Source organism: Legionella quinlivanii (assembly GCF_900461555.1).
Lineage (GTDB): Bacteria > Pseudomonadota > Gammaproteobacteria > Legionellales > Legionellaceae > Legionella_C > Legionella_C quinlivanii.
This window is the reverse complement of record NZ_UGOX01000001.1, coordinates 735,857-793,527: the sequence shown is the minus strand read 5'-3', so window position 1 is coordinate 793,527 and position 57,671 is coordinate 735,857. Positions and strand designations below refer to the sequence as shown.

Genomic DNA, 57,671 nt, shown 5'->3' with positions numbered 1-57,671 from the left:
AATGAGGTGTTTCAACAAACACAATCTGTTCTCGAAGTCATTACATCTGCATTGCACACCGGGATGACAGATAACCCTCTACAGCATCTCCACCGCAATCACAAAAAGAATAATCGCCCCAAGTACATTGAAAACCGCCGATAATCGCTGTGGTGCTTTTTTGGCAATCCCCATCCCGATTATAGTCATAATGAAGGCCCAGGCGCCGATGGAAAGCAGATAAGGCCATAAGGCTTTCCCGGTGACGCCCACGCTGACGCCCACTGCAAGCGCATCGAGGCTGGTTGCAACGGCAACGACCAATAATTTAAAGAATCCATGAAACTTGACCGCAGAGACTGCCTCATTTCTATTTTTATACTCAATAAATCCTTCGTATAACATGTGCAGGGAAACTGCCGAGAGCATAATAAATCCAATCCAGCGAGCTACTGGTCCTAGTATTAAGATAATTTGCTCACCGGCAATTGCGCCAATGAGGGCGGCGATTAACTCGGCGCCAGCAGACAATGACGCAAAATTCATAGCATCTCGGGTCTGATGGGGCTTGAGGCCCATTGCGAGGGCTGCCGAAAATGAATCAATACTTAGAATTAAACCTAATAATAAAACTTCAGCAATATTTATCATTGATCTCCGATTATTTAATTCATATTGGGCCAAGGGCCTAATGGAACTGCCTTAAGACTTTACCTACCTCCCTTTGCTATACACTTGTCCAGGGGATCCAGAGATCCAATCCTGGCATCAGATTCCTGGTTCCCTCGGACAAGCCGAGGGACGTAGGGAGTAGTGGTTAAGGCCCAATCTGCACATAATTTCAGATCTCTCTGAACCTATTAAACCCTCTTCATTACTTCAGTAGCCATATCCGATTTAATATCGTCTATACGACGGTGAGCGATAGTTTCATTGCCCAGACCCTGTCTTGAGAAGCGAACTTTCACATCGTTCAGCCTGGAGCTGAAAAATACACCCTGATAACCATCTGAAAAATGTTTGGGTAAGTTCATGTTAAATTCCAGGCGAAGATCCCTTAAAGCCTCAACAACTGTTTTCTTTGCAGCGGTCATTAGCCGGTTTTTCATTGCATCGTCAAATGCCGGGCTATACCAGTCCTTAGATTCAGGAGCATCAATTTTGATAAATGATTCCGGTTGTGCATGGCCCAGTATTGAAGGAAGCCAGTTTTTATCCACAAATTGTTCTTTCGAACCGATTTTCTGCTGACAAAAATTACGCTGCAATACACTAACGCCCGTTCCATCATTCGCTTTTCTTTCCATGATGGTTAATTGTCTATCACGGACCACCAAGCCGTCAAACTCCTGGGTAAACTTGCCATCTGGAGAGCTCACCTCAAATGATTTGTACAGGATTGCGGATAACTCAATCACATAATCATAAATGCTGCGCGTCAGCAAATCATCCTGCTGTGGCGCGGCTTCCTGATCGTCAATCTCTTTACCCTTATCGCGGGAATCCAGAGCTAGCGTCGGGGTGATTGCCGGCAGATGATTCATCATCGCATCCGTTATATTTTCAAGCGTTTCCTGCTCATCATATTCTTCAAATATAAACTTCACTGGACGTACATCTTCACCTTTAGGAGGCTCATATTTCAAGGGTGAAAGCGTTTTGAAATTACCCAGATTATTAAGCCAGTGCTGCAAGCTTTCTAAATCCTCATCGCTCGCCTGAGCTTCTTCGTGCAATTTGACATAAAAATCCTGGTAAGCGCGATAGTCCATATCTTCTATCTCGCGCTCCACGCTGAGTTTACTTGAATCAATTAGAACAAATAGCTTGTTCATATAGGAAGCCAATTCAATGACCAGATCATTTTGCTTTATAAATGCATTAAGAAGTTCGTCTTTATGCTTTTGCTCTTTTTCAGTCCGAGCCTTCTCAGACAGTTCTTTCTGTGCTTGCTCACGATTTTTAATTTCGACGCTTAGCGAGCGGCGCATTTCAGAAAAACTTAAGATTTTAGACCTCTCAATAATCAGGTTAAAGAAATACGCATAGTGATCGTCTCCAGCTATCTTCCTAAATTCTGCGCCGGGCTCTGCGCTCATGCTTACATAATCATTCATTGCCTTATCATACGCAGCGTTTATTTCCTCTCTGAGGACCTTTTGATTATTTGCCGTCAGCTTTTGTTTGCTGTTTTTTAATTTTAGGGCTTGAGCTCTATATTCCTTTACTGATTCAGGAAGGGATGGCAATTGCAGAACAGACTCCAATCGCTTACGGATTGAATCCAGCGTTTTCATGGCCAATTTTAATTCGGTATCATTTTTCTCAAAATGGGCAGTTTCTGCTGTTAAGGAAACCTGACCAGATTCAGCCAGTCTTTTTACAGTTTCCTCAATTGAAGGAATTAGTCTAGTCATTTTATCCAGTTTCCGGTTAACCACCAGAGACAAGCTAAATAATAAATTCTGCTCGTCGGTTTTTGCTTCACTGGTCAATAAACTGGCATAAAGGTTTTTTAATTCGTTGCGGATAATAGGCTCCCCTTGCGATTGCAGCGCATGGACATCAACAGCCAACTGCCGCTCAAGTTCCACACTTCCATGCTGGGCCAGCACATCATTCCAGTCATGGCCTTCTACTACAGGTTCTTTGACTATAACGCGATAACCTGCCCCTTCAAATAGTTCGAGAGCTTTTTGAAAATCATTGCTTGCTGACGAACCAGGCTTATCATGATCTTTGAGTAGGATAATAGTGGTATCTCTGGAGTAATGCGTTCTGATATAGCTCAGTGTCGCAGGTAATTCGGTTACTCCCAGAGAGGCCAGAATTCTGTATCGCTCGCGAATAGCGGGAATTACTGCAATACTGGAAGCCGTCTCAATCCCCTCCGCAATAAACACCGCATCCTGATTTTCAACATCATTAATTACGGCTGCCTTGCCTGGCAATGCGGGTTTTGCCGGGCCCAAATACATTTTGCAGTAATAACTTTTATCCGCATCAGCAGGCATTGCTTTGTTGCCTTCGGTGTCGAGTTGAACAATCTGAAGGCCAATGAGCTCATCTTTCAGGTTATAGACCGGCGCAATAAGGTAATCATTAAAGCCATATTGATCCAGCTTTGGAATTCCCAGTTTGCCTTGCACATACTTAAACTGTAAGCGGCTGGCAACACTTGCAGTAATTTTTCTGGTGGATACCAGATAGCTTTCAGCGGGTGTTCCTGTAATTGGTGTTCCTCGGCTCCATAAACTTTGGGCCAGTCGGATACTTGCAAGGTCTCTTGACTCGTTATCAATATTGCTTACAGTATTCTTAGATTTCATTTCACCACTCCTCGTTCAATCAATAAAATAATTGTACTTATTTTGAGCAGTCATGAGAATGTATCAAACTGGAAAGAAGTTTTTTCGATCCTGGAATTGCATTTCACAGTCATAAGCAATGAAAGGAAATGGCCTGAACAAATTTTACACAAAATCTGTGATATAGTTAATTGTGAGTCTATCAATCGAAAAGGATTGCAAGCTGTGTCATCCGATGATCCCAGGAGTTTATTTCGCAAAGAAGCCCTTACCCATCTCTCAGTTCCTGAGCAATTAAATCATGCGATTGTAATAACCAGCAGCAAATCCTGGATTTTATTAGGCAGTCTGAGCCTGCTTGCGCTGGGTATTGCACTCTGGTCCATTTTTGGAACGATCAGCACCCGGGTTGAAGGCCAGGGCATCATCCTCCCTAATAATGAAGGACTTTACAATGCTTCCGCCCCTGCCGGTGAAGCTTATGTCAGCGATTTACTGGTCAAACTGGGAGATTCAGTGACGAGCGGCCAGCTGCTGGCGACACTGAATAATCCTGCTTTAAAAGAACAAATTGCAACCCAGCAGCAAACTCTTTCCCTTATCGAGCAAAAATATCAGAATCTGTTGAAAGAAGCGGAAGCGGCTACCAAAAACCGGCACCAGCAGGTTATAAAACAGAATGACTATTTACAAAATGTCATTAAACAGCAGAGTGAAAATTTAATTTATGCCCAGGAATTATTGGAAATTCGTAAAGCCGCGTTCAAAAAAGGCCTGATAACCAAACAGGAAGTGGTTGCCAGCTGGCAGCAGTTTTATGATACCAAAAAAAATATCGAAACGACTAAAAAAGAGTTATTACAAAATGATATGAACGAGAAAGCCTATCTCGAAGAATGGCAGGAAAAAATCCGTGCACTGGATTTAAAAATCAGGGACAAAAAGCAGGAACTCGATGTATTGAAATCTCAATATGAAACAGGTCTGCATGTATACAGCCCCACGAAAGGGACAGTGACCAATATCCAGGTGCAGCTTGGCGATATGGTCAAAGATGGCATGCCCGTTATGAGTATCGCACCTTCGCCAGACCAGCTTGGGGTCATTGCCTACGTTCCTGCGGATCAGGGGAAAAAAATTTCAACTGGCATGAAGGCGCTAATTACCCCTACGGTGATTAAAAAAGAAGAATACGGCAGTATACTCGGTAAAGTGCAGTATGTATCACCCTATCCCAGTAATTCAGACAGCATGGAGGCTGTTCTGAAAAACACTGAACTGGTGCAGCATCTCACTGAAAAAAATCTTCCTATTGAAATCAGAATCTTATTGGAAAAAGACCCTGAGACGCTTAGCGGTTTTCAATGGACTTCCGCCTCAGGTCCTCCTCAGATCATTACTGCCGGAACCATGGTAGAAATTAATATCATTGTTCGCAAGCAAGCACCGGTGACATTGTTTCTGCCCGCTTTAAAACAATTAATTGGAAGTGATTAGGATGAAGCGCGCAAAAACACCTACCATATTGCAAATGGAAGCCACCGAATGCGGAGCAGCGGCTTTGGCGATTATACTCGCCTATTATGGGCGGCATATTCCTCTGGAAAAAATGCGGGTCGACTGCGGCGTATCACGCGATGGTTGCAATGCCAGTATGATGCTAGCCGCGGCCCGCCAGCATGGTTTAACTGCTCAGGCGGCTAAAGTAGATTCTATAGCCAGCCTGCAGGAGCTGAACGCCCCGGTTATTTTATTCTGGGAATTTAATCATTTCGTAGTTCTTGAGGGAATTTCCAAAGAAAAAATTTATATTAATGATCCCGCCTGCGGGCCAAGAACTGTCAGCTATCAACAATTTGACCAAGCTTTTACCGGCGTATTGTTATTGTTATCGCCAGACATTGATTTCATGGCTCATGGCAGACCGGCCTCTCTTTATTCAGCTTTAAGAAATCGTCTGCAAGGTCTGGATAAAGAATTGTTTTTTGTGTTCATTGCCAGTCTTGCTTTAGTTGTGCCTAACCTGATGATCACGGCATTAGCCAAGATTTTTATCGATAATATTCTGGTCGAAAAATTAAACTCCTGGATCCTGCCTTTTTTTAGCGTTTTTCTGGTTATGATTGTATCAATCATTTTGTTAAGCAGTCTGCAGAATTATTTCCTGTTGTTGATAAAACTAAAATTAACGCTGATTAGTACGATTGGTTTTCTGTGGCGAATTATGTATCTTCCCATTCAGTTTTTTCAACAGCGTTTTGCCGGCGATATCACAGAGCGAGTTTCTGCCAATGATCGAATTGCCAATCTCTTATCCAATGAAGTAATGGCTTCTTTGGTTAGTCTCTTAACCATTGCTTTGTATGGAGTGGTCATGTGTATTCTAAGTTGGCAACTAGCCCTGCTTGCTTTTACCGCTATGGGTTTCAGCCTTTTTGTCTATCGTCATGTACGCCGCCAATTCGCAGATGTCAGCCGTAATTTTTTACAAAAAAATGGAAAATTGCTTGGTCTGCAGATGCAGGGACTTAGTCTAATAGAGGATTTAAAAGCCAATGGCCGGGAAAATGATTTTTTTCAGCGCTGGGCGTCGGCACATGCTGAAATTATTTCATTACAGCAAAAGCAGGCTATTTATAATCAAATATTAACCGTTATTCCGGCCTGTACCCAGTTAGTCGCTTATTCGATTATTACCGGATTGGGCAGTTGGCAGATTATTAATGGGCAACTGACCATCGGTAGTCTGATCGCCTTTCAGATGCTCTGGTATCAGTTTTTCGCACCACTGCAAACCCTGCTTGGCTTGGGGGGAGAGTTACAGAAAATCAGGGGCGATTTGGCGCGTCTGGATGACATTCAGAATCACGAACTGGATCCGCGCTTTAATATAAGCTCAACCGAACACTGCTTGGAAGCGTCCATTCGATTGGATTCGGTATGTTTTGCTTATACTGCGAACAAACCCATGTTAAAAGAGTTGAATCTCTTTATTCCTGTCGGGGAAATGATTGCGATACTCGGTAAATCTGGCGAAGGAAAATCCACCATCGCCCGCTTGATCACAGGCTTATATCAGCCTGCAAGCGGTAGCATTCATATTGGCGGCACTGCGTTATCGCAGATAAGCCCGGAAATCTCTGCCCGATTAATCGCTTATGTCGAGCAGGATGTTTTCCTTTTTCCGGGAACAATCAGAGAAAATGTTTCGTTCTGGAACCCGGCGATTAGTGATCTGGCCATCGAAAAAGCGCTTCATGACGCCTGTATTTATGAGGAAATTATGCAGCGAGGCGGTCTGGACTGCGCGGTTTCGGAAAATGGCGTTAACTTTAGCGGTGGTCAGCGGCATCGAATTGAAATTGCAAGGGCGCTGGCTCAGAACAGTAAAATTCTTATTCTGGATGAGGCAACATCCAATCTTGAGGCGGAAACTGAAAAACGTATTCTTAAGAACATTCAGGAAAAAGGCTTAACTACCCTGGTTATCACTCATCGGCCAAGTGCTCTTGAATATTGTACACAAATTTACAAACTTGAACAGGGCTCATTGATTCCTATTGATAAAGAGTTCATATGACTGATCGCAATCGACTGGATATTTCAGACATTCTGGTGCTTTTGGGAAACCAGGAAGCCGAAACCGCCCAGCATGATTTTTTGGCTGCTTGTACCATCGTGGCAAATAGTGCCAACATAAAACTTAAGATGCCAACACAGACTGGTGATGAAAGCAAAACCAGGCTTGACCTATTATCTGAAATAGCTAATCTCTCACAATTTCGTTTTCGTGAAATTCAATTACCAGAGGAATGGTGGAAATATGATAATGGCCCATTGCTGGCATTTACGGTGGATGGAAATGCCTGTGCCCTAATACCCACAGGCAAGGGTTATCAATTACATATTCCGGGGCAAGAGGCTTTAGCGATTGGGAAAAAAAATGCAGCAACGGTATTAAATCAAGCCTTCTATTTTTATAAGCCCCTGGCAGGCGGCAAAATTGGGGTGAAAGATGTCCTTCAGTATATCTATCAGCAAAGCGGTTCCGATCTTAAACGCTTGCTGCTGGTGCAGCTTGTGTTAGCCGCCCTGGCCTTAATTATTCCGCTGGGCACGGGCTATTTATTTTCTGTAGCGGTTCCTTTTGCCGATACCTCTGCTGTAGCTCAAGTGATTATTGCTTTTATAATTAATGCGTTTATAACGGCCAGTTTGCAACTCGTAGAAATAATCAGTTTATTTCGCATCAAATTAAAAGCCAATGGTAATATACAGGCAGCCATCTGGGATCGCGTCCTGCGATTTCCGGCGCATTTTTTTAGCCGCTTTCAAATTGGTGATTTAAGCAATCGCATTTCGTCCATCGATATCATCCAGCAGGAATTAACTCTCAGCCTGCTTGTCTCTCTTTCAAATAGTCTGGTTTTCTTTTTTAGTTTGATTCTCTTATGTTACCTACTGCCAGTTTTCAGCCTTTTGCTTATTCTTTTTCTGGTGATAGCAAGTGCTATTTCCTTCTTTATCACCTTGAAACAACTGCGTTTTCTGCGTGGTTATTTTCACGTCAGCGGTGAAAACCAATCTTTATTATTACAGATTTTTACGAGCATTAACAAAATACGCTGTGCCCATCGCGAAGAACTAATCCTCAATCTTTGGCTGCGTAAGTACATTGAAAAAATGATCTTATTTTTTAAAAGCAGTAAATTGACTGTCATTGATAAAATTATTAATCTAATTTTCAGTTTATTGAGCACTTTTTTTCTTTATCTTTTTGTGGTGAACATGGACAGCTCATTAAATTTAGGTCTTTTTATTTTATATAACGCGGCATTCTCACAACTATTCATTGCCTTCATCGGCCTCTGGAATAGCATCAATCAAATGGTGCGAATCATTCCTGTTTTTGAACGAACCAAGCCAGTCTTTCAGGCTGAAACTGAGAATTATCGAAAAGAAAATTCCAAGCTTAATCTTAAAGGCTCTCTGGAATTACGCGATATTCAATTTAAATACAGTAAAAACGAGGATGCTATATGCAATGATTTGTCCTTTAAAATGGAGCAAGGCGAATACGTCGGTATTCTGGGAAAATCAGGTGTTGGCAAATCAACCCTGCTGCGTTTGCTGCTCGGATTTGAAAAACCTCAGAAAGGGCAAGTTTTATTTGATGATATGGAATTATGCCGTTTGAATTTACAGCATTTACGCAGCCAGCTTGGTGTGATTTTGCAAACCAGCGCCTTAATGCCTGGCAGTATTCTGAGCAATATTATCGGCATTAATTCATGCCTGACAGAAGAAGATGCCTGGCAAGCAGCTCGGCTGGCAAATATTGCGAGTGATATCGAAAAAATGCCAATGGGGATGCGAACCGTAATTACTGATCGCAGCGGTGCTGTATCCCTGGGACAGCGGCAGCGTATTTTAATTGCCCGCGCTCTGGCCAAAAAACCAAGGATTTTGATTTTGGATGAGGCAATGAGCGGCATGGATGATCAAACATTAAGCCTGCTCAAAAACTGTGTTGAATCTCTGAGCATAAGCCGTTTGGTAATTACTCATCGCCCCGAGTTTTTAAGCGGAGCCAATACAATTTATATTCTTGAGAAAGGAAAACTGCATAATGCGGGAAGGTTTGAGGAATTATGCAACACTCAGGCATTTAACAAATTCAGGGTGTTAAAGGCCAGTTAATACCTGGCCTTATTATTTCTCAACGCTCAGGGGTTGATGCCCACAGGTACAATACTAACGCCAGGAATGTCATTACCGGGAATTTGCCCGATTACTTTTGCGAAAACGGCACCAGTTTGCAAGGCAGCGGTTACCTCGACCGTTCCCCCATTATTGGTTAGATTGTAAATAATGCCAGGACTCGGGTCTCCGCCACAGATTACTTCAACATCCTTGTCTTCCAAGAGAGAAATACTCATTGCTCGATCTCCAAAAAGACAATTTGCTTTTAAAGTATAGATTGGAAATATAAAATCACCGGGCCCTGTAACAATTGGTTACAAAAATTTACAAATAGTTTCGCCCAACTATAATCTTTGTGAATAAAGTGAACAAGAGTAAGTCTTAAATAAGGTGACGAGCGTGGATTGCTTCGCCTTTGCTCGCAAAGACGTTTTTGGTTACTGTCCTCTAGGGGTTAAAAGCATTGGATTCCTGTTCAGGAAGAGTCAGCAATTCAGCCAATTCCTGTTGTCTCAAACGAAATAAATTTTCCAGGGTGTCGCGGTCTTTTTTCGCATTACAAGCTTGAGTCCAGGGCATGAACAAAGCGCCGACAGCACTCTCGCCCCTGACAATAGTTAAATCCTGTCCAAGAAAGGCAAATAACCGGCTTATATTAATCTCCCCTTCTTCTTCGAAATAACTTAGATATTGTAAAGGCGGCCTCGTACTTGTTTTTATCCCTGAATCGGGCACTTGCCCCCAAAGAGGATCCTGGCGAAATATTTCTAATAAAAGATGCCGCGGCGCGTTTCTTTGCAACAAACCGACCTTATTAAACGATTGCGTCAAGACATCTTCTTGTATCTGCGCCATTTCCGCGTGGTTTTTATTGATTTCCTCATGAATGTGCAAATATTGATCATAAGCATTCAGGAGCGGCTCGATATCATAGCATTCCTTTTGCTCTTCTTTTTGCCGCATGAAAAATTCCTGATGCTTTGCATCCTCTTTTATCAACTCGAAAAACATCGACCACATATAGCTGTCATAGTTTTTAAACGCCAGTTTTAAGGGACTAATATACTCAGGACGCACCCCTTGATAAATCGCTTTGTATTTTTCACCAGTGACAGGACGAATGAGCTGACTTTCAGGATCATAAATCACATGCTTAAACATCAAATCCGGATTGACTTTAATTAACTCCTCAACCCCATCGTAATCCGATTCGGCCACTCGTTCGATTAACCGATAACTGTCTCTTACGCTATATTGTTTCTCGAAGCATTTAAAATGTTCAGTTAAATCGGGTTCTACTACTTGCTTAAATAGCGCTAGCATGCGTTGGTTATTGGTTTCCAAAGCATATCGGAGGGGACTGGTATACAGAACGCAATGCTCTTTTTGAGAAAGGGTAAACCGATAATTAACAGAACGAAATATCGCAGAAGGATAGGCGTGGGCAATTTTATTAGCCCGAACGTAATCACCAAGCTCAAAACAATGAAGTAGTTCATAAACATGGCCAACAGAGTTTTTAACCTGACTATTCGCTCTGAAAAACCCAAACCATTGAGAAGTTCTGCTTAAACTGTGCGCCGTATTCCAATTCAAAGGCATATTAATTAAAAACGACTCCGCAGGCAGCTGCAGTAATGGCGAAATAATTTCACCGACCACTTCTGTTGGTTTTTCAATCCTGTCATTCATATAATTCAGTGCTGAATAGCTTGCCGAATTCAAGTTAAGCTCAATTGTATATTAAACTGTCACTCTCATGAAAGCGGTCAATTTTAAACTATGGAATCAATAACATCCGCAAAATAAGATGGAGCTTCTGTTCTCGCATACCAGGCAAGGACAAGTTTGTTTTCATAATACTGACCTGAATTCAGAGCTATTAATTGCTTTTTCTCCAGGAAAGGCTGGCAAAGTTCAGCTGATAAAACCCCATAACCATAGCCCTCAGTAAATAAACAGAGCAATGATTCGTTAATATTCACAAAATGACGTTCTGATTGTGTGTATTCAAGCAAATTATAGTGTTTCAGATAATTGAGCGTCATAGGATCTGACTCATCAAAATCGATAATTCGCTCTGTTTGCAAAATATCTTTTAGATCACGTCCAGCCCAAGCCGCTGTAGCCACCAGGACATAACGCTCTGGCTTAATGGCTTTCACTTGCATTTCTTTAAAAAGATGCTGCGGTTCAATGATTACAAAATGACTGCCGCCCGTTTGCAGCGAGGCAATTCTCTGCTCAGAATCATTAATATGGAAGGTAACAAGTAAGTTAGGATATTTTTTTAATAAAGGGCGACAGGCGGGAATTATCCGTGAAGACATGATACTGGTGGGGCCGCTGATGCACAATCGAACTGTCGACTCCATCCCTGCTCCATGAATACTCGATAAGGTAATGCCTTCAAGTTCTGAGGAAGCCTGGCAATAACGGAGCAAAGCCTCTCCTTCTGAGGTCAGCAACACACCATGATGGCTGCGTATAAACAGGGTGGTTCGTAATCTGGTTTCCAGAGCACGTATACGTTGAGTAACCGCGGTCTGACTTAAGTGCACCGCCTTGGCTGCCGCATGCATACTTTTATGCTGGGCAACAGCAACGAATACCTGTAACTGAGGATCCAGTAACTTCATTTATCCTTTCTCGAAAATAATGTCTTTAAGCCTGCTATCCCGAATAAAATTCATCCCTCTTGTATTCGGTAGAATATGTTTTCCAATTTCTACCAAATAAAACTGCTCCAGGCCAGGAATAATATATTTCACACAATGAAATCCACTATCAAGTTCAGCAAGATTAGTCTTATAAATAGAAAAATTCTGCTTGCGAATACTTTGAATAATGGTCTCTAATTGCTGGTTTAGCGAAGAAGCTCCCTGATAATCAGGAAGCGAATCAAAATGCTTTATTTGAAACTTAGCTGACAGACTGGCAATATCCGCCCTGGCACATTGGGCCAATAATGGTTGTTCTGCGAGACTACTTAAGGTTTTCTGCTGATTTTCCAGCAAGTGATCATTAAATAAATGCAAAGGCTGTAAAGATTCCAACAGCGCACGCTCAAGAGCGTAGTCTTTGTAAAGCGAAGTACCACAACCAATGGGCTGGATGGGCATTGCTTGTTTAGTCAGGCTGACCAGAACGCTGGGAATGCCTATGTCGCTAGTGATATCGACAAGAATAAGCTCCTCGTCATATTCCTGCTCAATCTGATTGATCATTTCTTTCAAATACTCTGGTACTGAGGTTTTGTCGATGATCGAAACAGGCCCTTGCAATAGAAAGGCCTGGATGAGGAATAAAGAGTAAGCATCACGCTCTATCGCTTCATTTAGCGCATGAATACTGGCTTCCTCCTCATTGGTCCCCGAAGCGATGCCCGAATCACAGGCCTGCCAGGAATAAGGCTCGTAATTAAATGTATCCTGAGCAGCCGGATTTTTGGCATAGCGCGGATCGATTAAATACAATGGATAATACAGTATTTCACCAGTGCAAATTTCCTCAAATCTGGCAAAGGGCATTTCAGCTGTTTCCTTATATATGGGAGGAGCTAACAGCTGATGCGTTTTCAAGGGATTTGCAATCAGAGGATCACTTAAGGAAAAATAGTTATTCTGACGTTTTTGACAAAAATCGAATACCGCATAATGTTCAAGTGCCTCAAAACAGGCGCTTACCATCGATTGAATCCCGACTCCTTTACCGCAACCATAAAAAATGGAATGGGATTGTTCATCAATTAACTTGCAATGAGAGGTTTTAATCCCAGTACCATATTGCTTAAAATCCGCCTGTAAATTCAATAGACTAAGAGTTGATTTTGCTCTTTCCAAAGCCATTCGGGGCGGCATTTGTCTTTCATAATTCATTTAAAATACTCCATGCCCGCTCCTTAATCGTCACGCATTTCGCATCGCGTATTAAACTGAAATTTTCAAGCTCGGGAATTAAGGTATAAGTAACCGAGACTCCAGTGGATGACTGGTATAAATCAGCGACATAAATATTCGCCTGACAGGCCTCTAAACGTTCGGCCATTAATTGAATTTGCTGGCTCAACTTATTTGGCAAACAATAGGAAGGAATCTCATCCCAATTGATCTCTACACTGATGTTATTATCCACCAGCACTTGCAGATCGCCGATCATCGCCTTTAACAGCAAAGGGCTATGCTCAAAAAACCTGGCATTGTGCTCGCGATAAACCCTGGCATTCTCATTGAATCGCTCTTTGTATTGTACTGATTCATACAGAGCCTGCTTCAATGCCGCCTCTTTGGAAAGTGAGGCGCCAAACCCTTGGGGCTGCAGCAGCATCGTTTGGCGGGTAAAACTGACAACGAAGGCTGGAATCGCATTATCACTGCTGATGTCTACTACTAGTATATTTTCATCATAATGCTGTTCAATAGCCGCTATGATTTGGGCGATGGATGGAGGCAAGCTGTTCTTTCTAATCACCCTGGCAGGAACTGGATTGTGGTGAAGGACTGTTTTTAACAGAAACAAGGAATAGGCATCCCGCTCGACCCATTGATTAATACCGTGAATAATTGCCTCGTCGCGGGTCGCTCCAATAGCAAGCCCGATATCATTACTGAGTGATGCAATGTGCTCATCAATAAAAGGATAAATTAACGCCAATGGATAATACATGCTTCTTTTATTCGCGAGTTGATGCAATTCAATCCATGGGTAAGGGTTTTTCTGGTAGCCTTCTTCCAGTAAAAGTTTGGGCATTAGTTGATGCTTAGTCAGAAAACCCGTGGAAGGCGAACTGGCAGTGGAAAATGAATACTGGTTGAGTAAATCATTTTTATACAGACTGATTCCGATTGATTTTTCTAATGATTCAAACAAGGCTTTTACTTTAGCCTGCGGCTCACTGCCGCTTGCTCCGCCTAATGATGATAGTTTCAATTGATTGTTATTGGCAGCGCAAAGATAAGTGCTTAAATGAAACCCATTCTGTTTCAAAGTACCTATACATTGAAAAGCCGGCGTAATCTGATTTTTCTCAGCTTCTTCAAGACCAATCAATAATGCCTCATCAAGGTTGTAAGCGCGCTGTTCAACCTGTAAATTATTCATAATAACTTCCTTATTTCCCGTGGGCCTGGCTTACGGACGTACTCCCATTAATTCTTAACTTAATGGCAGCGGCTTACAGGCCACCCGGGATATACAATTTACAGTGTTTAATCAACCGTATCAGGATTTAACAATTTCTCTAGCTCTTTATACTTTTCCATATCAAACTCGCCATAACCAGGGCCCGCAAACTTTGTGCGCCCATAGTCTTTATCCAGGGTTTTATAGCTGATAATACCTTCTAAATTACTATTGTGTTCAAATGCGTCCATTATTTTTTCCTTATTGTTTTTTATGTCGCCAAGAGAATAATAGGTAAATTAGAATGCTTATTGTTAATGAAAAGAATCAATTACGTGATAAGAAATTGTGATTAGCGAAGGAACGAGGCCCGAAAAGCTGGCAAATTAACTTCCCTTACCCTGGCTGCCAGTCTATAAATTTGTGTAGTCAGCTCGTCAAACCTACATTGTAGGCTGTCAAGTTTTCAGTCACATCCTTGCTAAAGACAGTGCCTCTGGAGTCCCAGAATCCGTAGTATCCGCCTGTAATCCAATGCGTTACAAGATTTTTTCCGCCCAGAGTCAATATCGAAAATAAAACGTTTAAAAATCGTATACCGGCCCCATCCCTGTGGGCAGCAATTGTATTCTGGCGGTCTTCTTCATTATAGCGTTGGGCAAATTGATTAATGCGGCTATTGTTATCAATACCAGGACCGGAGTCGTGCAAAGATTCATACAACTGATAGACCGCTTTGTATTTATTGATCAGCTTATCATCCGAACATCGGTTTTGCGCAACTAAAGTAGCGGGTAATGGATAATCAATAAACGGTCCATTAATATTCATCTTCTCTAAAAGATGCTGCATGTATTTTTCGCATGCTTTGTCCAGTTTCGTAAGCATTGCAACTGATTCAGGGGTATTGTGCTCGGGAGGCATCGACGATAGTGAGAAACCTGGAGCCGTTACTTTTTTAACCTGCTCAAAAACGTATTTCCCTTTCTGGGGGTGGAGAGGCTGGGTGATAGATTTTTCCACTCTATGCCGCAAATCCTGTTCCATTCGATATGCAATCCAATTGGTTGCAGGATTGAAAATGCTGAACTCTTTATTACTTCCCACATGATATTCAAGTAACATATTCAGAATATCCATCCCCCAAGAGTGCATGCAGGCATCTTCCGGATTACTGATCACATCAGAAAGTCGCACATTTCTATGAGGGAAAGGAGTATAATAACCCCGCTCAGTCATTGACTTATAATCAAACTGCTCCCTTAGGTTGTCAACTGCGGGTATCCATTTAACTGGAAAATATATGAAATTCCCATTGCCCTCGCGATTGCGCATTTTATAAAGTGTTCTGTTAGTAATGAATAAAGAATAAAGCGCATCTCGTTCTTCAACTGGAAGATTAGCAACGTTCTGGTAAAACTCTGCAAGCCTCGGGCTATGATTGGCTTGAATTATATTTAATAAAGTACCTTTTCCGGCCATCTCATCTTTAATATTTAACACTTCTTCTACATAAATTTTTAACAATTGTATCAAGTGAGGATATTGGTCCAGAATATAGGCATTATAATGGACAGCATTTTCTTCAAACTGAATCGCTGCTTTAAATTCGGGAATCTGATTCAGAATATCCTGTTTTGTCAGTGGATCGGGCAAACGGCAATAATGACCCGCTTTAAGTTGCTCTTGAAGATCCGAAAAGAGATAGACTCTTTTACCTCCATCTGTATCAGTAATTAAAACCAACTCGTCTTCGCCAAACTCATTTAAACACTTGAAGTCTATAAAGCTGATACAATCCGCATTTCGGATCTCATTCTCTTCAAATACTCTACCATAGCGATCTTTCATTAACTCACTCTGCCCAAATAGAACAAAATATGCTCATTATAACATTTATACGAGCAAAAAGACACAGACAGGTCATTTCCCCTGCGCAAAAAGGCGTTGTTGAGTAAATGAAGATAGGTACAAAAACAGTCTTTGCAAGCGTTAGCGAAGCAACTCCTTACTTAGCTCAAGCATTGACCTGCATTGCTTCACTTTGTCCGCAAAGACGGCAGGTTGGTGTGCACTTATTAACAGGAAATCGAATTAAGTTTTATATTTATTAGCCCATTGTCTCAGCTCTTTTCGATTGATTTTTCCTGTAACCCCATAAGGCAACTGGTTTACAATTCGAACATGATTAACCTGTTTTTCTTTGGTTAGCGATTGATTGGCAAAATAAAGTAATGAGTCGGCAGTCTGATCCGAAGCCTCTGCTTTCAACAACACAAAAACAATAATCTGGTCGTCTGCGGGTCCTTTCAGAGCAACTGCAGCCGCTTCTTTAATCTCAGGATTCTGATAAAACACATTTTCAATCTCCAGGGGAGATATCAGTAAACTGCTCCTTTTAATAATGTCTGCTTTTCGACTAACAAACCAATAGCAACCCTCGGCATCGCGATAAGCTAAATCGCCAGTATGAAACCACCCTTGTTTAACAATTTGATGAGTGAGTTCTTCATTGTGCCAGTAGCCAGCAGTCACACTAGCCGTTTTAACAATAATCTCCCCTATGCTATGGGGTTTAATCACAGCAATCCCTTTTTCATCAATCAGCCCCATTTCAACATTCACAATCGGAAAACCAATTGAGCCGAGCTTTTTCTTCCCATACGGTGGATTCATGCAATAAATCTGTAATTCTGACATGCCGCAACCTTCGGTTATCTCTATATTAAAAATGTCTTTAAATCGTTTCTGTAAAGCAGGAGCTATCGCCTCCCCTCCTGAAAAGCAAAAATTTAAAGCATTATTCGCAACATAGTCCTTATCAGCCCGAGTAAGCAATTCCAGATACAGCTTTGGAAATCCATACACTTTAGTAATTCTGTTTTCTATAATACTTTTCAACGCTTTTTGCGGTTCAAAAACTGACAGCAATACGATTGTCGCTCCCACTCGATTAAATGGCAGAATCTGTGAACCTAATCCAATCAGGTAACATAAGGGAAACATGACCAGAGTACTATCATTCGCATTAATCTGAATCTGTTCAATCTGATTGTTCGTGCCCTGCATCAGACCTCGATGTGTGTGCAGCACTGCTTTGGGCAAACCTGTGGTTCCAGACGTGTAATAGATCAACGCTGGATCGTCTTCCACTAGTTGAGGAAACTGAATGGATGGCGATTTAATGATCAGATTTTTAAAATCTTTGGTTTCTGGATAATCACTGGCATCCTGAATCAGATAACAGTGCTCGATATGCTTAAGTGCTTCCTTATTTTTTATCAGTCGTTGATAGAATTCGGCGTTCGTGATTAAAATCCTTGCCCTGCAGAAGGCTAATACTTCACTAATCATCGCATCATCGAAATTGATATTAACGGGCAGCGCAATAGCGCCCATCGTAAAACAGGCGTAATAAGTCAATACGATTTCCAGGCAATTGGGTAGTAAAAAGGCAATACAATCCTCTTTTTTGATATTTTCTGCCATAAATGAGCTAGCCAGGCGATTTGATAATCGATGTAATTCTGAATAAGTGACTTGTTGCTGTTCAGTGATTAATGCAATCTTGTCAGGAAATTTTGCTGCCGATTGATTTAACAGAATGCCTAGCATACATGCCCCAGATAGCAAGTTCCTTTTGTATTACTAGTATAGAACACATTGGTATACGCATGACCCAATTAACTGCATCTGCGTAACCCAAGTGTCATTTTCGCGAAGACGGAAGCCAGCTCATCATTCATTCAATACAGCCACAGCCCTGGTCCAGCCTGCGGAAGCATTTTTGATTTTCACTGGAAAACAGGCAATTAGAAAACCATAATCCGGTAAAACCTCCAGATTATGTAATTTTTCCAAATGACAATAACTGATTTCCCGGCTTGCTTTATGCCCTTCCCAAATTAAAGAGGCATCCTGAGTTGCTAAATACTTTTCGCGCGTATGAACGAAAGGCGCATCCCAACTCCATCCATCGGTGCCGGTAATTTTTACACCCTGATTAAGTAAATAAAGCGTGGCTTCCCGCCCCATTCCGCAGCCAGAACTGACATAATCATCATAGCCATAACGGCAGCCGGCAGAAGTATTAATTACCACAATGTCATAGGGTTTAAGTTCATACTCAATACGGCGAAGTTCATCCTGCACATCGTTCGCACTCACCACATATCCATTTGGAAAATGTCGGAAATCAAGCCTGACACCCGGTTTAAAACACCATTCCAAAGGCACCTCGTCAATGGTGATTGCCCGTTTATCCTTATCCATCAGTGTTGAGAAGTGATAGGGTGCATCCAAATGAGTGCCATTATGGGTGATAAGATTAACCCGCTCATAAGCCCAGGCTTCCCCTTGCGGTAAATCAGCTCCGCTAAGTCCCGGAAAAAAATGAGTCAACTCGCCTACTGTTTGCTGATGATCCAGATACTGAACCTCTGGTTCAAATCCCGGTGGATCGGATTTCACATCATTCTCAATGGGGATGGATAAATCGATAATTCGCGTTGTCATTTGAATCCTCATAAAATGCTAAAATCAGAGGGGTTCCCGCTTTCAATAAGGGCAGGATACGCCAGAAAATCTATCATTAAATCCGCTGTTTTTTCAATCGGAAGCGAAGCAATGAGCAGCTAAGCACTAACAAAATCATGATCATTAGCTAACTTATTAAAGCAAAAAATGATTTATCAAGCCAAAAAAAGACCATATAATAAGCCCTTACTAATCAGCATATTCCTAAGGCTGTCCATGCCATCACCCGTAAAAACCGCAGTTACTGATAATCTTCGGCTTCTCCTTGGAACGAGAGGGTTGGGCGCAAATGCCGAATTTTATTACAAGCTAATGCAGGATCAGCAGCGGGATGACCAGCATGATTTTATTTTTCTATGTAACGCATTGAAGGGAGCGTATCTGCTGCCGGGTAATAGCCGGCGTACCAGGGCATTTAAAAAAAGTATTACTCTTGAAGTTCTCAAATATTTGTCAGGCTGCGTGATGGCATTTAATGCAGGCTTTTTCGCAGCATACTTTTTAATCAGCAGTTCGCCATTAACAGCTTGCCCTTCATTCTTATTAGGAGTATTGAGAAATGGCTCAGTAATGCATTTAATCGAACATCTGCAAAAAGTACTCCTCCAGAAACAGGATTTAAGCCCTGCGGATGTGATTGCAGAGATCATGAACGTCCCTGATTATTTTAAGAGGCCTGGCTTTTTCTCCGTGATCACCACTGGCTTGACGAACACAGAGGCAGTTATAAGCGGCAACTGCCATTTTTTCTTTTCAGCTCTGCGCAGTCACAATACTCCTGCCCAGATTGAAACAGAAAACAGCCCAGCGGCTCAAATTTAGATAAACGCCTAATATGGGTTTTAAAGAAAAAGCTATAATTAACACTATTATTTCTTTGAGAACATCATGCCCTTATTGTCAATAAAAGTTCCAGCTTATGTAAAGGAAAACATCTCCTCAAATCTGCACTCTCAAGTTGAACAGAAGGGGGGATATGCCGAGCAGAATTTGCATCTATCGATCGCCTGCATCGACTACAATCCTGAGAATAAACCCTTAGTCCATGAATTAATCAGCAAAATCGAAGCCGTTTTGCAAAACGCGATTCCTGAAAGAATAACGCTGCAACCCCCTGCATTGTTTAATAAGTTATATTTTGGGTATCCACTTCGACAGGCCAGTAATGCAATCCTGGAGGCTATCTACATTGATCTTCAGAGCATAATCGCTGAACTAAGACAAAAGTATGGCGACAATGAAATCAGGATGATTGATTGGAGGCCCTATCAGGCCCATTTAACAGTTTTTGGCCAGGTAACAGAGCCCCTTGAATTGACTCCGTCAGATAAAATCGTGGCCGAACCTTTTATTCCCGGCGGTGTTGTTCTTCGAGACAATGAGACTATTCTTCATCAGTTCAAAGCAGGAAATAACGAAACTTTAAAGCAAACTGCAGATGGAATTATGCAAACAGCAAGAGCTGATTTTTCAGCTTTTAAAGCAAATCAGGGGAACATTAACTTTTTAAGCCTGCGCAAACAGTTTAATTTTGCCGAATACTATTATAAAAATCTGGATCAGCCCAATGAGCGCATAGAGTGCCTAATAAGTGGCGGCCAATTAAATGAGCTCTATTGGCAAAGAACATTTAACAATAAAGGATTTCATTCCCAAGATCCTGAGCGCTTTAATTATCGAATCCGACGAGTGAGTTTTGCACTGGAAATTATTCGCACACTGGCAGCACTGGATGTGAATGGCCTGATGATGGCCCCTATTACAGCTCCTACTCTGAAGGAGGCTCAGTCCTATCTGGAAATAACCAGAAAATTTTTGAATTCCGTCAAAAAAGATTCAAACTACCAGCAGGAACTGAAAAAAAATGACATGGATAATGCCCAGGGGTTAATTGAAGCGGCTCTATTCAAGTTAACAGGTGAAGATCCCTCGGCTTCCAAATGCCTGATCATGTGATCAGGCAAAAAGTATTTTGCCCGGCACACAGCCAATTTAATTGATTATCAGATAGATAGAACAAAAAATAGATTTGAAAATAATAACACCAAAATGTCAAGACTGTTTCTTCATGAAAAAAGAAGGTAAAATGCATTTTCGCAAAAATCTATCCATTCACAAAGTTTGTGGATAATTTTATCTCCTATTTAGTTTTTCTTCCTTCAAGAATTATTTAATCTGATGATAACGCCTTGTATTTACAGGCTTTCCGCACTTAAATCCATGCTTTATTCTTAATTAACTTATCCACAAAATCTGTGGATAACTGTGTGCATAGCTTAGTTAAAACCGTTTGGTTTGAGGAAGGAGATTTCCTCTCAACTAATAGCTACCTTCGCCTGGGTACTGTGGCTTGTCCCTGAGAGATGGTCACAAAATTTGAACATAACATTGATTTTAATTATAATGTTAAACCCCTACGTACCGCGCTTTATGCGGGGTATCCAGGCAATACGTCTGATTGGCAAAGCATTTTAAAACTCACTACCATTTTTATGGATACCCCGCATAAAGCGGGGTACGTAGACTCTTACGGGGTACGTAGGCTCTTATAGGATGGTTAAATTTTGTGACTATCTTTCAGGGCTTGTCTGAGGGACTTAGAAGTTAGACTATTCAGTCTGAATCATATTATTCATTACCACACAATTACGTCCGCTTTCTTTAGCCTGATAAAGTTGGATGTCAGCCAATTTAACCAGTTTCTCCGGAGAAATGGCTGGACTATCCGGCTGCCAGTATGAAATGCCGCCGCTGCAGGTCACAACATTCTTGACCGAGCCATGCGTGCGAGTATCTGCCAGACGGCTTCGTACTCGATTGGGTAAGAGTGCGGCATCATCAATCGGCACATGAGTTGACAAGGTAATGAATTCCTCTCCCCCATAGCGAAAAAAATAGTCATTGGCACGCAGCTCGGAGCGAACGATATTGGCAAAAGACTGTAATACCTCATCTCCGCCATGATGACCGAATCTGTCGTTAATGCTTTTGAAATGGTCGATATCATAAATACAGCAAATCACATTGTATTTTTCGCGCTGCGCACTGACCAGTTCGTTCGCCAGGTGCTTCCACAGAAAGCGGCGATTGTAGCAACCAGTGAGCAGGTCAATTAAACTGTTTTTTTCAAATTTACTGGCCATTGACATCAGCGTTGCATTCAAATGCGCTTTGGCAGAAACATCCTGAATCACTACCAGAGCCATTTGTTCCTCTTCCTGATGAATCGGTAAAATTTCAACATTTTGCTGCATCATATCGAGATCAAGATAAGCTTCTTCATTTAAAGGGATCGGAATAATATATTTATTGAGAATATTGGATAAAACCTGCGGATGTTCATAATTTAATACTTGATCCAGGGCCCAATTAAAACGGACACTGATTTGATCTTCATAGAAGAATTCAAGAGTCTGACCAATTGCTTTTTCAGAATCAATATTGGTTTTCCGTTCCATCCAGTGATTCCAGGCATAAATCCGCCGATCCTGGCCAAACAGAATTAATCCAACGGGAATGGCATCAAAAACCTCTTTGAATAGTAGCCGATTTGCGTTCTCACTAATCATTAATCAACTCCTTGATGCTTCTTAACAGCTTGATTACTGAGTCTTCGGTTAAAATAATAAATAAACTGCCGGACAATTTATCGTTAGATGTCTCCAGTTTGGTTGAGATTGCAATAATATTGCGAGTTAATTTTGAGATTTGCCTGCAAAGATTTTGTAATAAATTATAAAGATTATTTTCATTGTAAACGGGCAGGCTTAATTTTACCGTTTGTGACAGCATATTCATAATGACGCTTAAACAGGAACTAATAATGATATTGCCAATTTCCAGCATCGCTTCCTGCTCACAAGCCCGAGCTTCTTCCTGAGTGAGTTGGGGCGCCTCCCCTATCACAGTAACAGTTAATACATTCGCCTGCTCGCGTTGGAATACTAAAGCCGCAGACCCTTCCAAATCCTGTGAGATATTTTGGTAAACATAAGAAAGTACTTGTTCATCATTAAAGTCATTGTCCTCTGTTAATTCATTGATATTAATGAAAGTAATTTTGGGAATGGAAATTTTAATGGTGGAATTCAATAACAGAGACAATTGTTTCGCTGCTTTACTCATACCAATATTACCAATTTCAATCAGCGCGTCTTCCTGCTCTGCTGTCAGGCTTATCATGATAATCTCTCTAGTAATGCATGCACTTCTTCCGTTGAAACAGGCTTTTCCAGTACATCAAAAAAGCCCAATGCCTTTACTTCATTAATTATAGCCTGCTGGGTATTGGCGCTTAGCAAAACATAATGTGTATCGATTCCCCGATCCATCATTATTTTAGCGATTTCACTACCGGATTTTTCTGGCATATTGTAATCCAATACAATCAAAAACGGCTGTTCGGACTCCGCTTTTTCAACTGCATCCTCCCATTGGCTGGCCTGGATCACTTCATAATCAGGATCGCCAAAAAGACAGGCTCTGAACAGTGCTCTTGCTGTGGCACTGTCATCAACAATCAGAATTTTTTGACCCATGACATTTCCCTCCATTCATAAAAGTTTAGTTAAAAATTCAGGAATTTTCTCCAAATCGATAGATAGGTCAGTGGCTTTGATAGAAAGAGCGACTGCAGGCATACCAAATACTACGGAAGTTTCTTTTGATTGAGCAAATGTAATACAGCCGGCCTGACGCATTTCTAAAAGCCCTGGCGCCCCATCACCTCCCATGCCGGTTAATAATCCACCAATGGCACTTTCAGGGTAATTCTTTGCCAAAGACGAGAATAAGGGAGTAATGGAAGGTCGAAAATGCCCTATTGGCGGTGAGCTTTCTAAAACAGCGATGGGTATTACTTCTCGTTTAATGAGTAAATGGTGATTATCCGGTGCAAAATACACATGACCTGGAAGTAATTTTTGATTATTTTCAGCTATCTCCAAAACCAATGACGTCTTATGCTGCAGCCAATGAACCAAACCCGGTAAAAATCCTTCAGTAATATGCTGTGTAATAACCAAGGGCACGGGGAAGCTTGCAGGAAGCGCAGAAATAATGTAATTGAGCGCCTCCGGACCTCCTGTCGACGAACCGAGAGCAATAATTTTGATAGCCGATACAGTAGCACCTGTTGACTTAATTTGGGACTCTGCAGGTAATGGGGAACGGCGGGAAACCACTTTTACTTCTGATAATGCCCGTACCGAATTGACAATATGTTTTTGCAACTTGTCAAAGCCATCATGGAGAACTCGTTCTGGTTTTTCAATAATTGAAAGCGCACCCGCCTGTAAAGCGCTAAATGTTAATTCGGTCTGGCGCTCATTGGCATGAGAGCTGATGATAATGATTGGAGTAGGACATTGCTGCATGATGGCACGAGTTGCCTCAACCCCATCCATAACAGGCATATAAATATCCATAGTGATTAAATCAGGTTTCAATTCTTTGACAAGTTTAATTGCCATTTGCCCATTTTGAGCGCAACCAACAACCTCGATGTCTGTTTCATTGCTGAGAATCGCGTACAATAATTGCGTGGTCACTTTGCAATCATCCACAATCAGAACCCGGATAGGCTTTTTCATAAAAGTGATTCCATGACGTCAATCAGTGAATGCGTGTCAAATTCGCTTTTAACCAGAAACGCATTAGCACCTGCTTCCAGCCCTCGCCGCTTATCCTCCTCAGAATGAAGTAATGAAACAATAATCACCGGAGTATGAAACAGTTTTTCACTTTTTTTAATTAATTCTGTCAGCTTAAAACCATCCATTTTTGGCATAACAATGTCAGTGATCACTGCATCAAAGGATTTATTCTGTAAAAGTTGCCATGCTTTTTGCCCATTATCGGCACTAACAGTTTCATAACCTGCTGCTTCCAGAGCATTAGTACACAAACTGCGGGTTGTTAATGAATCATCAACTATCAAGACTCTCTTTTTTGAGATCTCTCGCGGCTCTTTACTTTTTGGTGAATGGTTAAACCAGCTTTGTTCATCGGCCTGAGCCCGCTGCATTAATTTTATCGGATCAAGTACCAGAACCAGTTCGCTCTCTCCGGTTAAAGTCACTCCGATGAATTGCTCCAATTTGCCTAGAGGGTAAGGCAGGGGTTTGACTACGCAATCCTGTTCATCGAGAATGGCCTCCACTAATAAAATCAGCGGCTTATTATTAATATTAAGCAAGAGACCATAGTAGTTGCTATTACGGTCAATAACTGCCTTTTCAGCATAAAGAAGATCCTGCAAAACTTTAATCGGAATGGGCCGATTATTCACTATTAAAACAGATTTGTTATCAACCTGCTGAAGCTTATCCGGATTAATTTCATAAAGCGCATCCAATGAAAGCGTAGGCAGCATAAAGGTTTGCTCATTGCTTTTAAAAAACACTCCACGAGTTGTTGCCAGCGTTAGCGGCAAATTAAATGTAAAACAGGTTCCATGACCTGGTGTAGTTTTAACTTGGACTGTTCCCTTGATCTTTTCGATGGCATTCTTAACTACATCCAGGCCCACACCGCGCCCCGACAATTCTGTGATTTTCTTTTGCAAAGAAAAGCCGGATAAAAAGAGACAATCAAGAAGCTGTTCTTCATCAAAATTTTCTACTTCATTCTGATTGTAAAGTCCCGACTCGACTGCATGTTTTCTAATTTTTTCGAGGTTAATTCCCTGGCCGTCATCACAACAGCTTAGTTTAATTTTTCCTGAACTCTGAATGACCTGAATTGATAAAATTGCAGGCTGTGGCTTATTTAACTCTTTTCTTTTTTCATCCGATTCAATACCATGATCAATTGCATTTCGGACCAAATGAATCAAAGGTTCCCGGATGGCATCAATGATTGTTTTATCCAGCTCGATATCTCCACCCTGCACCTGTAACTCAACCGTCTTATTCAAACTGGCAGCTACATCTCTAACCGTTCGATTTAAAGGAACCAGCAGATTGGATATGGGCAGCATCCGCATCGCCCTTAAGTCATCCTGTAAAGACTGAACAGCCCGGCTAAACTCCCCCAGAAACTGCCCGCTGTCTCTGGAAATTGTACCCAGTTTCTTTAGTAAGGGAGCAAGGTCAAAATCGGTTTCATTCAGTTTATTCAGATAATAATCAATGCTTTTAAACCAGTTCATTAGTTTTAAACGGTAGGTTATAAATTCATTCGCTTTTGCACTTACCCGCTCCAGCCTTGCCAGGGGTAATTTAATTAACTCACTCTCCCCCGTGTCCGTATGACTATGAATGGTTTTTCTACCTGATAAGGGTTGCAGATAATTCTCAATATTAATCGGTTTCGCATTACAATGGTCCTCGAGGGCCAGAAGTGTATTGTCAGCGACCTCAAGGCAGGCATTAATCTGACTGATGTCGGGGATATGATGAGTTTCTCGCCATTTGCTGAATAAATCCTCCAGACGATGCGCCATTGAAGCAATCGCATCTATCGATGCACAGGCAGCCGCCCCTTTCATATTATGTGAATAGCGAAACAGTCTTTTTAAAATCTCCTCTACTTCTTCGGCGCTGTGCGCTTTTTCCAGTGAAAGCAGGTCATTAATCATCGACTGATGAAGTTCCTGTAACTCCGTTTTAAAAGTCTCCAGTAACATCTGGGCTAGTTTGGGATCTATAGGCATCACTGCCTCCCTATTCTTTATCGTTTTTTTGATAAATTCTGGCCGTATCGTTAAGTGAATTGGCTACTTTACTGAGGCCGATTATCGCTTGTTTGGTTTGTTCGGTCGCCGAAGTGAAGGAATGAGTCACCTTGTTGATTTCGCGAACACTGATATCGACCTGTTCGATAGCGACCGATTCCTCACGTACTGCCGAGACTATCTGTAGAGAAGCCAGAGAGCTTTCTTCAATCACATTTCCGAGAGCATTGATAATATTGCCAGTGCTTCGCACTTGACGAATATTTTCATCAACGCTTTTATTACCTTCCTCAGTGACCATTACCGCTCTTTCTGCAGTTTGCTTGATATCAAGCAGTATCTTTTGTACACGCTCGGTTGACAGTTTTGATTTTTCAGCTAACTCTTTCACTTCCCCTGCCACTACGGCAAATCCCTTTCCAGTTTCGCCAGCCTTTGCAGCCTCTATGGATGCATTAAGCGCCAGCATTTTAGACTGTTTGGCAATGTCGGCTACCACTTCGGTAATTTCACTAATCTGCTGCGATTTATCATTCAAACTGAGGATAGTGGTGGAAATCTGTTTCATTTTCTCTTGCAGTATTTTCATTGATGCATGCATCGCTTCAATTGCTGATCGCCCATTTTCACCTTCTTTTCTGGTTGCTGTTGCAGAATCGCCTAACTGTTTTGCCTTTTCTAATGTGTGCTGTGTCGTGGCTTTTATTTCCTCAAGTGTCGCACTAATCTGCGTTACCGAACTGGCTTGCTCAGAGGCGCTGGCGGCTTGAGAGATGGCAGAGGCTTCAAGCTGGTTAATCCCCACAGAAAGTTCATTGCTATTGGACAGGATTTCCTGACCGACATCCTGCAGATTCTTGGTTAATGCAGCCAATTGTTCGTCTTTATTTTTTCGTTCCGTTACATCAGTCGCCACCTTAATCACTTTAACCGCTTTTCCTTTTTCATTTAAGATGGGATTGTATGAGGATTGTAACCACACTTCTTTTCCATTTTTTCCTAAACGTTTGTATTCGGACTGGTCATACTCCCCCTGATTTAATTTCCTCCAGAACTCCCTGTATTCCAGACTGTCCCTATACCCTGGTTCAACAAATATACTATGATGCTTACCTTTGATTTCATCAAGCGAATAATTCATAAGATCGAGAAACTTTTGGTTAGCGTCAATAATCGTTCCATCCATGTTAAATTCAATGATGGCCTGTGATTTGGAAATAGCATCAATTTTCGCTAATAAGGCCTGATTGATATGGTTTTCATATTGACTATTTCTATGCCACAACAACAGAGATAAGCCGTTGATCAGCAAGCTGATAATTAATAAGGTTTCTAATAGTTGAACATAATACTCAATTTTTTCTAAATCAGGAGAGCCGTCAGTTAGCCTGCTCAGAACGAATATGTTCAGCAACATACTAATTAATGAAATTAAGAAGATCGTGACAAGTATTAGTGAAAAACGTTTTCTAAACTGAAACTGATTTTGCTCTTCCATTGCTATTCCTTAAAGTTAATTCCATTCCACTTGTTCCAGATTAAGCAGATCAATAATTGATTTCTTATCTAAAATTGCGATATTATTTTTATAGATGCCGCGCACATAAGACTGCCTGTTTTCACTCAATGTCAGCTGAATTAATTCAACCGTTTCATCATAACTGATTTGTCCAACGATAGTATCCGCACTCAAGACAATGCGATAATGATCCTCGCTTAATAATATGAAGTGACTGAATGATTCTGCAGACTTACCAATTAACAGTTGATGTAAATTGACCACTACCCAAGCCTCTGTATTATGGTATAAAAGACCTGAAAATAAAGGATTAACGCCAGGTACAGGCGTAATTTTATGGCTGAGGATAACTTTATCAATTGATTCGTAATCCAGGGCATATTGTTGATCTTCACCCACATAAAATACCAATAAATTACTTGTAGCGTGTGTATTAACCTCCCTCTCTTTCCTGGCCATTAGCGCAGCTCGATCTGCGAGTATTTTTTTTGCTTTTTCATCCAGCAAAGGCTCATTCTTCATGTTGTCCTCGATAATACGAAATGCTTGCCTGAATTGCGTTAATTAAATGGGTTTTGGGTTCATTCGTATAAAAAATTAATTCATCATCATCTTGTGTGCTGGCAAAACGTAACGCCTGGTTTAACCATTTTATTCCTTGTTCCTTTTGTTTCATCTGCAAATGAAGCAAGCCAAGATGATAAGCGGCTTCAGGGAATAAAGGTTTAATATAGAGCGCCTTCTGAAACGAAATGAGCGCATTTTTATTTTCTTTTTGATCGACCTCTACCACGCCAAGCAAAAAATGGCTCATGGCATCCAGGGGGTCAATCCTGATGGATTTTTCAAGTGAAACCTGAGCAGCATTAATATCACCCAAAGCAATCAATGCCTGAGCTTGACAACGGTAAAGCAGTGCTGTTTCTCCTTTAAGAAACAAATTATCAATTTTATTTAATGCCTCTTTATAATTGGTATTGGTTAATAATTCCTGAATAAGTTGAAGCGAATTAGTGCTTTCCTGGGGGCTGGCCTTGTATGAGGGAGCCTCCTTTTCTATTTTTGCCGCATTCAGTTCCGCTTTCTTCGGCTGCTCTTTTACCTGGGTCATTTTTTTTAACCGGTATACGCCTTGAGTCATTTGTACAGAAAAATGATGCTGGCAATGAGTTACTAAATCAGCAGGCCCAAGGAATAAGATCCCTTCATCAACCAAATGCTCATAAAAAAACTGGAGAATATTTTCCACATGGCTTTTTGAAAAATAAATAAATACATTGCGGCAAAAAATTAAATCGAAGCTTTTAAATAACTTTACTGGTTTACGAAGATTGAAATATGAAAAACTGACCCGATTTTTAATTTCGTCATTCAAATAATATAAGGAATCGCGTTTGATAAAATATTTTTCTCTCAGCTTATCTTCGGTAGCGCGCAGCCGTGACTCATTAAATACTCCAGACCTCCCTTTTTCAAGTGCGCTGTAACTGATATCTGTAGCTGCAAGTTCAATAGTCCAGCGATTAATATCGGGAAGCAGTTCATTCAATAAAATGGCAATTGAATAGATTTCTTCGCCTCTGGCACATCCAGCACTCCAAATGCGAAGGCTAAGCGTTTGATTTTTTCTTTTTTCATTCACTAATTGTGGAAGCAATTCGTTTTTCAAACAGGAAAACAGGGGGGAATCGCGGAAAAAATAACTTTCCTGCACCGTTAAAATATCAATAGTTGATTTAATGACCTTGTCATCTCCTGCTCGCAGAGCATTAAGGTAATCTGTTTCACTCAAATTTAATGAATCCATTAATCGCCTGATCTCCTGAACACCTGAATTCATCTGCTGATCAGATAAAAGAAGGCCTGAATGAGCAGCAACCCATTCTTTCAGAATAATAGCCCACTTATTCATGAGCACGCTCCAGGCAAGGTTGAGGCCAGTGCAATAATTGCTCCAAATCCAAAACCCAGGCTGATGACGTTTCATTTTTGATAATTCCTTTGACATAAGCCCAGGTTTTCGGCGGCTGCTGTATAAGCTGTTCATTGACATCACAGACTTCCATCACTTCAGAAACAAATAAACCGATACATTGAGAAGATAGAGAACACAGAATGATAGGGGTGTCCAAATCGTAGGCGACTTTTGATGCTTCAAGCAGTTCGTATAAATGATAAACAGGCACCGCTTGTCCATGATAATTAAGAATACCTGCCAGAGCGGAATGCTGTTGGGGAATGTTTTGCAACTGTGCAATAGGTAAAATGAGATAAACAGAATCCAGAGAGACTAAAATAATCTGCTCCCCTAGCCTGAATTTAAGGTAATAAGATTCCGGCTTCTCGCTCATCCCTGGCTCCGCTCTTTCTATAAAGAATAGCCCAAGCCGCCATCTTTTACATTATCTGGCATAAGCTTTGGGGAGATCCGACCAGCGCGTCGTGTAGCAAGGGGACATTAATTCCCGCTTCATCGCCCATTCCTTCCTGAAACCTTCAGCAGCCAATCTTACAGTTCTTGAACCGTATTTGGTATTAATGCTATCCATCAACTTCATCAAGGTATGAGAACGTTCCAGCTCCTGGTCAGAGGGCTGATTAAACAGATCGGACTGATAATAGTTTTTACTGATTAAATCAGAAAGCAATACACCGGACTTCTGATAATAAACCCCTTTTCGATAAATCTTTTCTAGACAATGTTTCGCCCATTTAGTGATAACACGTACATCATCTGTGGGATTAATCAAACGAAATCCGATCGAATTTGAATACTGTTTCAAATCTTCGCGAAATGGGCTTGAGCGAATAAAAACCGATAAATAATGGGTCATTAAACCTTGTTTTCTAAGCTTGGCCGATGCAGTCGCCGCGTGATGGCTAATGGCCTCCTGGATTTGCTCATAATCGGACTGAAGCCCCCCGAAAGAGCATGAAGTCATAATGGACTGCCGGGGTTCAGGCTCCTCCAACTCAAGGCAGGAAACTCCATTCAATTCTAAAACCGTACGTTGGAGGACGACACTAAATTTCTTTTTAATTAAAAAGTGATCAGCCTTGGCCAGATCTTCGGCTGTATAAATGCCTATCTGGTTCAATCGTTTCGCTAATTGACGCCCTACTCCCCAAATCTCTCGCGCATCCATTTGTTTAAGCCATAAATCTGCACTGCCATTAATTGAATAAACCGGCGTTTTGAGGATCTTTTTTCCTACATGATTAGCGGCTTTTGCCAGGGTTTTAGTCGGCCCAATTCCAATTGAAACAGGAATACCGACCCATTTAAAAATAGTTTTTTGTAAATTCTGACAGAATTCTGTAACCTGAGACAAAGGCAGCGTGCACAAATTTAAAAACGCCTCGTCAATGGAATAAATTTCCGTGTCCGGCCAATGGTCTTCGATGATTCTCATTACGCGATTGGATAAATCCCCATATAAGGCATAGTTTGATGAGAATACCTGCACTCCCATTTTCTTGCACAGACTCTTGACTTGAAAGTAAGGTGCCCCCATTGCAATACCAAGTGCCTTGGCTTCATTGGAGCGCGCAATCACGCAGCCATCATTATTACTAAGAACAACAATTGGAGTGGTTTGTAAATCGGGGCGAAACAGCCGTTCACAGCTGGCATAAAAGTTATTACAGTCAATGAGTGCAAACATAGAGCCACCCTTCTTTAATGGTTAACTCCAATCCCTATGGGCATTTGAATTTTGTACGCAATTCAAATGTAGCTTAAATCTTTTTCCTTGTAAACTGAAATTATTGTAGTTGGGCCCTTGGCCCAACATACATGCAATTGCAGAGTTTCCTTAACTTAATGGCATTTGAGCAGTACATTGCCGGCATGTCTGCGGCGGTTATCCCATCGCCCCAGGGAGAACAAGTGGAAAAACCAATAAGCCAATGACATAAACACCATCGAGTAAAAGCATAATCAGACCATGACGTTTTGTCATTTTCCCTGACTTCCAGAAGATCAGCATTATCCCGATAATCATAATGAACACCCAGCTAAAGGCGTAATATTTCGTAAATAAATCCATCGTCAGCGGCCTGATAATTGCAGCAGTTCCGGTTATTAATCCTAGATTGAGAATATTGGCGCCGATGATATTGCTAATCGAGAGATCGCTCACATTCTTTTTCGCGGATTTAATCGCGGTAATCAATTCAGGCAAGGAAGTGCCCACCGCAACGACTGTCAGCCCGATAATGAATGAAGGGATTTTCAAGGCAGTCGCAATAGCGGTTCCTGAATTTACCAGCAACCAGCTTCCTGATATCACCAGGACAATTCCAAGGCCAAAATACAGTATTGATTTGCCCATTGAAGCATCCGCTTCCAGGATTATGGTTTCTCCTGTCGCGGTTGTTTTTCTGCGCTCGGATCGAGCTTTTACTAAATTTAATAGCAAGTAAACAAGGGCGGAAATAACCAGGAACACCCCTCCCCAGCGGCTAATTTCAAGATTCCATGCAAAAATGAAAACAAATAGCGTAGTGAACAGCATCCATAGCGCGCGTCTTTTAAAAGGAAGGAGTTCAACTGAAATGGGGGCAATAATGGCCGTTAAACTAACGATTAAACCAATGTTGGCTATAGCAGACCCCAGAGCGTTACCCAGGGCGATTCCCGAGTCGCCCAGATAACTTGCGGTAGCCGACACCACAAACTCGGGAGCGGTTGTGGCAAGACTGACAATGGTTCCACCAATAATAAATCTTGGAATTTTCAGGCGATAGGCAATCATCGTACTTGAATTTACAAATAAATCCCCACCCTTGAGGATGAGAATAAATCCCAACGCAAACAAAATCAGCTCAGTAATCATATCACAGGACCGATTGAAGCTCCCTTTCTAACAGTATAGCGAAGAGTTCTATAAAGTATTTTTATTAATTGTCTGAAATTTAACTTACTAAAAAAATCCTGGTTACCTATATAACAAAATACTCTCATTGAGAAATTTTCAAGAATTTTCAGGAGGTTTAATAGGCAATTTTTGCGATTTCATTTTATCAAGTGCAGTTATTGTGACTACAGTGAATGTCGTTGAATAAATATTTTTTACATATTACGATGCTAATAAAAAATAACAGGCTATCTCATGTTCAAGTCCAGGCATCGGATTTATTGGCTCTCTCTTTTCGCTTCGCAGTCCTTGTACGCTTTAACCACACTGAATGTAACAATCAGTTCTGATAATGATCCGGGTGGATTCGGAGAGATAGGTGATCTGAGATATTGCCTGAACTCTATGAATCAGAGTTTAAACACTGCACCCGATGATTATGCCATTGTTTTTGCTTTCCCAATGACCATTCAACTCAATGGGATTCTGCCCATTATTAATAATTCACCCAATCCAGTCAATATCACCATCGGCAACCCAAGTCCAGGCTCCTTAGTCACAATCGATGGCAATAATGGCGCTTACAGCGGGTTTTTTATCCCGATGGGAAATGTGGCCATTCAGAATATGAAGTTTCAGAATCTGAGCGCCAAAGGAGGGAATGGTGGAAATGGAATTTCGGGCGGCGGCGGTGGCATGGGCAGCGGCGGGGCTATTTATGCGCCGCAGGTTTTTTTGCAGGGCTCCAATCCTGCTGTCACCCTGATGAATGTATCGATAGAAAACTGTACCGCTGTGGGTGGAAATGGCGGGAGTTATTTAGGCCCCTCCTCTACTGGCAGTGAAGGCGGAGGCGGGGGCGGCGGCTTTAGCGGAAATGGCGGCGCGATCACAACAACCGGGAGCACTGGAGGTGCTGGCGGCGGCGGTTTTGGGGGTGATGGCGGCGATGTGACTCTTTCCACCAATAATGTGCTCGGCGGTGGCGGAGGAGGCGGAGGCGGCCTTGGATCCAGAGCCACCCTGGGAGTGCCTGGCAATTTAGGCAATGGAGGTTCGGATCAAAACCTGGGGCTGAATGGAAGTGGTTATGGTCTGGCAATCACCGCAGGATCCGGGGGTGGAGGTTACAGCGGAGGAAATGATGCCGGAGGCGGTGGGGGCGGCGGCGCTATTGGACCATTCGTATCTTCTGGAGGCGGCGGAGGAGGAAGTCAGGGAGCGAATGGTATACAGGCTCAAGGCAATATCCCGCCCCTGATTTTTGCCGTACCCTCTGGCGGTGCTGGTGGAGATGGGGCTGGCGGCGGCGGGGGTGGAGTCGTGGCAGTGGCTCCCAGCAATGGAATTGATGGACAAGCTGGCAATGGCGGCTATGGCGGTGGCGGTGGCGGTGGTGCAGGTATCGGGGCTTATGACATCGATTATGCGGTACAGGCCGGCTCGGGCGGACTTGGAGGCGGAGGCGGTGGCGGCGGCGTCAACCAATCAGGCATGAGCCCGGCTGCAGGCGGCAATTCTCTAGGGGGAGCTGGCGGCGGCGGTGGAGGTCCTTCCAATGGCTCGAATGCTATCGGCGGAATTGACATCGGAAATCTCGGAGGAGGTTCTGGCGGATTAGGCGCCAATAGCGTAGGTTCAGGCTTTGGTGGCGGAGGCGGAGGCGGTGGCAGCGGTCTTGGCGGCGCTATCTTTGTGGATAGCAATCTGAACTTTACCATCCAGACACTTCCGGGAGTTTCAACCACTTTTAACACCATAAACAATTCAACCCAGGCCGGGACGCATGGAACTGGCGGCCCGGGAGGTTCAGACGGAACGGATGGATCCGCATTAGGAAATAGTATTTTCTTGCGCACAGGTTCCTCTCTTACATTTATGGCTGAGAACACAGGCGATCTGCTGACGCTTGGCACCCAGGTCGCCTTTACTGACGATACGATTTTTGGTGCCGGAGGAACCAGTGTCAATATCAAGGGAAATGGTACGGTGGCTTATTATGGAACGAGTGATTATCAAGGAACAGTTGTAATTAATAATGCCAATTTCAAAGTCAATGGTCTGATTGATCAGGCGCTTGTCTTTGTCTGCAGAAACAGTAATTTTAGCGCGCAAAGAGGCACGCTCAGCGGTAGCGGAACTTTAACGGGAAATGTTTTTGCCAACTCTGGAACCATTTCTCCGGATCCAGGTGGAACACTTCATCTCGGCAGTTTAACTTTAAATGAAGCAAGTAGTGGCGCGCTCGGCAGTCTTGTTCATATCGATATTAACTCCAATGGCAGCTCTTTAGTCGCGATTTCCGGATCCGCATCTCTTGCAGGTACTCTGGAAATTAACCTCGCCCCCGATACCCCGCCCGGACAATACACCCTGCTTACATCCTCTGGCATCACAGGCAGTTTCAGTTCAGTCACATTCACCGGGAATACCTTAAAAACGCCAATTTATTCAATAGCCTATCTCCCCGTGGGAGCGCCTGCCTTTGTTCAATTTAATTTTATGGGATACCCTTCCCCTCCTCCCCCCCCTCCACCCACACCACCGACTCCTCCCGGAGCGGTTGATATACCAGCCACAGTCAATGGCTCCCCCATTTACAACCCCGCGGTGGTTTGTTGCGGCAGGCCAGTTATACTGGGAGAGTTACCCATTCCAGGTGCGGGCCCAAGCCTTTATTCGCTCATCAACAAAACCGGCAATGTAGTATGCCAAATAGGACAGACTGCAACTCAGAACTTTCTTAAGATGCATGGCAGAAACGGTTCTTGCACCATTATTGGTTCAAAAAATGGCATTTTCTCTAATCCTTTAACGGTAATAGCACCATGAAAAAACTTATAGTAATAACTGCAAATTGTATGATAGCAATGAATGTGGCTGGGGTAGTTTATGCAAATGATGCTCAGAATCCATTTTCAAATCACTGGACGGGATTATATGCTGGCGCAAACGGAGGATTGGTAGTTAATAGCGTTCAGTTAAAATCACAACAATCAGGTTTTATTGACCTTGATGAACGTTGTAATGCCAGCCCCCATTTTTCAAGCTTTTTCCCTGGCCTCCAACTGGGGTATATACATCAATTCGCTAACGATTTTGTAACGGGCATAGAAGCGGATATCCGCTTTAACAGCCATCCAAATGAAGCACTAAACTGCGACTGTCCCTTTAATTCCAATGTCTCCGATCGCTTCACCTTTAAGAATCAGAGACAAAACTCTATTAAAGCCCGAGTGGGGCGAGCTCTGAGCTGGAATAATAACAATCTTCTACCCTATGTGACCGCAGGCGCGAGCTTTGCACATCTCGGATTGACCTACCAGAATGAAGGAAATGATTATTATTCAACCAATACCAGCCATGCAGGATGGTTAATCGGCGCAGGTTTAGAATGGGGATTGGGTGAGAACTGGTCTTTGCGAGCAGAGTATCATCATGTTGATTATGGAAACCCGCTTAGATTACAAATACCCAGCGTCTATGGTTTATTCGATCCTAATGGTAATGCCCGCATTGATTTGAGCTCTAACAGTGTTGTTTTAGCGATTAATTACTGGATTTGAAGCTGTTTCAACCTGATGTTTAACCTCCCTTACAGTTTCCTTAAAGGGAGGCCTCTTTGCCTCATCCCGCACAACTAAAAATCTAATTACACAAATAATAACTTTAAAGTTTTAATTTTAACCACAGATGATATATAATGAGCGGTTTTTATTAAGATGAATCAATTATGCAATTATCGACCAAACTCTCTCAATTTCAAATTGATGCAGCCGCATTATGGTGGAAACTGCATTTGCAAGGGATTTTGAATGCTGATGATCCGACGCTATTGAGCAAAAAGATGACCGCGGAATATTTGAAACTGAGGAAAATTTTTACTGGCAAAGCAGATACTGTTCGTAAAGATTGGCCAGCCCTCTTTGAACAAGTGATCCGTGAATTATTGATGAGACAGAATGAATACGGAGACGCTCATTTATGTTCTTTGGATTTAAATCCTAAAGGGATTCAACCCTCTAGCTTTTTGGCCTACGTGATTAGAGAACTTAAAAGCAGTTATAATATTGAACTCAATATTTTTATGTTTCCAATCCAGAATATTGAAATGAGGTTCATTGGTAAGCATTTCATTATGATTAATGAGCAACGCAGCCACGCTGCTTCGTTCATACAGTCCTGCATGGCAGCAGAATTAATGCATCGGATTTTAACAACCGACAATATTGACCTGTCTGAGTTAAACAATAAATTAAAGAAAAATAAACACTATTTTTCTTTTACCCCTGCATGGCGCATCTTCAAATACTTTGAACGTCTCAAGACATGCTTGGGAGACAGTCAGCAGGAAGCCATTAAATTAGAAATGATGCGATATCGAAATCAGGTTTTATTTGAATTTGATTCGGTTGCTGTCCATCGTTATGCTAATGAAACTGTTGACGACGCGATGATTCCATTTTATTCAAAAGCACCTGGATTTGGCCATAGCCGGGTTACTATACCCTTTTTTAAACCCGCTATAATTGAAAATACCGCATCGCAAGCTATTCCTGGCAATACTGTAAAGCCCACTATATGGTTCTCAGAAGAAGGGTATGCATCAGATGATAATCTTGCAATACTGCGTTCGCCGCGATAACAAAGCAAGTGATTTCGTTGATGCGAGTCAGGATGTTGTCATTCCCGCGCCAGGCGGGAATCTATTCATGATTTGACACTGAGCCAGGATTAGACTACTGCCTGGCTTAGGGGTAAATGCGTGTTATCTCTGATGTTGAAAAAACAAATGATTGTCGCCGTACTCCGAGGCTAAGAGCTCGCTTTCCAACATCAGGCTGCCTACATGATATTCATTACCCTGGTATAAGCCATAAACTTCATAGAGGGGACCGATAGAAACCTGTGACAGGGAAACTCTGAAATCATCGCGTGAATCAGCTGGAATAATATTTTGCACCTCAGCGGCCGGTTTAAAATAAATTCGCTCAGGATAAACCGGAATGCCCGCAGGTTGCCCATCCCTATCCCATGCCGCTAAACGCCATAGACCCAATTCGTTGGCAGGATCGTGTGTCCATTCAAAAATTAACTCAATGGCCCGAAGGATCTTGCCTTTAGGATGCTCGATTTTATTTGAGAAATCCCTGGCAAAAAAGTTCCAGTCACTACCCTGGCCTTCCAAAGAATTAATGGCATGGATATTTACGGAGGAATGCTTATCAATCAAAAATTTAACCGCCATTCCTGGAACAAAACTGGTATCACTGGCAGGCATCGCCATAGATAAGCGTGCTATTCCAATGGCTCCTGTCTTATAAATCCCTGTGAATGGATGATCGTTAGTCGGAATAAATCGGACTTTTCCTACCGAACCATTTGAATGAAGAATTTTTGCCCTTCCTTCAGGCTCTTCATCACTTTCGTAATCAAAAGAAGGACTCAAATTGAAAAACCCTTTAAGGGTAATAAGCAGTTGCTTAAAGCTATTTTCGGTAAGTTTTGGCAGTGGATTACTGGCGTGACTGTCACTTACCTTACTCCACAACAGATTTTGTTTTTCCTCAGCGGATAAGTTTTGATAATTCGCAGGTAATTGCGCAAAAGATATCGAATTAATAAAGAAAAAGGTTATAAAAAAATACATTAAACGACAACGCATTAGTTCCTCCTTGAGATAGAAATCTGGATTCAACGGATAAACTGACATTGTTGCATAAGTGAAGACCTATGCACAAAAGCCCCGTCTTTGCGAGCGTCAGCGAAGCAATCCATCTCCCGGCTTTGTCCGGGTTTCGACATGGATTGCTTCACTTTCGTTCGCAAAGACGACAAGTTACCGCAGAACTTGGACAAAGTTAGAGTAACCGAACAAAAGGAATAAATAAACCAGAAGATTTCTCCTGTTTTTTTATTTAGTCCAGATTAATAGTGTAAGAATGAGAACCCGTTCCATCATAAATCGTATCGATATAGCGAATACCCGTGCAGGACGCCTTAACCGTTGGATGATTAATAAATGGCCCATCCTTGATGTCTAACAAACACCAATGATTGCTATCGTATGCAACCGTAATATGGGCGAAACCACTTTGACATTGTGAGCCATCCTGAATTTCAAAACTACGTGGGCCAACTGGAGTTAAAACGAGCTCCGCATCATGATGAGTCTCTATAATCGTAATGCCTGGATGGCTGATATCACTTAAACGAAAGTAATCTTTATAATTACACCAGGTCAGCTCTGCAGCATGAGCAGTAGTCATTAAACTGGTGGCAGCAAATAGTAGCCATTTTTTCATTGTAAATATCCTTATTGGGAAACAGATTGGATTATATTGGATACACTTGTGGAAACAAGCAAAGATTTTCTGCCGGAGAAATTTGAAGATACCGCTTATCAAGACCCAGAGTAGTCTCGATAAGCGTGAGGGATCTGGATTACTGAACCACTTGTATTTGCATTAAATCATTGTCCGATGATTTATCCTGAACTTCTTCACTTACTTTCGATTTGGCTTTGAAGAATGGCAGGCAGCTTAACAAAGGATTCGATTTTTTCTTTTCAGGTAACTCTGCTTTTTCTTTTTTCAGATCAGGCGGTAAATCCAGCTTGCCAAACTTTTTTGCATCTGAATTTTGCAGTAACAGAGTCTGAATTTTGTAAGAGTTTGGAAAAAGCGCCTGTGAATTAATTCCCTCCCTAAGGGTTACCATTACCCAATGTGAGTCGTCAGGGGAACGTAATTTATCGGATGAACCAGCCGGGGTTAAATTATGACAAGCCTCAACAATGTTCTTTCGCTTGGAAGCACGTAATTCATCGTCAAAGAAATCCAGGGTGCTGCTGCTTAACAATAAGTAGTTCACATTGTCAGGAGCAATTGGTTTCTCTTTATGTAAACCGGACTGATAATAAGCATCTACTGAATTATAAAGCCCCTTAAACGCTTTTGCTTCTTCCTCTGTTTTAAATAAAACACCTTTCCTGCCTTCTTTTTCTTCGTCCGTACAAAGCCAGAGTGTGCTCTTTTTGTGTTCGGAAAATTCTTCAGAATCTATGGAGGATTTAAATTGTCCGTTTTTTCCAGAACCTGCTCTGACTTCTGAATGAATCGCTAATTTGATACTGTCAAATTTATCTTCTTTTTCAAATACAAAAGGAAGAAAGACACATCCTCTTACTAACATCGACTCTTTCTCTTTTAATTCTACTCGCGGCAGAGATAATCTAACCACGGTATTGTCTTTCAGCCATTTATCAGATACAGAAACAGGTTTTATAAACATAAGATCTTCCCAAAATTAAAAGATGTCTATTATATCACTTAATGGTTATATTAGATACACTATGGTTGTTTTTCGCATCCCAGTAAGGCGTTCAATTGCCCAATATTCACATGATCGAATGAATACTAGTTGAAAACTGTTATTATAAAAAATAAACCCCAATTATTTCACTCGACTGAGTGAATATTTCGCCATTAACACTATTATGACGCCAATACCATTATCTCTTCGCTCAAGGACGCTCAGCGGCAATTATTTTTCACACCAAAAACCATGTATACTCTGGGGGGAAAAACGATTAAAAATTTGAATTTTATTCCAGAAAAAACGGATGAAGAGGACCGTGAAAGATATCGCTTAGTAGAACTCTAATTAGCCCCGTTGCTGTGAACCAACTCTCCTAAACAAAGATGAGACTACCACCTCGCGCATTCCTCTTTTATACTATTGGGCTTGACGATTATTTTGATCACAATTCACACAGGATATGCAATGACCGGACAATCCGATATCTTCCCTCTGCTTGAATTACCAATGGAAAGGTATATAGAAAACATTCCCCTCGATTTAAAAACCGTTCAAACTCTGGCTAAGACCTGCACGAAATTTTCTTTTTTCCGACGAAATAGTTTTTTCGGGGATACCTATGCTCTGATGAATTGTGTTGTTGAAGGAAACTATGATAAAGCAGAAGAAATTGTAGAAGAAAATCCTGGTGCAATCTTTTCGCCAGTCAATTATTGTTTTAATCTCCCAACTGCTAACAAGGAGTCTGCCCCTGATTTGGTACAATCAAAGTCCTATTTTAAATACACAAGTCCCTTGCAATATGCTCTGGAAATTAATCATACGCGTATGCTGGCTATTTTTGAAAAATACATAACAGATAACCCTGAAGCCAGGGAAAAATTTGAAAATTGCAAGAAGCAGTTTCCACCATTGGATATCTATCGGTTACTGGATCGAGTCGCTCATGCAGATTATGCTGAAGCAGAAAAACTGGCAAAAGCAAACCCGGACTTAATCTTTCAACATGCTATTCATTACAGCAATACCCAAATTATAGATCCAGATCAACTTCCCCAAGGATTTGATCCCAAATTCCTATATGGCCCAGCATCGCCAGAATATATCAGTCCATTAAAATTAGCTTTTAAAAATTATGATAGTTACATGTGGGCAATGTTTTTGGAGCTAACCGGCAATCAGGAGCAATTTAGCCAACAAATAAAAGAACAACAGGAACATTATGATATTAAGCCTTTATTAGCAGCCTATGACAATTATTTGGCTATCTGTGACGAATACGCTAAAGCATACAGCCCCGTCTCTAGTCCACTGCAAGAAGAGTTATGTCAAAGACTTGATAGTGCATTTAATAAGGTGGGGGAAGAACAAAAGAAAATGCCTCATCATATGTTATTAGAAATATTTCGTCCCTCACTTACAGAAGAGGGCGCAGTTGAGGATAACGCGGCCATGATTTTTTCCCCCTCTTTTGTTTGGAAGAGAGATCACGATTTTAGCATCAGAAAAAATGAGCGTCCTCCTCTCCAGTATATCGGTTTCGATCAGAGTGAGCAGTGCTTTAGTGTAATGAAGGCGGGTCTGCTTTTCCTTGGTAAGGGTATAGGCATTGCTCGAGGATACACACAAGAAGGTGCATTTTTTTGTAATCGTTATTGGCCAGCAAATATCGATCGCAATAATTTCTCAAGGCTATATGATACAAGAGTTAAAGAATTCAGAGATGAATTAGTAGCGGCTTTAGAAAAAACCGACTCTCATTCTTCGATGAGTTTGAATATGAGGTAAATGTTTGCAGCATTTTAATTCAGGCTCTGCTTTAATTTAAATAACTGAAAACTTATCAGGTATTATCGTTTCAAATAAGGAATGATATGGATGTAGTTATTGTTGGAGGCGGCGCATCTGGTATTGCCGCTGCTTTCACTTTAGCCAATGAAAATCACAATGTGACTATCATTGAAGAACTCGAGCATCTGGGCGGGCATTGCTTTGGAGTGAAAGTCTGTGATAACCAGGGCCAGTCCTGGGTTCTGGATGCCGGCGTTACTGATTTTAACCAGGACCAATTTCATCATTTCAAACAATTTATCGATTTTTTCAAGATCCCTTATCATCCTATCAATCAAAGCCTATCGATTATAGATGAAGGTAATAACCTGGTATTTGCCAATATCGACGGCAGGGTCTTTATACGAAAAAACTGCCCTCTGGATGAGGAGTTCTATATAAAAGAAATAAACCGCTTCCGTACAGAAAGTCTGGAATTTTTGTTGAGCAATCCAAATTCAGAAATTTCCCTGGGTAATTATCTTAAGAACCAATCTTACAGCAAAATTTTTAGTGAAGAATATATTTATCCAAGAGCAACAGCCTGCTTTCAGGTTTCCAATACTAATCCTGAAAATTATCGTTTGATTCCATTACTTCAATTTTGGCAAATTCATGGAATTATTGGTCCCACTGGAAAACGAATGGCATTAAATGACGGGATGTTTAGTTATACTGAAGTATTCAAAGACTGGTTTATAAAAAAAAACAGTAATAATCAAATCCTGCTTAATCAACGAGTTCTTGGAATAGCTCGTCATGGTCATAAAATTTCTATTCGGGCAAGCAGTACCTCCGGAGAAACTATATCTCTGAGCTTTGATCATGTAATCGTCAGCATTAATCCATACCATGCCATCAGTCTGTTTGAAGATGCAAAAAAATATGAAAAGAATTTATTAGTCAATTTCCCCTGGCAGCGAGCGACATTCACTATTCATAGCGATAGCAGCATTATGCCAACAGAAAAAGCGCATTGGGGAGGATACAATTGCCTGTATGCTCCTGAACCCTCCACTATTTTAAGACCCACGATTACTTTTTATATCAATAAAATTAAAAATTTGCCTGCCCAGATTCCTGATGTCTTCCTGACACTTAATCCATTTAAACAGATTGATGCAGATAAAATCTATCAGCAGAAGTTTTATATTCACCCGTCTATGATCCATTCCAGCCAAATCAGCAGACAGTATATGAATGAAATTCAAGGGGAAAATAATACCTGGTATTGTGGCTCCTACCTAATACCGCCCCATGTCCATGAGTCTGCATTTATTAGTGGAATTGAAGTAGCTAACAAGCTCTTGCAAAGCGTAAAAAGCTCATCCGATTTAAGAAATAAATCCAACTATAATCCATTATATTTTAGCGATTTTATTGAAAAACTAACTGTCTTTTCTGGTCTTGATCCGATTATATTTCATGATATTGGTCTAATATCAACGATTGAATCATTTCCAGCGAACACTTGTATATTTCAGCAACATGCTCCAGCAGATGGAATGTACATCATTATTACGGGTGAAGTTACGATTGCAGCTCAATCCAGTATGAAGATAGTAGCGACCCTTGGCGCGGGAGAAGTATTCGGCGAGCTTGGCATTTTAGCGAATATCCCAAGAACGGCAACTGCCATTGCCAAAACTGATAGCCAGGTATTCTTTATTCAAAAAAATATTCTGGATGCAATATTCAATCATTCCAACTATTCAGCCTTTATATTCACCCAGAGAATTATCAACTATGTGGCACAGCACATAGAACAAACCTGTTGCAAATTTAATTTCACACCCATAATCAACAAGGAATCGGGACACCCGAAGGCATTTAATGAGCTGAGCAGCAGGCAAAAAGCCCTCGTTGAGTCTTTCGATATATTTTCTTGTTTGCCGGAGCAGCATAAACAAGTTTATTTAAAAAAAAGCAGCTTTTTTTATTATGATAAAAAATCTGGTATTCCCATGGCAATTACCAATCAATTCCTGCTGATAATGATCGAGGGAGAAGCCCAAATTATCATAGAAAAGAATAATCAGGAAACTATGATTATCAAAATCAACTCTGGAGATATAATAAATCCCTGGTTTGTTTCTGACATTCATATGAACTGTTTTAAAATAATCCCCACTAAAAAAACCTTTATTGCAGCCTTTTCACCTGAGAACCTCGACTATTCTAAATTCACAGAACTTGTTATTTGCATTTATAAAAAAATCAAAATTAAACTCGCTGAATTACAAAATCGCATCAATGAGTTGTAAACATATTTAACTAAAAATTTTCTTTTTTTTAAAATTTAATTTAATTGAATATCCCTAAAAAATTTATTGTTAATAATTTCATAATATCTATGGTAGTATAATTCTAATTTCAATTTGATGTGGCTAAATAAATAGTCTTGCAAAATAGCCTTTAACACGGCTTTAATTATAGGCCAAATGAATTTTTTGAGAATGAAGTATGAGTAAAGCAAAAGTAGAAATTTATTATATTGGAGATGAATCAGAGCGGGAAACAGCACTTAAGCTTCAGGAAAACCTGGCTAAACATAGTAATAAAAATAAAAATGAGATTGCCTTACTTGAATTTAGTGTCAGAAGCAGAGAGATACCAGAAGAAATAATTTTGCTGGCCCACAGTGATGATACGAGACAATATATTGGGAATTTAACAGCAGGACAGTTGTCACAAAAACTTGCCGCTCAATTTAAAGGTAAAGACTTGTCACTACTTAAATCCATCAAATTGGTGTCTTGTGAGGGAGGATTTGGAGCTCAGCCTCTAGCACAGCAAGTCGCGGAAGCCCTGTATAAACGAGGATTTAAAAATGCGGTAGTGAAAGCAGCGACCCACCCTAAAGAAAGTAAAATTGGCGGAGTCGTTTCTGTAACTACCAGGCCAGGAACCTCCATGCTGACTGGCAATGAGCCAGGAATGGTTTCTGCAATCATGTACGGCAATCAGAAAACCGCTGATTACTTACAATGGAATGAATTAAAACGTATTCGTGGAAGAACGAATCAGCAGGAAAGCCAAATGCGTGCTCTTGCTGCCCAATATCATAAATTTACTGGATTCAATGAACAGTCTGTCGACTTCTGCCTGATAAAACTCCTGGATAATATTGAGGATCTGGATGCTCCCCAAAATTGCTACACACACAGCGGTGTGCAGGCAGTAGCCAGTCTGGACGCAGTAATTGCCCTGGATTTTCTGAGATCAAGAAAACGTCTGCACGCAATTCAGCATCATAAAACCGAAGTGGAATATTATGCTCAGTTAATCAAGAAAATTGAAGATGATCCCTCACAGAAGCAGGCAGCAATTCTGGCTTTGCTGGATGCCAAAGTGGGCGGCATAAGCTCCAACTGGAGAAAGGGAATTAAAAAGGAGCTCAGCGAATTCCTAAACGCTAAAAATGCGGCCATGAATCTGCATCAATCTTCTTCTAAAACAGAAACCATTGCACAAAAAATCGAGGGAGACGAAGAGTATTTAGCCAGAATGCTTCAAAAAGACAGCTTTTTCGATAAAATCTGGCGGAGTATTTATGGAGCGGAAGAGTTTATAAACGAATTACGCATCGGCTTAAAACATTATTCTACTGAGATGCTTTACGCGAAAGCAGAACGCGAAGACCTTATAGCCCTCATTCTAAGTCAGCAGGAGAAAGATATTGAAGCGGGCAAGTTGACCGAAACATCAACTCATATGAAATTCAGTAATATCTTAAGCGCTAATAAAAAAGTGATTCAGGAGCAAAAGTATGATACCCCGCTCAAAGACTTATATGCAGAACTAAAGACTTATTGTGGCAAGCCAAACCCAACAGCAGCGGATTGGACAGCAGTACATTCTGCAAAAAAGGTCTATGATGCTACTCAGAATCCTGAAAAGAAAAGCCGGGAACTGGAAAATCTGATAGGCAGACTTGTTCAGAACAATAAAAAAATCAGTGACTTGAAAAATGGCGTTGGCATTATTAAACACAAAGTAAATGCTGCTATTAATAGCTACTTACAAAAATTTGATCGCGGCGACAGGACAGATGTTATACATAAGCCCAAAGTGGCTGTGATGAAGGCAATGCAACAATATGCCAGTGAACCAAGTGAAAAAAACTGGGAAGCACTGGAAACAACGGCAAAGAATAACGTTGGCTGGGACAAAGGATGGTTTTCAAAAGTCAGATTTTTTATGCATGAAGTTCACGCATCGCGTAAAGAGCTATTGGATGAAACAGAGCGTGTTTCCTCTGCATTTACCTGCGACTCCTGATAGTTACCTAACTTGGGGAAGAAATTAAAGGCACAGTGTCTTCCTCATGTTGGCTCACTAGCTGGTCATTTAGGGGTTCTTTTTCGATAGCTGCTTTCAGAGCAGTCAGAGCCTCTTTGGCATTCGTAGTGTCCTGTTTCGCCGCCTTGACTTCCTTAGGTTCATATTTGACCTGAAATCCTGTAAAAAGGCTGACAATACCAGTCCATATGATTTCCAGGAGTCTTTTTTCCCTTGGATTATAAACTTCCGAGTCGAGATTATTCTTAAAATTTTCCCCGATAGTTTCTTTATGCCTTTCAATGCTTTCATTTATAGTTTGTGCAGTACTTCCTGGATTAGTGACATGGGTTTTAAGTTCTTCAGCAATTTCATTTTTTTGTATAGCCAAATTAGCTTTAAGCCCCTCAAGAAGATTAATTTTCTCCTTTAAAATAGCGGGTTTTTCTTTTAGATGGCCCCACTTTTTAAAATTATTGATATGAATTTCCAACTGATTTTCTGCAACTTCCAAATTACTGTAAAGTTTCCCCAGTTTACTAATGGCTTCTTGTTTTGTGCTGATACTTTTTTGATCAAAGACGATAGCGCTCAGCATGTTTCTTTCGGCTTCACTACTCGATTTATTTTCAATAAAATCATCAATCTTTCGTATAAAGCTTGCATGGTCTTGTCTTAGTGCCTCTGCCGTTATTTTAGGCAATCCAGATTTCTCAATAGACTCTTGAATTTTATCTCCTTGCATGCCTAATGTTCTATCCAAGCCTTTCAATGCCTGGATTTGTGCAGCGGAGCTTTCGGGGGATTCGCCCCATTTTTCCAAATTGGCAATTTGACTATTAATCAGATCTTGTGCAGTTTGCAGATTGCTAAATAGATTTTCCAACTCTGCCACAGCTTGATTTTTTTCGGTTAAATCAACTGTTTGCTTGGGTTCAGGAAGAAATTCTTTGTGAAGAAGCGCTTCAGGGGTAAGGGAGACCTGCACTTCCTGAGAGGGAACTGTGATTTCATTGGTAAATTTTACCAGGGCCTCGTTTTGCTCTTCAGAACGTTTTTCCTCTTCTTTAATGCCAATTCTACTATACATCGCATCGGTAACAATCGCTGTATGAAAGATAACGGTAGCCTGGATAATTTTAGTCACTAACTCCTTCTTGCTGCCCATGTTTAAAATGAGCATGTCATAATTAGCCTTACCGATTGCCTCAATCACAGAAGGGTGTAAATCACTCATATCCTGATTGAAAAGGACTTGCGCATTCCCCCTTGAAAACTGGCTCAGATAGCCTGGCAGATTACCTGCTTCGATGGCAGCTTCTGTATTAGTAAGTAGTTGATTACCATAGGCCATGATATTTTCCTGATGAGCCAGCTTATCAAATAATCGGGTAAGCATTCCAGGATCATTCTGGGTAATCGCGGTTTTAATTCTGTCCTGAACATAATCACTTTTCAAATACTGGTTAAGGCCGGCAGCAAAATCAGCCTGGAGCTTGGACTCCTGAACCACAAAAGGATCCTGTAGTTCATGAGGATTGTAATTGTTACCTGTTTGATCTGCATTCAGATAAGGATGCTCTCCCCCTACTACCCCAGCACCCCTCACTGAAACAAACGTGCCTACCTTCCTGTCACTGTCTGCAAATTGACCGGGTTGTATTCCTTCTGCCAAGAGTTTTTGCTCGATTTTAGCGATTAAGTTATTAAATTCAAATTCCTTCCCTTTTTGAATATAAATCGTGATCTGAGCTCCCTCAGTAACACGCGCTGCAGAATTATCATCAACCCCTTCGCCCTTACTCAAACGGCTAACCTTAAAGCTCGGAACGTCATTCGCCATCAGCATAGGTTGAACAAGTTCCCAGACCTGTGCCAAGGATTCCTTTTGAACGTTTAAATGAATTTTCCAGGGTGATTGAATCTCAGGATGATCTGCCCATTGCTCCGGGGGAGGTTCAAATATTGCAAAAGCAGAATTTTCAGTATGAAAATTATAAGTTTTACCATTCGCAACAAAAGATGTTTTAGGAATTTCTTGACTATCTAATGTTTGGTAAGAAAAATCGGGCATGATGTTCTCTTAGAAATTGTTCAAAATTTTTATCCACTGTTACATTATAACCCTAAATTTAAATAATATATACATCTAATGGGGCCTCAGTTAACGAGATTGCCTGATAATCTTTAAATTAGTGCACTTGAAGATATCAGGGCGCTCATCTATTCTTAAATGAGCAATATTTGCTCAAATGGAGATTGAAATGGATAAAAAAGGTCTCATCATTGCCACTGCAGCAGCAGCCCTTTTTACATCTGGCCTATATGCTAGCCCCAATAATTCAGGAGGATATGGAGGAACAAATAACAGTCAGGGAGGTTATGGAGGAGACTCCAAGAATAGCGGTTCCAGTGGCGGTTATGGTGGATCAGGTGATTCGGGATACGGCGGGGGATCTAAAAACTCTTGTAAAAGCTCAAGCAGCTGCAAGAGTCAAAACAATTGCAAAAGCAACAACAACTGTAAAAGTTATGACAAGTGCAAGAGTTATAACAAATGCAAAAGCTATAACAAATGTAAAAGCTACAATAAATGCAAAAGTTATAACAAATGTAAAAGCTACAACAATTGCAAGAGCTATAATAACTGTAAAAGCTACAACAAGTGCAAAAGCTATAACAACTGTAAGAGCTATAATAAATGCAAGAGTCACAACAACTGCAAAAGCTATAACAATTGCAAAAGTTACAATTCCTGCAAATATCAAAACTCTTGTAAATATAAGAATAACTGTAAGAGCTACTAATCAATGGAAAACAAGAATTCAGCCCATACCTCTGGTATGGGCTTAGGTTTGCGTCCTGATCATTATCAATATATTTTAGAACGGCATCCAGACATTGATTGCTTTGAAATTCTCACTGAAAACTATCTGGTTGACGGAGGACGGCCGCTTTATTACCTGGACAAAATTCGTGAACATTACCCCATGAGTATGCATGGGGTTTCTTTGTCTATTGGGAATGTGGATCCTCTTAATGAACAGTATTTAAAAAGAGTTAAACAGTTAGCTGATCGCATTCAGGTCAAGTGGATTTCTGACCACCTCTGCTGGACGGGGGCGCATCAGCGTAATATGCATGATCTGCTGCCGCTGCCCTATACCGAAGAAATGATTTCTCATATCGTTAAACGGGTTAGATACGTGCAGGATTTTTATCAAAGACCGCTCTTATTGGAAAATGTGTCCAGTTATATCAGTTATCAGGCCTCAGAAATGACTGAATGGGAGTTTCTTACTGAAATTGCAAATCGTGCTGACTGCCTGATTTTGCTGGATATTAATAATATCTATGTCAGTGCTTTTAATCATGGTTTTGATGCGTTGACCTACATTGATTCTATTCCTGTCAACCGGGTCCAGCAATTTCATTTGGCGGGTCATTTGAATTGTGAGGATTATATTATTGATACTCATGATCATCCCATCATTCCAGAAGTATGGGAACTTTACGCCGCTGCAGTGAAACGCTTTGGAAATGTTTCCACAATCATCGAGCGCGATGATAATATTCCACCTTTCGAGGAGCTAATGCAGGAATTAGACTACGCAAGGACAATTAAGCTAAACTCTTTATCCCCGATAAAAGCGAGGCTGGAACATGAAATTTGAGGAAGTTTCGGAATCACTGCAAAACTCCATGCTGACCTTGGAACCTGTTGTTAAGCCTCATCTTTGTCAGCCGCCGCGCGGCTCTATTGAAGATCGCATTTCAATCTATGCGAATGGATATTACAATCGGCTCGAAGAAGCACTGATGGATGATTATCCTGTACTGGTTGCCATAATGGGAGGCTCGAATTTTCATAATATGAGCCGGAACTATATCCATGCTTATCCTTCGTCCCATTACTCGCTCGATTTATTCGGACAAAATCTTAGCCAGTTTCTTTTTGAAACACTGCCTTATAGCAGGAAACCTTATTTGAGTGAAATTGCTGCCTTTGAATGGGCGCAATCGGATGCCATAACCAGCCATGATGCGGATCTTCTTTGTGAGGCTGATTTACAGAAATTATCGCCAGAAGAATGGCTTAATCTGAAGTTTTATCTTCATCCTTCCTGTAGAGTTATTGACATGCACTGGAATAGCCTGATGCTGATTGAAACTCCAGGAAAGAGTCAGCCTAAAAAGCTTAAAACTCCACAGTTTGTATTGATTTGGCGGCGCCAGCTTGATGTATTAAATTATAAGCTTTCCCCTCTTGAATTCATTTTGATACAAGCCATCCAGTCGGGGGCGGCCTTTATGGAAATTTGCGATCAGATTTCCAGTAAAATGGAAGAAAAAGAAGCAGCAGCCTACATCGTGCAAAAATTACATTTCTGGTTGAACAGTCAATTGCTTGTAAAACCAGGGTAGACTTTATAAGCCGCCAATGAGTTCATGCACTCATCCTGACACACTATGGATTTAAAGGCGGTCTGAATCATTTGATTATCCTCGATAATAAAGCGAAGATAGTGGATCTGTTTTAATTGGCAAGATAAATGAATCCAGTGAAAGTCGCAGATTACAGAGGGTTGGCTCAAAGCCTGCTTAGGGCTGATGTGTTTGATTATATCGATGGCGGCGCCTGCGATGAAATCACCAAATCAAATAATAGACAGGCTCTCAATGAAATCAGCATTCGTCCCTGTTGTCTGCGCGATGTATCCAGTATAGACCTGTCAGTAACTGTGTTTGGTTCGAGGCTATCTTTTCCCTTATTGATTGCCCCTATGGCCTTTCATCAGCTGGTTGACAAGGAAGGCGAGCCGGACACCAGTGTAGCGGCGAAGGAATGCGGGGTCAATCTGATAGTCAGTTGTATGTCTAACCGCTCGCTTGAGGAGATTGCCGGTTCGGCCGGAAGTGAGCATTTGTGGGCCCAATTATACATTTTTAAAGACAGAGCCTTAACGCAATTATTAATTCACCGGATAGAGCAAGCTGGTTATAAAGCGATTGTGTTAACCGTTGGAGTGCCTGTTGGCGGAAAACGGGAACGTGATCTTCGAAATCAATTTTCTCTTTCAGAGTCACTGACAACGGGTAATTTCAAAACTGAAATCAACAAGCAGCCGATTTATCATTTTATCACCGAGCATCTCGATCCCTCCTTAACGTGGAAGGATATAGAATGGCTGCAATCGATTACCAGACTGCCAATTATTCTTAAAGGCATTCTTAATCCTGTAGATGCCGAGGAAGCCTGCCAGAGAAACATTGCCGGAATCGTTGTTTCCAATCATGGCGGACGTCAACTGGACACAGCCGAATCAGCGATCACCGCCCTGCCGGATATCGTTCGCACGGCGGCAGGTCGAACGATGGTCTTTGTCGATGGAGCCATAGAGCGAGGAACCGATGTGTTTAAAGCGCTGGCTCTTGGCGCAGACGCGGTACTAATCGGCCGGCCGGTATTATGGGCAATGGCGGTTGGCGGCAAAAATGAGCTGGTCAACATGTTAGAATTATTAAAGGATGAATTTGCCCTGGCAATGAAATTGACTGGATGCAGGACGATTCAGGATATTAAAAATTATACTCCATTTATTGGTCGGCCAGGATGAACAAAACCAGCCCTCAAAAAACGACTTGCCAGGTAGGTCTGGATCAGAAAAATGAGGCCGTAATCAGCGCTCATTTTATGGATAAAATTAATGGGAATAGCGAGTTAGATTTATACACTTCAGAAGCATTTTTAAAGCGCGCTACCTATGTTTCTCCTGACTGGATGTTTAATGGCTTAATCCCCGTGCTTCTAAACGCATCGCAACAGTTTGTAACAGAACGAGTTGCTGCTGTAAAAAAAAGAGTGCTTTGCTATTTCAGGGAGTATGGGCTGAATGAGGCAAGGGATATTGGAACAGCAGAATGTATTGCAGAGGTGATGTTTGATCGCCAGTTCCTGAAAGGGCGTAAAAGCAATTACTCGCGCCTGGCTTTGGCCGCTCAGATTAAAGAACTGATTAAAAACAAACAGCCGGTTAAAATGGTCATTCCTGCGCTTCCCTATAAGTCGTCCTCGCCGCTAAAAAGCCGAGGCATACTGCCGGATTTATCGGAAGTCAATTTTTTACTGAGCCTGGCCGAAATAGCCAGAACCATCACCCTTATTTATGGGGAGCAGACTTCGGCGCCGCCACGTCTGGCCAAATTTACAGTGATTTCAGACGGAAGCCGATTTAACCGCTTTTTAAATGAGCCGCTTGAGAATATTCATCACTATCAGCAGCGGCTAAACTGGTGGATTGATCAATTAAAAATTGGAGACTATGTTGAGATAGCCGACTACCAGCAAGACATTGTAAAGTCGCTGCCCAAGACACTGTGGTTACAGAAAAATAGTATTAGAAATCAGGTCATTCAGTTATACAGTGAAGTAATGATTCCCATTTTGAATCCCTTGGCAATGACGCAGACCTTAAATGATGCTATCGCACGTGATCCTGATCCCGAAACTGATTATGCAGAAGGCCGATTTGTTCCTCTTTTCAAGTCGCTGTTGTATACCATTTCCTACCAGTGCTTACAAAATTATGCGCTTATACACGGCATGGAATATGACCGGCTGTACACGGAAATTATGCGCCGCATTTTTAAACCTTATCAAACAGCAGACAAAGAGCAGGAAGATTTACGGCAGGCAATGCTGCAGGAAGCCTGGTTGGCGGCTATTCATTATATTGCTGAAATCAGAAGCGACAGAGATTTAGATGATGATCCTGTCCTCGTCTGTTTTCCTGATGCTATTCGCTGGACTATTCATGCAAAGCGCGGTCAGTTAGCCTTGTTAACCACCGCAGGACAGGGAGATCCTGTCCAACCCTGGCACGGCAGCTCGATATGCCAGCTAACCAGAACCAGTAAGATTAAATTCTATACCCATCCGGTTCTCTTATTGGAAGGCAAGGGGGCAACTCCCATCCTGGTTGAAGATCCCCAAGACCGCTTGGGGTTAAAAAACCAGCCTTTGTTTTATGTAAGTGCTGATATTTGTTTTAAGGATAGCGGCGATCTGTTGCATCAGATCGAGAATTTGTTAACGAGAAAACGAAAGTTATGATTCGCATCATTTTGATAGGAGTGTGCGCATAAGCGTCAATTTAAGAGATGTACAGCCGGTTTGATAGGTACTATTAAGTTAAGCCCATCAATTGTATATTAACTGTCCCCGCGTAGGCGCACTACCTGTCCGGTAAATGAGAAAGCCTCCTGCAAGATATTCCATTATCTCTACTGGAGGCCGATAAGCTGGATATAAATCGTGCAACCATTTTCTTCTTTACCGAACACTAGTGCGGACAAAATTTCCGTTACTTATCCCAAAACTAGCCCAGATCAGGCGCTTTATTTTGCTGATTCAATTGCTCATAGACCTTTTTTGCTGGAACATAATGCGGGAATTGGGTCATCAGACGATCAAGAATCATACGGGACAGGGTTTCATCACCACGATTCCATTCATTCAGAGCATCCATATACATCAACTCCGCAGGTTGTCCGGCCAGCACAGGGGCTTTGTTCAATTGCAGGGGCTCAATAAAACTGAGCTTTTGTTCCTGCTGGGCATTTAGCCAGCGGAGCATAGTTTCAGCCTGATTGCTGCCATTGCTGCTGGCTTTAACCAACAATGGCTTGCCTTGGGCGAGGGAGGGCTCACCCAACTGGCCATCAATATACATCATAGCCAGCTGATACTGAGCATAGGCATTACTGTTAGCCGCGAGCCCCTTGTAGATGTCTGCAGCATGCTGAATATCTTTCTGTACCCCGATACCATACTGATACATTCTAGCCAAAGCCATTTGCGCTTTTTCATTCCCAAGATCAGAGGCTTGCTGGTAATAACTCACTGCATTGGGAAAATCAAGTTTTGTGGCCACTCCTGTCTCGGATAACAGGCCAAGCTGGTACATTGCTCCGCTATCGCCTGCGGCGACAGCTTTCTTGTACCAGTGCAATGCCTGTTGCTCATCACGAATGCCATTAATTCCATTAAAGTAGAGCCCGGCCAGCTGGGTCATCGCCTTGCCATACCCCTGCTCGGCTGATTGTTGAAAATACTCTCTGGCCTTTTCAGGATTAACTGGCATCCCTTTTCCGTTTTCATAGAGAAGACCAAGGTTATACTGACCAATGGCATCACCGGTGGCCGCGGCACGGCTGTAATTATCCGCTGCATTGACATAGTCATCATCTACAGTGTCATAGATAAAACCAAGCGCTACCGAAGCGTAGGGAGAATGGGCTTGTGCCTGCTTGTACCATTTTTTTGCCATTTCATAGTCAGGCTGTTTACCGACTCGTCCCATTTGATAAAGTTGAGCCAGCAAAAATTGAGCGATTGGCTGGTTCTGCTCAGCTGCTTCTGTATACCAATGCGCTGCCACTTCGCTGTTCGCCTCGCCACCCAGACCACGATCATAAAGAAACGCCAGTTTTAATTGCGCATCTTTATCACCCTTACCGGCAAAGTACTCATAAATTTCACGGGCCTGCTTCATTTTTTCTGGATCATTCGCTTGCTGCAGGAAATAGTCAGCGAGCAATAAACCTGCTTTACTGTTGCCTTGCTTTCTGGCGTTATCGAGTTCGGTCAGGAAATATTCACCCACATCATGTTTAAGAACAGCTAAATTCAGACTGGCATAGGAAAATCCGGCATCGGCCGATTCCTGTAACAGCGCACGACCTTTTTCAGTATCCTTGGCAACGCCATTGCCTTCAGTAAAATAGGTTCCCAGTATAAACGCGCTCACCGGATTGGTAGTCGCCTGCTGATACCAGTATAAGGCTTCGTATTGATTAGGGGAGACTGCAATACCCCTATCATACATCATGCCCAGCAACAGAGCGGCTTCGGAATTCCCATTACGAGCTTCCCGGCGTGCTGTTTCAAACGCTTGTTCCTGCTTTTTGGGATCGCTGTCCATCGCGTTATAGAAAGCCAGCGGCAGGATTGCTTCTGCCACACCTTGTTTGGCAGCACCCGCATACAGACGTTTGATCAGATCGCTGCGATGCTTTTTAGCGGCCTGACTTAAACCGGACTGTTTTTCCTTCACCAGATAATCGGCCAGGCGGTATTCTGCTTCACCAAAATGATTCGCGGAAGCGAGATAATACATCGCCATCGCCTGTTGATGATTGGGCTTAATCATTTCATTGCCGTTTGGATCGATCAGGCCTTTTTCGTAGATGTTAGCCAGCACATATTGCGCATAGGCATTGCCTTTAAATGCGGCATCGGTCATCCATTCAATCCCTTTCTGATAATCAACCGGATTGGTTTTTCCTTCGAGATAAATCACGCCAAGATTATATTCTGCCCTTACATCCTGCTGTGCGGCTGCCAATTGATAATAAATAATCGCCTGATCAATATTTTTTACGACACCGATACCATATTGATATAACTGACCAATTTCAAACTGTGAAGAGGAGTTGCCAAGAATGGCCTGGTTATACATTTCACTGAGAACGGCTTGCATATTGGCCTGTTGCTTCCACCCCAATGTTTGCTGTGCCAGATAATCAGGTGAATCTTCTTCCTCATCTTTTTGCAGATAGGATGCTCCATCATCCACTGGCGCTAAACCTTGTTTATGCTTGAGGACCATTGAGTCATGACGAATCAGCGAAGCAATTTGCTTATCAATTGGGTAGCGAGGGTATGACCAGTCATTGGAATGAGCACCAGTCAGCATTGGAGCCAGTACATCAAAATAATCATTAATTGGAATGGTATCCGGTTGAGCCATCACAAACTGGGGCTGATACAAATGCTTACGGGTCACCGCATCCATTTGCGGTGCAGGATTATAATTATTTTCTTTTAGCGCCTGCGGATTATTCCAGGCGCTGTAAATCCCGCCGAGCTGGTACACACCCTTAAATTGCTCTTCGGTATCGTTACTTAACCAGCGAGCGGCAGCGATTTGAGGTTCAAGCTCAATCTTTTTGCTGGCATTTGCTTCTGCTGTCTGCTTCCATTGAGCAGCCAGATTTTCATCCACCGCAACCCCTTGTCCCTTCTTATACATTTCGGACAAAGACTTTTGAGCATCCATTGAACCATTTTGTGCAGCCTTTAGCATCCACATAAAGCCAGAGTCAACATCCTGCTGCGGATTCGTAGCCGTTAGATAGAACTTGGCCAGATCAAACTGGGCATCAATATTGTTAGCCTCTGCCGCTCTGCTAAACCAGTTTTTGGCCTCGGCAAAGTTGCTTTCCTTTTGAGCGAGTTCCCCTAAAGATACCATCGCCGGAGTATAATTCTGATTGGCCGCCTGTTCCATTAACTGCCTGGCTTTCACCAGGTCGCGTGTAACAATTCCGCCAGCAGCATATAATTCACCAAGTTTTACCAAGGCTTTGGGATTATTCTGTTCCGCAGACTTATTTAACCATATCAAACCCAATTTTTTATTTCTGCTGTCCCTACTATCCAGAAAATGAGCAGCAACGGCAAATTGTGCTATCGGATTGCCGTTTTTTGCCGCCTCAATGAAATAGCGGCGTCCCATATCGGGGTTTTGTTTAACCCCAAACCCATAGATATAGGCTGCAGCACAATACATCTGCGCCGCAGTGTTATCGGCATCGGCCAATTTTTTAAACCACTGAAATGCCTGAGCCGGATCTTTTCCTTTTTGCAGATAGTAGCGAGCGAGTAACTCCTGAGCCGGCATATACCCTTTTTGGGCCGCATCAGTAAAATAACGAAGCGCCAATGTGTTATTTTTCAGCTCTCCATAACCATAAAGCCGCATTCTTCCCATGTAATACTCGACTACAGGATCCTTGCCTGATTCCTCCGCAAAGCTTTTGGCAGCCAGAAAATAATTGCCGCGACGATAAGCGTCGATTCCGTCAGCAGCCTGTACAGTATTCGCTGCAGTTGCAGCTACCAGACAAAACCACGGGATAAATGATTTCATGGTGACTCCCTCTTTTTGTTATCGCTTGCCGATTATTTGCGATCTTATAGCGCCGGAATGATGCCATAACGCACAACATCGCGAAGAGCGCCACTCCTTGTATTACCGTTTACCAGCCAGTAATTTCCTTTATTATTCAAACCATATTTTACATTGGTATACTCACATACCTGTAAATGATCCGCACAATCCACAATCTGACCATAACGAGAACCCTGTTGGGGAATAGTGCAAATGTACTTCATCAGCTTTTCACTCGTTGATAGTACCGCCCACTGACCATTTCGGATCGTGTGATTCAGGTACATGCTGCGCGAACTTTCTTTGTTGAGCATCTGATACAGACTAACTGCCTGATTTGACTTGTTAAATAAAAAGTACATCGACTGGGCAGCACCCGCCTCTTCTGGAAGCAGTTTCAGGGTTTTTAATTCAAACAGATAACCGGTGTCGCGGCAACCGAGAGGATTTCTGTTATCTTCTTTTTCGGCCTTTTCAGCATAGCTTGCTGGCATTGAGACTAATAACACAGACGCAAGCAACAGA

The 57,671-nt window shown here is 41.8% G+C and carries 44 protein-coding genes and 1 pseudogene (2 of these 45 running past the window's edge); 17 read left to right on the top strand and 28 right to left on the bottom strand.

What is annotated here, in order from left to right; translation table 11 throughout:
- Positions 1 to 54: pseudogene (locus tag DYH61_RS03480) on the top strand (endonuclease domain-containing protein) (its annotated part extends 273 nt beyond the left edge of the window); the annotation flags it as partial.
- Between the two features lie 24 nt (positions 55 to 78).
- On the opposite strand, the gene DYH61_RS03475 reads toward DYH61_RS03480, so the two are convergent.
- Entirely contained in the window at positions 79 to 630 is a 552-nt protein-coding gene (locus DYH61_RS03475; RefSeq protein WP_234999835.1) for a manganese efflux pump MntP, read from the bottom strand.
- Positions 631 to 839: 209 nt separating this feature from the next.
- Positions 840 to 3,308, bottom strand: coding sequence for a toprim domain-containing protein (locus tag DYH61_RS03470; RefSeq protein ID WP_058508552.1), 2,469 nt, complete (start codon positions 3,306 to 3,308; stop codon positions 840 to 842).
- 204 nt (positions 3,309 to 3,512) lie between these two features.
- Here DYH61_RS03470 and DYH61_RS03465 point away from each other — a divergent pair, with 204 nt between their 5' ends.
- Genes DYH61_RS03465 through DYH61_RS03455 form a run of 3 tightly spaced genes read left to right on the top strand, consistent with a single transcriptional unit; the run spans position 3,513 to position 8,987 of the window.
- Positions 3,513 to 4,784, top strand: a complete 1,272-nt coding sequence (locus tag DYH61_RS03465) for an NHLP bacteriocin system secretion protein (RefSeq protein WP_160037283.1) — start codon at positions 3,513 to 3,515, stop codon at positions 4,782 to 4,784.
- Position 4,785: 1 nt separating this feature from the next.
- Positions 4,786 to 6,867, top strand: a complete 2,082-nt coding sequence (locus DYH61_RS03460) for a cysteine peptidase family C39 domain-containing protein (protein WP_083499273.1) — start codon at positions 4,786 to 4,788, stop codon at positions 6,865 to 6,867.
- Entirely contained in the window at positions 6,864 to 8,987 is a 2,124-nt protein-coding gene (locus DYH61_RS03455) for an ATP-binding cassette domain-containing protein (protein ID WP_058508550.1), read from the top strand. Before DYH61_RS03460 ends, DYH61_RS03455 begins: the two co-directional genes overlap by 4 nt.
- Before the next feature lie 26 nt (positions 8,988 to 9,013).
- Here DYH61_RS03455 and DYH61_RS03450 read toward each other — a convergent pair whose 3' ends face one another.
- The 9 genes from DYH61_RS03450 to DYH61_RS03415 all read right to left on the bottom strand — a co-directional run bounded on the left by DYH61_RS03450 (position 9,014) and on the right by DYH61_RS03415 (position 18,626).
- On the bottom strand, positions 9,014 to 9,226 hold the full coding sequence (locus DYH61_RS03450) for a hypothetical protein (RefSeq protein ID WP_058508549.1): 213 nt from the start codon (positions 9,224 to 9,226) through the stop codon (positions 9,014 to 9,016).
- Between the two features lie 211 nt (positions 9,227 to 9,437).
- The gene (locus DYH61_RS03445) at positions 9,438 to 10,682 is read right to left on the bottom strand and encodes a hypothetical protein (protein WP_133129102.1); all 1,245 of its coding nucleotides are present in this window, start codon (positions 10,680 to 10,682) and stop codon (positions 9,438 to 9,440) included.
- Positions 10,683 to 10,765: 83 nt separating this feature from the next.
- Positions 10,766 to 11,629: a LysR family transcriptional regulator gene (locus DYH61_RS03440; protein WP_058508547.1), complete on the bottom strand. Its 864-nt coding sequence runs from the start codon at positions 11,627 to 11,629 to the stop codon at positions 10,766 to 10,768.
- The gene (locus DYH61_RS03435) at positions 11,630 to 12,868 is read right to left on the bottom strand and encodes a YcaO-like family protein (RefSeq protein ID WP_058508546.1); all 1,239 of its coding nucleotides are present in this window, start codon (positions 12,866 to 12,868) and stop codon (positions 11,630 to 11,632) included. It abuts the gene before it with no gap.
- Positions 12,858 to 14,090, bottom strand: a complete 1,233-nt coding sequence (locus tag DYH61_RS03430; protein WP_058508545.1) for a YcaO-like family protein — start codon at positions 14,088 to 14,090, stop codon at positions 12,858 to 12,860. The genes DYH61_RS03435 and DYH61_RS03430 overlap by 11 nt, the downstream gene beginning before the upstream one ends.
- A 107-nt stretch (positions 14,091 to 14,197) precedes the next feature.
- A complete protein-coding gene (locus tag DYH61_RS15600) occupies positions 14,198 to 14,362 on the bottom strand; it encodes a hypothetical protein (protein WP_157072310.1) in 165 nt (54 codons plus the stop codon).
- A gap of 178 nt (positions 14,363 to 14,540) precedes the next feature.
- Positions 14,541 to 15,962 carry a hypothetical protein gene (locus DYH61_RS03425; RefSeq protein WP_058508544.1) on the bottom strand — a complete coding sequence of 474 codons (1,422 nt, stop codon included), beginning with the start codon at positions 15,960 to 15,962 and terminating at the stop codon, positions 14,541 to 14,543.
- Positions 15,963 to 16,205: 243 nt separating this feature from the next.
- Positions 16,206 to 17,726 (bottom strand): class I adenylate-forming enzyme family protein, encoded by a 1,521-nt coding sequence (locus DYH61_RS03420; protein ID WP_058508543.1) that lies wholly within the window; start codon positions 17,724 to 17,726, stop codon positions 16,206 to 16,208.
- Between the two features lie 123 nt (positions 17,727 to 17,849).
- Entirely contained in the window at positions 17,850 to 18,626 is a 777-nt protein-coding gene (locus tag DYH61_RS03415) for a cyclase family protein (protein WP_058508542.1), read from the bottom strand.
- A gap of 237 nt (positions 18,627 to 18,863) precedes the next feature.
- Between DYH61_RS03415 and DYH61_RS03410 the strand changes: the two genes are divergently transcribed.
- Together DYH61_RS03410 and DYH61_RS03405 are read left to right on the top strand one after the other, a co-directional pair.
- Entirely contained in the window at positions 18,864 to 19,469 is a 606-nt protein-coding gene (locus DYH61_RS03410) for a hypothetical protein (protein WP_058508541.1), read from the top strand.
- Positions 19,470 to 19,535: 66 nt separating this feature from the next.
- Complete coding sequence (locus DYH61_RS03405) at positions 19,536 to 20,603, top strand: hypothetical protein (RefSeq protein ID WP_058508540.1); 1,068 nt, start codon at positions 19,536 to 19,538, stop codon at positions 20,601 to 20,603.
- Positions 20,604 to 21,256: 653 nt separating this feature from the next.
- Here the strand turns inward: DYH61_RS03405 and DYH61_RS03400 are convergent.
- From DYH61_RS03400 to DYH61_RS03350, 11 genes are all read right to left on the bottom strand, one after another.
- Entirely contained in the window at positions 21,257 to 22,216 is a 960-nt protein-coding gene (locus DYH61_RS03400) for a sensor domain-containing diguanylate cyclase (protein WP_058508539.1), read from the bottom strand.
- Positions 22,209 to 22,829 carry a chemotaxis protein CheC gene (locus tag DYH61_RS03395; RefSeq protein WP_058508538.1) on the bottom strand — a complete coding sequence of 207 codons (621 nt, stop codon included), beginning with the start codon at positions 22,827 to 22,829 and terminating at the stop codon, positions 22,209 to 22,211. The genes DYH61_RS03400 and DYH61_RS03395 overlap by 8 nt, the downstream gene beginning before the upstream one ends.
- Positions 22,826 to 23,185, bottom strand: a complete 360-nt coding sequence (locus tag DYH61_RS03390) for a response regulator (protein ID WP_112219215.1) — start codon at positions 23,183 to 23,185, stop codon at positions 22,826 to 22,828. Before DYH61_RS03390 ends, DYH61_RS03395 begins: the two co-directional genes overlap by 4 nt.
- A 15-nt stretch (positions 23,186 to 23,200) precedes the next feature.
- Positions 23,201 to 24,238 carry a chemotaxis-specific protein-glutamate methyltransferase CheB gene (gene cheB, locus DYH61_RS03385; protein WP_058508536.1) on the bottom strand — a complete coding sequence of 346 codons (1,038 nt, stop codon included), beginning with the start codon at positions 24,236 to 24,238 and terminating at the stop codon, positions 23,201 to 23,203.
- Positions 24,235 to 26,301: a hybrid sensor histidine kinase/response regulator gene (locus DYH61_RS03380; protein ID WP_058508535.1), complete on the bottom strand. Its 2,067-nt coding sequence runs from the start codon at positions 26,299 to 26,301 to the stop codon at positions 24,235 to 24,237. Before DYH61_RS03380 ends, cheB begins: the two co-directional genes overlap by 4 nt.
- A 10-nt stretch (positions 26,302 to 26,311) precedes the next feature.
- Positions 26,312 to 27,820 carry a methyl-accepting chemotaxis protein gene (locus tag DYH61_RS03375; protein WP_058508534.1) on the bottom strand — a complete coding sequence of 503 codons (1,509 nt, stop codon included), beginning with the start codon at positions 27,818 to 27,820 and terminating at the stop codon, positions 26,312 to 26,314.
- A 15-nt stretch (positions 27,821 to 27,835) separates the two neighbouring features.
- Positions 27,836 to 28,363 carry a chemotaxis protein CheW gene (locus tag DYH61_RS03370; protein WP_058508533.1) on the bottom strand — a complete coding sequence of 176 codons (528 nt, stop codon included), beginning with the start codon at positions 28,361 to 28,363 and terminating at the stop codon, positions 27,836 to 27,838.
- Positions 28,353 to 29,753, bottom strand: coding sequence for a CheR family methyltransferase (locus tag DYH61_RS03365; protein WP_058508532.1), 1,401 nt, complete (start codon positions 29,751 to 29,753; stop codon positions 28,353 to 28,355). The genes DYH61_RS03370 and DYH61_RS03365 overlap by 11 nt, the downstream gene beginning before the upstream one ends.
- On the bottom strand, positions 29,746 to 30,192 hold the full coding sequence (locus DYH61_RS03360; protein ID WP_058508531.1) for a chemotaxis protein CheW: 447 nt from the start codon (positions 30,190 to 30,192) through the stop codon (positions 29,746 to 29,748). The genes DYH61_RS03365 and DYH61_RS03360 overlap by 8 nt, the downstream gene beginning before the upstream one ends.
- Positions 30,193 to 30,243: 51 nt before the next feature.
- Positions 30,244 to 31,506, bottom strand: coding sequence for a Y-family DNA polymerase (locus DYH61_RS03355; protein ID WP_058508530.1), 1,263 nt, complete (start codon positions 31,504 to 31,506; stop codon positions 30,244 to 30,246).
- A gap of 198 nt (positions 31,507 to 31,704) precedes the next feature.
- Positions 31,705 to 32,679, bottom strand: coding sequence for a calcium/sodium antiporter (locus DYH61_RS03350; protein ID WP_058508529.1), 975 nt, complete (start codon positions 32,677 to 32,679; stop codon positions 31,705 to 31,707).
- A 276-nt stretch (positions 32,680 to 32,955) separates the two neighbouring features.
- Between DYH61_RS03350 and DYH61_RS15595 the strand changes: the two genes are divergently transcribed.
- The 3 genes from DYH61_RS15595 to DYH61_RS03325 all read left to right on the top strand — a co-directional run bounded on the left by DYH61_RS15595 (position 32,956) and on the right by DYH61_RS03325 (position 37,345).
- Positions 32,956 to 35,532, top strand: a complete 2,577-nt coding sequence (locus DYH61_RS15595) for a hypothetical protein (protein WP_165482884.1) — start codon at positions 32,956 to 32,958, stop codon at positions 35,530 to 35,532.
- The gene (locus DYH61_RS03330) at positions 35,529 to 36,266 is read left to right on the top strand and encodes an outer membrane protein (RefSeq protein WP_083499144.1); all 738 of its coding nucleotides are present in this window, start codon (positions 35,529 to 35,531) and stop codon (positions 36,264 to 36,266) included. Before DYH61_RS15595 ends, DYH61_RS03330 begins: the two co-directional genes overlap by 4 nt.
- A gap of 167 nt (positions 36,267 to 36,433) precedes the next feature.
- On the top strand, positions 36,434 to 37,345 hold the full coding sequence (locus DYH61_RS03325; RefSeq protein WP_058506424.1) for a hypothetical protein: 912 nt from the start codon (positions 36,434 to 36,436) through the stop codon (positions 37,343 to 37,345).
- A 123-nt stretch (positions 37,346 to 37,468) separates the two neighbouring features.
- Here DYH61_RS03325 and DYH61_RS03320 read toward each other — a convergent pair whose 3' ends face one another.
- The 3 genes from DYH61_RS03320 to DYH61_RS03310 all read right to left on the bottom strand — a co-directional run bounded on the left by DYH61_RS03320 (position 37,469) and on the right by DYH61_RS03310 (position 39,993).
- Positions 37,469 to 38,365, bottom strand: a complete 897-nt coding sequence (locus DYH61_RS03320; protein WP_234999836.1) for a hypothetical protein — start codon at positions 38,363 to 38,365, stop codon at positions 37,469 to 37,471.
- 253 nt (positions 38,366 to 38,618) lie between these two features.
- Complete coding sequence (locus tag DYH61_RS03315) at positions 38,619 to 39,005, bottom strand: hypothetical protein (protein WP_058506422.1); 387 nt, start codon at positions 39,003 to 39,005, stop codon at positions 38,619 to 38,621.
- Positions 39,006 to 39,144: 139 nt separating this feature from the next.
- Positions 39,145 to 39,993, bottom strand: coding sequence for a hypothetical protein (locus DYH61_RS03310; RefSeq protein WP_058506421.1), 849 nt, complete (start codon positions 39,991 to 39,993; stop codon positions 39,145 to 39,147).
- A 453-nt stretch (positions 39,994 to 40,446) separates the two neighbouring features.
- On the opposite strand from DYH61_RS03310, the gene DYH61_RS03305 reads away from it, so the two are divergent.
- The 3 genes from DYH61_RS03305 to DYH61_RS03295 all read left to right on the top strand — a co-directional run bounded on the left by DYH61_RS03305 (position 40,447) and on the right by DYH61_RS03295 (position 46,131).
- Positions 40,447 to 41,808, top strand: a complete 1,362-nt coding sequence (locus DYH61_RS03305; RefSeq protein ID WP_157072283.1) for a hypothetical protein — start codon at positions 40,447 to 40,449, stop codon at positions 41,806 to 41,808.
- Positions 41,809 to 41,894: 86 nt separating this feature from the next.
- On the top strand, positions 41,895 to 44,114 hold the full coding sequence (locus tag DYH61_RS03300) for a cyclic nucleotide-binding domain-containing protein (RefSeq protein WP_058506419.1): 2,220 nt from the start codon (positions 41,895 to 41,897) through the stop codon (positions 44,112 to 44,114).
- Positions 44,115 to 44,313: 199 nt separating this feature from the next.
- On the top strand, positions 44,314 to 46,131 hold the full coding sequence (locus DYH61_RS03295; RefSeq protein ID WP_058506418.1) for a hypothetical protein: 1,818 nt from the start codon (positions 44,314 to 44,316) through the stop codon (positions 46,129 to 46,131).
- Between the two features lie 7 nt (positions 46,132 to 46,138).
- On the opposite strand, the gene DYH61_RS03290 is transcribed toward DYH61_RS03295, so the two are convergent.
- Positions 46,139 to 48,205 (bottom strand): hypothetical protein, encoded by a 2,067-nt coding sequence (locus tag DYH61_RS03290; RefSeq protein WP_058506417.1) that lies wholly within the window; start codon positions 48,203 to 48,205, stop codon positions 46,139 to 46,141.
- Between the two features lie 185 nt (positions 48,206 to 48,390).
- Here DYH61_RS03290 and DYH61_RS03285 point away from each other — a divergent pair, with 185 nt between their 5' ends.
- The 5 genes from DYH61_RS03285 (at position 48,391) to DYH61_RS03265 (ending at position 53,245) form a co-directional block, all read left to right on the top strand.
- Positions 48,391 to 48,984, top strand: a complete 594-nt coding sequence (locus DYH61_RS03285; RefSeq protein WP_133129124.1) for a hypothetical protein — start codon at positions 48,391 to 48,393, stop codon at positions 48,982 to 48,984.
- The gene (gene bufB, locus DYH61_RS03280) at positions 48,942 to 49,805 is read left to right on the top strand and encodes an MNIO family bufferin maturase (protein WP_058506415.1); all 864 of its coding nucleotides are present in this window, start codon (positions 48,942 to 48,944) and stop codon (positions 49,803 to 49,805) included. The genes DYH61_RS03285 and bufB overlap by 43 nt, the downstream gene beginning before the upstream one ends.
- Positions 49,795 to 50,556: an HvfC/BufC family peptide modification chaperone gene (locus DYH61_RS03275; RefSeq protein WP_058506414.1), complete on the top strand. Its 762-nt coding sequence runs from the start codon at positions 49,795 to 49,797 to the stop codon at positions 50,554 to 50,556. The genes bufB and DYH61_RS03275 overlap by 11 nt, the downstream gene beginning before the upstream one ends.
- A gap of 128 nt (positions 50,557 to 50,684) precedes the next feature.
- Positions 50,685 to 51,749 carry an alpha-hydroxy acid oxidase gene (locus tag DYH61_RS03270; protein ID WP_058506413.1) on the top strand — a complete coding sequence of 355 codons (1,065 nt, stop codon included), beginning with the start codon at positions 50,685 to 50,687 and terminating at the stop codon, positions 51,747 to 51,749.
- Positions 51,746 to 53,245 carry an L-tyrosine/L-tryptophan isonitrile synthase family protein gene (locus DYH61_RS03265; RefSeq protein WP_058506412.1) on the top strand — a complete coding sequence of 500 codons (1,500 nt, stop codon included), beginning with the start codon at positions 51,746 to 51,748 and terminating at the stop codon, positions 53,243 to 53,245. The genes DYH61_RS03270 and DYH61_RS03265 overlap by 4 nt, the downstream gene beginning before the upstream one ends.
- A gap of 265 nt (positions 53,246 to 53,510) precedes the next feature.
- On the opposite strand, the gene DYH61_RS03260 is transcribed toward DYH61_RS03265, so the two are convergent.
- Together DYH61_RS03260 and DYH61_RS03255 are read right to left on the bottom strand one after the other, a co-directional pair.
- Positions 53,511 to 57,125: a tetratricopeptide repeat protein gene (locus DYH61_RS03260; RefSeq protein WP_058506411.1), complete on the bottom strand. Its 3,615-nt coding sequence runs from the start codon at positions 57,123 to 57,125 to the stop codon at positions 53,511 to 53,513.
- 44 nt (positions 57,126 to 57,169) lie between these two features.
- A protein-coding gene (locus tag DYH61_RS03255) for a hypothetical protein (protein ID WP_058506410.1) crosses the window boundary here: on the bottom strand, positions 57,170 to 57,671 show its 3' portion. The gene runs 26 nt beyond the window's last position; only the last 502 of its 528 coding nucleotides appear in the window; its start codon lies beyond the right edge, outside the window; the stop codon is at positions 57,170 to 57,172.

Excerpts from the sequence above, each read along its gene's own strand:
- DYH61_RS03315 (WP_058506422.1), bottom strand. The coding sequence starts at position 39,005 with ATGAAAAAATGGCTACTATTTGCTGCCACCAGTTTAATGACTACTGCT.
- DYH61_RS03330 (WP_083499144.1), top strand. The coding sequence starts at position 35,529 with ATGAAAAAACTTATAGTAATAACTGCAAATTGTATGATAGCAATGAAT.
- bufB (WP_058506415.1), top strand. The coding sequence starts at position 48,942 with ATGGAAAACAAGAATTCAGCCCATACCTCTGGTATGGGCTTAGGTTTG.
- DYH61_RS03475 (WP_234999835.1), bottom strand. The coding sequence starts at position 630 with ATGATAAATATTGCTGAAGTTTTATTATTAGGTTTAATTCTAAGTATT.
- DYH61_RS03425 (WP_058508544.1), bottom strand. The coding sequence starts at position 15,962 with ATGAAAGATCGCTATGGTAGAGTATTTGAAGAGAATGAGATCCGAAAT.
- DYH61_RS03355 (WP_058508530.1), bottom strand. The coding sequence starts at position 31,506 with ATGTTTGCACTCATTGACTGTAATAACTTTTATGCCAGCTGTGAACGG.
- DYH61_RS03290 (WP_058506417.1), bottom strand. The coding sequence starts at position 48,205 with ATGCCCGATTTTTCTTACCAAACATTAGATAGTCAAGAAATTCCTAAA.
- DYH61_RS03405 (WP_058508540.1), top strand. The coding sequence starts at position 19,536 with ATGCCCTTATTGTCAATAAAAGTTCCAGCTTATGTAAAGGAAAACATC.
- DYH61_RS03265 (WP_058506412.1), top strand. The coding sequence starts at position 51,746 with ATGAACAAAACCAGCCCTCAAAAAACGACTTGCCAGGTAGGTCTGGAT.
- DYH61_RS03400 (WP_058508539.1), bottom strand. The coding sequence starts at position 22,216 with ATGATTAGTGAGAACGCAAATCGGCTACTATTCAAAGAGGTTTTTGAT.
- cheB (WP_058508536.1), bottom strand. The coding sequence starts at position 24,238 with ATGAAAAAGCCTATCCGGGTTCTGATTGTGGATGATTGCAAAGTGACC.
- DYH61_RS03430 (WP_058508545.1), bottom strand. The coding sequence starts at position 14,090 with ATGAATAATTTACAGGTTGAACAGCGCGCTTACAACCTTGATGAGGCA.
- DYH61_RS03270 (WP_058506413.1), top strand. The coding sequence starts at position 50,685 with ATGAATCCAGTGAAAGTCGCAGATTACAGAGGGTTGGCTCAAAGCCTG.
- DYH61_RS15595 (WP_165482884.1), top strand. The coding sequence starts at position 32,956 with ATGTTCAAGTCCAGGCATCGGATTTATTGGCTCTCTCTTTTCGCTTCG.
- DYH61_RS03460 (WP_083499273.1), top strand. The coding sequence starts at position 4,786 with ATGAAGCGCGCAAAAACACCTACCATATTGCAAATGGAAGCCACCGAA.
- DYH61_RS03440 (WP_058508547.1), bottom strand. The coding sequence starts at position 11,629 with ATGAAGTTACTGGATCCTCAGTTACAGGTATTCGTTGCTGTTGCCCAG.
- DYH61_RS15600 (WP_157072310.1), bottom strand. The coding sequence starts at position 14,362 with ATGGACGCATTTGAACACAATAGTAATTTAGAAGGTATTATCAGCTAT.
- DYH61_RS03395 (WP_058508538.1), bottom strand. The coding sequence starts at position 22,829 with ATGATAAGCCTGACAGCAGAGCAGGAAGACGCGCTGATTGAAATTGGT.
- DYH61_RS03300 (WP_058506419.1), top strand. The coding sequence starts at position 41,895 with ATGGATGTAGTTATTGTTGGAGGCGGCGCATCTGGTATTGCCGCTGCT.
- DYH61_RS03470 (WP_058508552.1), bottom strand. The coding sequence starts at position 3,308 with ATGAAATCTAAGAATACTGTAAGCAATATTGATAACGAGTCAAGAGAC.
- DYH61_RS03445 (WP_133129102.1), bottom strand. The coding sequence starts at position 10,682 with ATGAATGACAGGATTGAAAAACCAACAGAAGTGGTCGGTGAAATTATT.
- DYH61_RS03420 (WP_058508543.1), bottom strand. The coding sequence starts at position 17,726 with ATGCTAGGCATTCTGTTAAATCAATCGGCAGCAAAATTTCCTGACAAG.
- DYH61_RS03275 (WP_058506414.1), top strand. The coding sequence starts at position 49,795 with ATGAAATTTGAGGAAGTTTCGGAATCACTGCAAAACTCCATGCTGACC.
- DYH61_RS03370 (WP_058508533.1), bottom strand. The coding sequence starts at position 28,363 with ATGAAGAATGAGCCTTTGCTGGATGAAAAAGCAAAAAAAATACTCGCA.
- DYH61_RS03410 (WP_058508541.1), top strand. The coding sequence starts at position 18,864 with ATGCCATCACCCGTAAAAACCGCAGTTACTGATAATCTTCGGCTTCTC.
- DYH61_RS03380 (WP_058508535.1), bottom strand. The coding sequence starts at position 26,301 with ATGCCTATAGATCCCAAACTAGCCCAGATGTTACTGGAGACTTTTAAA.
- DYH61_RS03260 (WP_058506411.1), bottom strand. The coding sequence starts at position 57,125 with ATGAAATCATTTATCCCGTGGTTTTGTCTGGTAGCTGCAACTGCAGCG.
- DYH61_RS03360 (WP_058508531.1), bottom strand. The coding sequence starts at position 30,192 with ATGAGCGAGAAGCCGGAATCTTATTACCTTAAATTCAGGCTAGGGGAG.
- DYH61_RS03325 (WP_058506424.1), top strand. The coding sequence starts at position 36,434 with ATGCAATTATCGACCAAACTCTCTCAATTTCAAATTGATGCAGCCGCA.
- DYH61_RS03310 (WP_058506421.1), bottom strand. The coding sequence starts at position 39,993 with ATGTTTATAAAACCTGTTTCTGTATCTGATAAATGGCTGAAAGACAAT.
- DYH61_RS03320 (WP_234999836.1), bottom strand. The coding sequence starts at position 38,365 with ATGCGTTGTCGTTTAATGTATTTTTTTATAACCTTTTTCTTTATTAAT.
- DYH61_RS03450 (WP_058508549.1), bottom strand. The coding sequence starts at position 9,226 with ATGAGTATTTCTCTCTTGGAAGACAAGGATGTTGAAGTAATCTGTGGC.
- DYH61_RS03455 (WP_058508550.1), top strand. The coding sequence starts at position 6,864 with ATGACTGATCGCAATCGACTGGATATTTCAGACATTCTGGTGCTTTTG.
- DYH61_RS03295 (WP_058506418.1), top strand. The coding sequence starts at position 44,314 with ATGAGTAAAGCAAAAGTAGAAATTTATTATATTGGAGATGAATCAGAG.
- DYH61_RS03375 (WP_058508534.1), bottom strand. The coding sequence starts at position 27,820 with ATGGAAGAGCAAAATCAGTTTCAGTTTAGAAAACGTTTTTCACTAATA.
- DYH61_RS03415 (WP_058508542.1), bottom strand. The coding sequence starts at position 18,626 with ATGACAACGCGAATTATCGATTTATCCATCCCCATTGAGAATGATGTG.
- DYH61_RS03350 (WP_058508529.1), bottom strand. The coding sequence starts at position 32,679 with ATGATTACTGAGCTGATTTTGTTTGCGTTGGGATTTATTCTCATCCTC.
- DYH61_RS03365 (WP_058508532.1), bottom strand. The coding sequence starts at position 29,753 with ATGAATAAGTGGGCTATTATTCTGAAAGAATGGGTTGCTGCTCATTCA.
- DYH61_RS03390 (WP_112219215.1), bottom strand. The coding sequence starts at position 23,185 with ATGGGTCAAAAAATTCTGATTGTTGATGACAGTGCCACAGCAAGAGCA.
- DYH61_RS03435 (WP_058508546.1), bottom strand. The coding sequence starts at position 12,868 with ATGAATTATGAAAGACAAATGCCGCCCCGAATGGCTTTGGAAAGAGCA.